The organism is [Mycobacterium] stephanolepidis (assembly GCF_002356335.1).
Lineage (GTDB): Bacteria > Actinomycetota > Actinomycetes > Mycobacteriales > Mycobacteriaceae > Mycobacterium > Mycobacterium stephanolepidis.
In genome coordinates this window covers 1307947-1365617 of the sequence record NZ_AP018165.1, presented here as the reverse complement: position 1 = coordinate 1365617, position 57671 = coordinate 1307947, and the positions used below count along the sequence as shown (strand labels likewise).

The 57671-nt window shown below is 63.6% G+C and carries 46 protein-coding genes and 3 pseudogenes (2 of these 49 only partly in view); 28 read left to right on the top strand and 21 right to left on the bottom strand.

The window, feature by feature from the left end; genetic code table 11:
- On the bottom strand, positions 1-1348 hold the 5' portion of the coding sequence (locus tag MSTE_RS06860; RefSeq protein ID WP_096499983.1) for an AAA family ATPase. The gene continues 1277 nt to the left of window position 1, outside the view; 1348 of the gene's 2625 nt are visible here — the first part of the coding sequence; its start codon is at positions 1346-1348; its stop codon lies beyond the left edge, outside the window.
- A complete protein-coding gene (locus tag MSTE_RS06855; protein WP_096499981.1) occupies positions 1345-2529 on the bottom strand; it encodes a metallophosphoesterase family protein in 1185 nt (394 codons plus the stop codon). The genes MSTE_RS06860 and MSTE_RS06855 overlap by 4 nt, the downstream gene beginning before the upstream one ends.
- A 131-nt stretch (positions 2530-2660) precedes the next feature.
- Between MSTE_RS06855 and MSTE_RS06850 the strand changes: the two genes are divergently transcribed.
- The gene (locus MSTE_RS06850; RefSeq protein WP_096499979.1) at positions 2661-3173 is read left to right on the top strand and encodes a SixA phosphatase family protein; all 513 of its coding nucleotides are present in this window, start codon (positions 2661-2663) and stop codon (positions 3171-3173) included.
- Between the two features lie 10 nt (positions 3174-3183).
- Here the strand turns inward: MSTE_RS06850 and MSTE_RS06845 are convergent, their stop codons facing one another.
- Genes MSTE_RS06845 through MSTE_RS06835 form a run of 3 tightly spaced genes read right to left on the bottom strand, consistent with a single transcriptional unit; the run spans position 3184 to position 4819 of the window.
- Positions 3184-3702, bottom strand: a complete 519-nt coding sequence (locus MSTE_RS06845; protein WP_096505552.1) for a DUF3558 family protein — start codon at positions 3700-3702, stop codon at positions 3184-3186.
- 32 nt (positions 3703-3734) lie between these two features.
- Positions 3735-4292, bottom strand: a complete 558-nt coding sequence (locus tag MSTE_RS06840; protein ID WP_096499977.1) for a DUF3558 domain-containing protein — start codon at positions 4290-4292, stop codon at positions 3735-3737.
- The gene (locus tag MSTE_RS06835) at positions 4289-4819 is read right to left on the bottom strand and encodes a DUF3558 domain-containing protein (protein ID WP_231897075.1); all 531 of its coding nucleotides are present in this window, start codon (positions 4817-4819) and stop codon (positions 4289-4291) included. Before MSTE_RS06835 ends, MSTE_RS06840 begins: the two co-directional genes overlap by 4 nt.
- Positions 4820-4972: 153 nt before the next feature.
- Here MSTE_RS06835 and MSTE_RS06830 point away from each other — a divergent pair, with 153 nt between their 5' ends.
- Positions 4973-6697: an ABC transporter ATP-binding protein gene (locus MSTE_RS06830; RefSeq protein ID WP_193442080.1), complete on the top strand. Its 1725-nt coding sequence runs from the start codon at positions 4973-4975 to the stop codon at positions 6695-6697.
- Positions 6694-8589, top strand: a complete 1896-nt coding sequence (locus MSTE_RS06825; RefSeq protein ID WP_096499971.1) for an ABC transporter ATP-binding protein — start codon at positions 6694-6696, stop codon at positions 8587-8589. The genes MSTE_RS06830 and MSTE_RS06825 overlap by 4 nt, the downstream gene beginning before the upstream one ends.
- On the opposite strand, the gene MSTE_RS06820 is transcribed toward MSTE_RS06825, so the two are convergent.
- Entirely contained in the window at positions 8586-9110 is a 525-nt protein-coding gene (locus MSTE_RS06820; protein WP_078359069.1) for a hypothetical protein, read from the bottom strand. The two genes, MSTE_RS06825 and MSTE_RS06820, sit on opposite strands and share 4 nt — an antisense overlap.
- Positions 9111-9184: 74 nt before the next feature.
- Positions 9185-9391, bottom strand: a complete 207-nt coding sequence (locus MSTE_RS06815; protein WP_078359071.1) for a hypothetical protein — start codon at positions 9389-9391, stop codon at positions 9185-9187.
- A 198-nt stretch (positions 9392-9589) separates the two neighbouring features.
- Here MSTE_RS06815 and MSTE_RS06810 point away from each other — a divergent pair, with 198 nt between their 5' ends.
- A complete protein-coding gene (locus tag MSTE_RS06810; protein WP_096499969.1) occupies positions 9590-11011 on the top strand; it encodes a recombinase family protein in 1422 nt (473 codons plus the stop codon).
- 131 nt (positions 11012-11142) lie between these two features.
- Here MSTE_RS06810 and MSTE_RS06805 read toward each other — a convergent pair whose 3' ends face one another.
- The 5 genes from MSTE_RS06805 to MSTE_RS06780 all read right to left on the bottom strand — a co-directional run bounded on the left by MSTE_RS06805 (position 11143) and on the right by MSTE_RS06780 (position 16808).
- A complete protein-coding gene (locus MSTE_RS06805; RefSeq protein WP_167455678.1) occupies positions 11143-11454 on the bottom strand; it encodes a DUF3349 domain-containing protein in 312 nt (103 codons plus the stop codon).
- Positions 11455-11629: 175 nt separating this feature from the next.
- Entirely contained in the window at positions 11630-11797 is a 168-nt protein-coding gene (locus tag MSTE_RS06800; protein WP_231897017.1) for a hypothetical protein, read from the bottom strand.
- A 1587-nt stretch (positions 11798-13384) separates the two neighbouring features.
- Positions 13385-14995 (bottom strand): replication initiator, encoded by a 1611-nt coding sequence (locus MSTE_RS06790; protein ID WP_096499966.1) that lies wholly within the window; start codon positions 14993-14995, stop codon positions 13385-13387.
- Positions 14992-16419 (bottom strand): FtsK/SpoIIIE domain-containing protein, encoded by a 1428-nt coding sequence (locus MSTE_RS06785; protein ID WP_096499964.1) that lies wholly within the window; start codon positions 16417-16419, stop codon positions 14992-14994. Before MSTE_RS06785 ends, MSTE_RS06790 begins: the two co-directional genes overlap by 4 nt.
- Positions 16420-16475: 56 nt before the next feature.
- Positions 16476-16808 (bottom strand): SCO3933 family regulatory protein, encoded by a 333-nt coding sequence (locus MSTE_RS06780; RefSeq protein WP_096499962.1) that lies wholly within the window; start codon positions 16806-16808, stop codon positions 16476-16478.
- Positions 16809-16911: 103 nt separating this feature from the next.
- Here MSTE_RS06780 and MSTE_RS06775 point away from each other — a divergent pair, with 103 nt between their 5' ends.
- The 7 genes and pseudogenes from MSTE_RS06775 to MSTE_RS06755 all read left to right on the top strand — a co-directional run bounded on the left by MSTE_RS06775 (position 16912) and on the right by MSTE_RS06755 (position 22979).
- Entirely contained in the window at positions 16912-18168 is a 1257-nt protein-coding gene (locus MSTE_RS06775) for a hypothetical protein (protein ID WP_231897016.1), read from the top strand.
- Complete coding sequence (locus MSTE_RS06770) at positions 18168-18887, top strand: creatininase family protein (protein WP_096499960.1); 720 nt, start codon at positions 18168-18170, stop codon at positions 18885-18887. Before MSTE_RS06775 ends, MSTE_RS06770 begins: the two co-directional genes overlap by 1 nt.
- A 522-nt stretch (positions 18888-19409) precedes the next feature.
- Positions 19410-19691 (top strand): IS110 family transposase, encoded by a 282-nt coding sequence (locus MSTE_RS25720; protein ID WP_331712881.1) that lies wholly within the window; start codon positions 19410-19412, stop codon positions 19689-19691.
- Positions 19669-20481, top strand: a complete 813-nt coding sequence (locus tag MSTE_RS06765) for a transposase (RefSeq protein ID WP_231897014.1) — start codon at positions 19669-19671, stop codon at positions 20479-20481. Before MSTE_RS25720 ends, MSTE_RS06765 begins: the two co-directional genes overlap by 23 nt.
- 14 nt (positions 20482-20495) lie before the next feature.
- A pseudogene (locus MSTE_RS25935) lies at positions 20496-20699 on the top strand (transposase); the annotation flags it as partial.
- A 244-nt stretch (positions 20700-20943) separates the two neighbouring features.
- On the top strand, positions 20944-22308 hold the full coding sequence (locus MSTE_RS06760; protein WP_157997649.1) for an amidase family protein: 1365 nt from the start codon (positions 20944-20946) through the stop codon (positions 22306-22308).
- Between the two features lie 224 nt (positions 22309-22532).
- A complete protein-coding gene (locus tag MSTE_RS06755; RefSeq protein WP_157997648.1) occupies positions 22533-22979 on the top strand; it encodes a carboxymuconolactone decarboxylase family protein in 447 nt (148 codons plus the stop codon).
- Positions 22980-23694: 715 nt separating this feature from the next.
- Here MSTE_RS06755 and MSTE_RS06750 read toward each other — a convergent pair.
- Positions 23695-24862: pseudogene (locus MSTE_RS06750) on the bottom strand (HNH endonuclease signature motif containing protein); the annotation flags it as partial.
- A 93-nt stretch (positions 24863-24955) separates the two neighbouring features.
- On the opposite strand from MSTE_RS06750, the gene MSTE_RS06745 reads away from it, so the two are divergent.
- Genes MSTE_RS06745 through MSTE_RS06720 form a run of 6 tightly spaced genes read left to right on the top strand, consistent with a single transcriptional unit; the run spans position 24956 to position 30849 of the window.
- Positions 24956-25375: an HIT family protein gene (locus tag MSTE_RS06745; protein WP_096505546.1), complete on the top strand. Its 420-nt coding sequence runs from the start codon at positions 24956-24958 to the stop codon at positions 25373-25375.
- 51 nt (positions 25376-25426) lie between these two features.
- A complete protein-coding gene (locus MSTE_RS06740; RefSeq protein WP_096499954.1) occupies positions 25427-26698 on the top strand; it encodes an MFS transporter in 1272 nt (423 codons plus the stop codon).
- Between the two features lie 10 nt (positions 26699-26708).
- The gene (locus tag MSTE_RS06735; protein ID WP_096499952.1) at positions 26709-27542 is read left to right on the top strand and encodes a mycofactocin-coupled SDR family oxidoreductase; all 834 of its coding nucleotides are present in this window, start codon (positions 26709-26711) and stop codon (positions 27540-27542) included.
- The gene (locus MSTE_RS06730) at positions 27539-28906 is read left to right on the top strand and encodes an FAD-binding oxidoreductase (RefSeq protein ID WP_096499950.1); all 1368 of its coding nucleotides are present in this window, start codon (positions 27539-27541) and stop codon (positions 28904-28906) included. The genes MSTE_RS06735 and MSTE_RS06730 overlap by 4 nt, the downstream gene beginning before the upstream one ends.
- 50 nt (positions 28907-28956) lie before the next feature.
- Positions 28957-30198, top strand: a complete 1242-nt coding sequence (locus MSTE_RS06725) for a cytochrome P450 (protein ID WP_096499948.1) — start codon at positions 28957-28959, stop codon at positions 30196-30198.
- 39 nt (positions 30199-30237) lie between these two features.
- On the top strand, positions 30238-30849 hold the full coding sequence (locus MSTE_RS06720) for a TetR/AcrR family transcriptional regulator (RefSeq protein ID WP_096499946.1): 612 nt from the start codon (positions 30238-30240) through the stop codon (positions 30847-30849).
- On the opposite strand, the gene MSTE_RS06715 is transcribed toward MSTE_RS06720, so the two are convergent.
- Positions 30752-31948, bottom strand: a complete 1197-nt coding sequence (locus MSTE_RS06715) for an acyltransferase family protein (protein WP_096499944.1) — start codon at positions 31946-31948, stop codon at positions 30752-30754. The genes MSTE_RS06720 and MSTE_RS06715 overlap by 98 nt on opposite strands.
- A complete protein-coding gene (locus MSTE_RS06710) occupies positions 31945-33741 on the bottom strand; it encodes a DEAD/DEAH box helicase (RefSeq protein ID WP_096499942.1) in 1797 nt (598 codons plus the stop codon). Before MSTE_RS06710 ends, MSTE_RS06715 begins: the two co-directional genes overlap by 4 nt.
- 90 nt (positions 33742-33831) lie before the next feature.
- Here MSTE_RS06710 and MSTE_RS06705 point away from each other — a divergent pair, with 90 nt between their 5' ends.
- From MSTE_RS06705 to MSTE_RS06690, 4 genes are read left to right on the top strand one after another with little or no spacing between them, the layout of a single operon-like run.
- Positions 33832-34404 carry an LppP/LprE family lipoprotein gene (locus MSTE_RS06705; RefSeq protein ID WP_096499940.1) on the top strand — a complete coding sequence of 191 codons (573 nt, stop codon included), beginning with the start codon at positions 33832-33834 and terminating at the stop codon, positions 34402-34404.
- A 36-nt stretch (positions 34405-34440) separates the two neighbouring features.
- Complete coding sequence (locus MSTE_RS06700) at positions 34441-37866, top strand: TM0106 family RecB-like putative nuclease (protein WP_096499938.1); 3426 nt, start codon at positions 34441-34443, stop codon at positions 37864-37866.
- Positions 37867-37886: 20 nt separating this feature from the next.
- Positions 37887-39215: an FAD-binding oxidoreductase gene (locus MSTE_RS06695; protein ID WP_096499936.1), complete on the top strand. Its 1329-nt coding sequence runs from the start codon at positions 37887-37889 to the stop codon at positions 39213-39215.
- Positions 39212-39565, top strand: a complete 354-nt coding sequence (locus MSTE_RS06690) for a nuclear transport factor 2 family protein (RefSeq protein WP_096499934.1) — start codon at positions 39212-39214, stop codon at positions 39563-39565. Before MSTE_RS06695 ends, MSTE_RS06690 begins: the two co-directional genes overlap by 4 nt.
- Here MSTE_RS06690 and MSTE_RS06685 read toward each other — a convergent pair.
- Both MSTE_RS06685 and MSTE_RS06680 read right to left on the bottom strand, forming a co-directional pair.
- Positions 39515-41017 (bottom strand): DHA2 family efflux MFS transporter permease subunit, encoded by a 1503-nt coding sequence (locus MSTE_RS06685; protein WP_193442057.1) that lies wholly within the window; start codon positions 41015-41017, stop codon positions 39515-39517. The two genes, MSTE_RS06690 and MSTE_RS06685, sit on opposite strands and share 51 nt — an antisense overlap.
- Complete coding sequence (locus MSTE_RS06680) at positions 41004-42275, bottom strand: Bcr/CflA family efflux MFS transporter (protein ID WP_096499930.1); 1272 nt, start codon at positions 42273-42275, stop codon at positions 41004-41006. Before MSTE_RS06680 ends, MSTE_RS06685 begins: the two co-directional genes overlap by 14 nt.
- A gap of 443 nt (positions 42276-42718) precedes the next feature.
- Between MSTE_RS06680 and MSTE_RS06675 the strand changes: the two genes are divergently transcribed.
- The 4 genes and pseudogenes from MSTE_RS06675 (at position 42719) to MSTE_RS06660 (ending at position 50427) form a co-directional block, all read left to right on the top strand.
- Positions 42719-43474: a hypothetical protein gene (locus MSTE_RS06675; RefSeq protein WP_096505544.1), complete on the top strand. Its 756-nt coding sequence runs from the start codon at positions 42719-42721 to the stop codon at positions 43472-43474.
- A 175-nt stretch (positions 43475-43649) separates the two neighbouring features.
- Positions 43650-47369 carry a multifunctional oxoglutarate decarboxylase/oxoglutarate dehydrogenase thiamine pyrophosphate-binding subunit/dihydrolipoyllysine-residue succinyltransferase subunit gene (locus tag MSTE_RS06670; RefSeq protein WP_096499928.1) on the top strand — a complete coding sequence of 1240 codons (3720 nt, stop codon included), beginning with the start codon at positions 43650-43652 and terminating at the stop codon, positions 47367-47369.
- A 93-nt stretch (positions 47370-47462) separates the two neighbouring features.
- Positions 47463-48779 (top strand): annotated as a pseudogene (locus tag MSTE_RS06665) (lipase family protein).
- Between the two features lie 331 nt (positions 48780-49110).
- The gene (locus MSTE_RS06660) at positions 49111-50427 is read left to right on the top strand and encodes a lipase family protein (RefSeq protein ID WP_096499926.1); all 1317 of its coding nucleotides are present in this window, start codon (positions 49111-49113) and stop codon (positions 50425-50427) included.
- Here the strand turns inward: MSTE_RS06660 and MSTE_RS06655 are convergent.
- Positions 50407-51591 (bottom strand): PucR family transcriptional regulator, encoded by a 1185-nt coding sequence (locus MSTE_RS06655; protein WP_096499924.1) that lies wholly within the window; start codon positions 51589-51591, stop codon positions 50407-50409. The genes MSTE_RS06660 and MSTE_RS06655 overlap by 21 nt on opposite strands.
- A gap of 243 nt (positions 51592-51834) precedes the next feature.
- On the opposite strand from MSTE_RS06655, the gene MSTE_RS06650 reads away from it, so the two are divergent.
- From MSTE_RS06650 to MSTE_RS06640, 3 genes are all read left to right on the top strand, one after another.
- Entirely contained in the window at positions 51835-52476 is a 642-nt protein-coding gene (locus tag MSTE_RS06650; RefSeq protein ID WP_096499922.1) for a class I SAM-dependent methyltransferase, read from the top strand.
- Between the two features lie 95 nt (positions 52477-52571).
- Complete coding sequence (locus MSTE_RS06645; RefSeq protein ID WP_096499920.1) at positions 52572-53402, top strand: SDR family NAD(P)-dependent oxidoreductase; 831 nt, start codon at positions 52572-52574, stop codon at positions 53400-53402.
- A 45-nt stretch (positions 53403-53447) separates the two neighbouring features.
- Positions 53448-54281 (top strand): SDR family NAD(P)-dependent oxidoreductase, encoded by an 834-nt coding sequence (locus MSTE_RS06640; RefSeq protein WP_096499918.1) that lies wholly within the window; start codon positions 53448-53450, stop codon positions 54279-54281.
- Positions 54282-54308: 27 nt separating this feature from the next.
- Here the strand turns inward: MSTE_RS06640 and MSTE_RS06635 are convergent, their stop codons facing one another.
- The 3 genes from MSTE_RS06635 to MSTE_RS06625 form a co-directional block, all read right to left on the bottom strand.
- Entirely contained in the window at positions 54309-55583 is a 1275-nt protein-coding gene (locus MSTE_RS06635; protein WP_096499916.1) for a serine hydrolase domain-containing protein, read from the bottom strand.
- Positions 55584-55688: 105 nt separating this feature from the next.
- Positions 55689-56960 carry a serine hydrolase domain-containing protein gene (locus MSTE_RS06630; RefSeq protein WP_096499914.1) on the bottom strand — a complete coding sequence of 424 codons (1272 nt, stop codon included), beginning with the start codon at positions 56958-56960 and terminating at the stop codon, positions 55689-55691.
- A gap of 87 nt (positions 56961-57047) precedes the next feature.
- Positions 57048-57671: the 3' portion of a glycine betaine ABC transporter substrate-binding protein gene (locus MSTE_RS06625; protein WP_096499912.1), read on the bottom strand. 237 nt of this gene lie beyond the right edge of the window; only the last 624 of its 861 coding nucleotides appear in the window; its start codon lies beyond the right edge, outside the window; it ends in the stop codon at positions 57048-57050.

The window sequence follows — 57671 nt, the reverse complement described above, 5'->3', positions numbered from 1 at the left end:
TATCTGTGGCCGCACTCGCCCACTGCTCCCCGGCCGTAACCCGCAGCTGGCGGCCATCGACGGTGATGTCGACATCGGCGAGCGCACGAACCTCCACCTGCGCCGAGGCAGTGTCCAGAGCCACCTCCGCCATGCCCACGGTCTGTGCGGCAGCCTCGATCGCACCGAGAGTCTGTGCGGTGATGGCCAGTGCCGAAAGTTCCGCGCCGGCCGTCGTCAACTGCCGGGTCGTGAGATCGATACGCGACACCCGGGCCGCCAGTCCATCCACCTCATCCCGGGCCAGTGCGCGGTCCAAAGTATCGCGCGCCGACTGCAATTGAGCACGGGTAGCCTCGACCGCCTGGGCCATCCGGGCTGCGGCGGCCTCGGCTGCCTCGGCCACCTGTTGTGCCGCAGCGTGCGCCTCCTTCGCGGCCGACACCTGCTCGGCGAGCCCATCGATCCCGGCACGGCGCGCCTGAATGTCGGCGACAAGTTGGGCCCGCTCGTCGCGTTTGGTCTGTGCCGCCACCGCCGCCGCCTGCGCCGCCTCCGCGACTACGGCTGCGTTATCGCGTTGTTGCATCAGGGTTGAAACGGCCTGCGAGGCCTGCTCCAACGGAGTCAGCCGGCGAGTCACCTCGGCACGGTCGGCGATGATGGAGGCCAGCTCACGGGTCAGCTCGTCGTGCTCACGAACCTGTTGCTCGACCTCGGCCACGGCCGCGTTGGCGACAGCAAGCGCATCCTCGGCCGCGGTCAGCCGGACGCCGGCCTTGGCCCATTCACCGGTGGGACGCCCCGTCGCGGTGAAGTACAGCGCGTACTCGGCGTCGATCCGCTCCACCAGATCGGGCTCGCTACCCGACAGCGCAACCGATTGTCCGGCAGCAAGATCCAGTGCACGGGTCAGCGCATCGCTCGATGACAGGTCGAGCACACCCGCACCCGCCGACTGCAGAACCCGCTGCGCCTTCCACAAGTTCATGTCGATGGACTGATCCAGCATGTCCAGCACCCGCTGATGCGCCTCGTCGCCGGAGAGCTGTTCGCGTCGCGGCTCGATGACCGTCAAATGCGTCTCGGCGCGCTTGTGAAAACGCTTCCGATACACGAATCGATACGGGCCACAACTGATCTCGGCCTCAATCTCGGAGCCTACGTCGGCGAATGTGGGCTTGACCTGCTTGACGTCCTTCTTGGTGGAGCGATCCTTGGATTCGATCAGCAGGTCCAGCGCCTCGATCATGGACGTCTTGCCGATCTCGTTCGCTCCGCTGACCACCACAACACCGCGATCGGGAAAAGTGATGTCGCGATGAGCGATTCCGCGATAGTTCGTGACCGAGAGGCGGTGCAGCTTCACGCCGCCGACCCTCGTGCCACCGCGACGCCCTTGGCCGATCCGCCTCGCCCGGCACTGGACGTGAGGCGCAGTAACAGCGACAGCGCGCCCTGGGCGTCCGCCGACGATGTCCCGCCCGCGGCCGCCATCTCCTTCAGCTCGGCGATCGCGGACTCAGCGAAACCACCGACACCGAGATCACTGAACTCTCCGTCGGCAGGCACCACCGCAATATCGGTGTGCCGCTCCCACGCCCGCACACTGGCGAAAAGCCGCGTGTACTTGTCCAGGCACTCTTCCAGCATGGCGTTATCGGTCACACTGAGCGTGCCGGTGAGTGCCAGACGCACCACCGTGCGCTCCTTGTCGGGCAACAGTTCGAGATTGAGTCCGAGATCGGCGATATCGCGCGCGTTGTCCACCGACCGCCGCAACGTCACGAACCGCCATCTGCCCACGTGATGGGCATCGACCTGCACCGCACCCGATTCGTCCAGGTCGACCACGAGAGCATGTCCCGGATCGGATTCGACATCGTCGTAGTTGGTGACCTCGGGCGCCCCCGAGTACCAGACCCGCCCGGTGGAACCCACCTGGGTCCGGGAGTGCTTGTCCCCCAACGCCACGTAATGAACCGCGCCACGGGCAATGGCGTCCTCGACGGCCTTCAGCGCGATGAGCGCCGGCTTCGTCGGGTCGGGATCCAGCACGTCCACACCGCCGTGGGCCACAACGATGCGGCGGGTGCCGTCAACGGGCAGAGCCTCGAGCTGTTCGGCCACCAGATCATGTGTGGGCGCCTTCGAACGCCACGGCACCGCAACCAGCTCGACATCGGCGGCCACCCGATGCACGCCCGCGGTATCGAGGACGTGGACGTTCGCGGGCTTCTCGGCCAAGAACAGCTCACTGGTGTACACCGAGGCGGCATCCAGGGGATCGTGGTTGCCGGGAAGCAGGTAGATGTCCACCCCGACGCCACGCATCACCTCCAGCGCCTGACTGATGACGCGTGGGGCCAGCTGGTTGGACTCGAAGACATCTCCGCACACCACCATGAAGTCGCAACCCTGAGCCACAGCAACCTCGCCAAGGGAGGCGATGGCCTCTCTACGCGCGGCCGAGTACTGGGGCTGAGCTTCACCGGCAAGGAAATGCCGGGTCATGCCGAGCTGCCAGTCAGCGGTGTGCAGGAACTTCACACGGGAAGTCTATGGCCGTCCACCGACAACCTCCGGGTGCCGCGCCTGATCCCCGAGGCCCGGGTTAGTGACTTATCCACAGGTCGGGCATTTGCCCGTCGTTGGTCACCTGCCCCGGCTACCGTACGACCATGTCGGATGACGCCAAGCGCACCCTGATCTTGATGCGGCATGCGAAGTCGGCGTACCCGCCCGGCGTTGACGACCACCAGCGCCCGCTGAATCTACGTGGCACGCGACAGGCCACCCAGGCCGGAACGTGGCTGCAAGACAACTTCAATCGGATCGACGCGGTGCTGTGTTCGACCGCCACCCGGACCCGCGCGACGCTGACTCAAACCGGCGTACACAGCCAGCTCGTCAGATTCAGCGACAAGCTCTATGACTCGACGGTGGGAATCACCCTCGGCGAGATCAACGCGGTACCGGATTCCGCGAGCACGGTGCTCGTCGTCGGGCATGAACCCACCACATCGCAGCTGGCACTCATGCTCGCCGACACCGGGACCAGCAATGCTGAGGCCGCGAACCGGATCTCCACCAAGTTTCCGACATCCGCGATCGCGGTGCTCACCACTCGGTCGCCATGGTCACGGCTCGAATTAGGCGGCGGATCGCTCACCAAGTTCCACGTGCCGCGCTAGTCGGTGGGCCTCAGACCTTCTCAGCCACCTGCGTGGACAGCTTCATCGCGCAGTGACATGCATCCGAGGACGTGCCGTGACCCGCGCCGAGCAGGGTGACCGCCAATTCGAAGAACTGATCATCTCCGTACTCCAGCGCGGTGACGCACATCCCGTACGTCGAGCTGATGAAACCGCTCTTGCCTCCCGCGGAGAAGTCCCTGACCTCGTCACGCGTCCGCTCCTCCCCCTCACGCTCGCGGCCGATCGGGCTGCCGCGGTACCACGAGAGGGTGACGTTCGGGAGCGCGCTCCATGAGCCGTTCGGAGACCAGGTGCATCCGGCGGGGGTCTTTGCAATCAGCTTGAGGTCAGCCCGGCGTACGACGGCCACGACATCGGGTGTGGTGAGGCTGCCGCACTCGGAGTAGCCCGGGCCCACCCGGACGTCATGCGAGGTAGCCACCTCGTGCCCGTTGAGTTCATGGTGGTGGCCGGAACATCCGGAACTCAACAGCATTCCCATGGCCAGCACAGCACACAGCACTATCCCGCCCACACGGGACGAGCGAACACGACCTGTCAGATGTTCACTGACAGCGTCATCTCCATCAATTTGATTGCCTGAGTGCATGAGTCTCCGCCTTGGCCCTGCGGGTTGACCCACCATCCAACAACACCTGCCGCATCGCTGGCAACTCCGCAGGCGCCCGGCTGGTCCGGCGGCTTCATCACGATCGACGGGATTCCCTGAATCGCCCGTTCTTGGACGTTGTATTTCAGACTGTTCGCTGTGGCCTTTTCGGCTTCGAGGCTGCCCGTCTCGAACCAGAAGCGGGTGATGTCGACGAGGCCACCGCTCTTACTCATCGCCTGCCACCGGCACAATGCGCCCACGAATGTGCTCTGAATGTCCCTCGGATCTGCGTCGACGGCCTTGGCGAGCACGTCCGTGGTGAGGACGTCGCATTCCTTGAGCAGGTTGGGGTATTTCTGCTCGGCAGGCGTGCCGTCACCCAGATCGCCGCGTCCGGGCATGACCGCCTCCCCGTCGACGGTGCCGCCACAGCCTGCGGACGTGAATGCGACGAGCGCGATGCACGCCGCCGCGAACAGGGACTTCGTCTTCCGATGCGTCATTTCTTGGCCGCCTTGATCGACGTCTCGGTCAGCTGCTTGGCCACGTCGCAGGAGTCGGGAGCGCCGGATCCGGGCTCGAAGTTGATAGACCATTCGATGAAGTCGTTTCCGAAGTCCATGCCGATCTCGCACAGTGTGGTCACGGTGCCCGGGTAGCCGTTGGTGGCGATGAAACCCTTGTATCCGGCGATCTCGACGTCCTCGACGCTCGGGCGCGTCCGCTCTTCCGTCGCCCGTTCACGACCGATGGGGCTGCCTCGGTACCAGTTGAAGGAGAAGTGCGGTCCCACGATGCTTCCCCCGCGCAGCCAGACACAACCGACCGAATTCTTGGCGGTGCCCACCAAACCCACGACCTTGGTCAGCTGCATCATCGCCTGATCGCTGACACCGCCGCATTCCGAGAACATCGGGCCTTCGACGCCCTTGGACTTGGTCTGCGCCGGCGCTGTCGCATTCGGCTCATTGCCGTTGGGTTGATCAGACTTATCACCACCCGAACAGCCGGCCACCACAAGTGCCACCATCACCACGGCGACAGCACACTTGCTCCACACGTTGCGCGAATCCAAGCCCAACCTCACATGTGCACTGTAGCGGCACAAACCCGCGCCAACCACTGAGCTGCGGGTTTGTTGCGGGAGTCGTGTGCGACAGTGGTGCCCATGCCTCAGGGACAGTTGCGGGCCCTCCTGCAACGTTATGTCCGTCCCTACCGCCGTCTGGTCGCGGTGGTCGTCGTGCTGCAGGTCATCAGCACCCTGGCCGCGCTATATCTGCCGACAGTCAACGCGGCGATCATCGACGACGGAGTCGCGCAGGGTGATATGGGCATGATCATGCGACTCGGCATGGTGATGCTGGCCGTGACGCTGGTACAGATCGCCTGCTCGATCGGCGCGGTCTACTTCGGTTCCCGCACCGGCATGGGGTTCGGCCGCGACATGCGGTCGGCGCTGTTCCATCACATCACCGGGTTCTCCGCCGAGGAGTCGTCTCGATTCGGCGCGTCGACCTTGTTGACGCGCACCACCAACGACGTCCAACAGCTGCAGGTATTGGTCCAGATCACCTGCACCATGCTGGTGACGGCGCCGATCATGTGCATAGGCGGGATCGCGATGGCGATCCATCAGGATGCGGGGTTGTCCTGGCTGCTCATCGTGAGCATGCCGGCGCTCGGCCTGGTCAATTGGTACATCGTGCGGTCGATGTTGCCGATCTTCCGCCGCATGCAACGGCTCATCGATGGCATCAACCGGGTGATGCGGGAACAGTTGTCCGGCATTCGCGTCATTCGCGCATTCACTCGAGAAACTCTGGAACGCAAGCGGTTTGGCGCGGCTGTGGCGGAGGTGTCCGAGACGGCACTGGCCGCCGGTCGATGGCAGGCCCTGATGCTGCCCACCACCTCATTGGTCATCAATACCTCCAGCGTGGCGCTGATCTGGTTCGGCGGCCTGCGCATCGACCAGGGGCAGATGCAGGTGGGCTCGCTGGTGGCCTTCTTGTCCTACTTCTTACAGATCCTCATGTCGATGATGATGCTCACCATGCTGGCCGTCATGGTGCCGCGCGCCTCGGCGTGTGCCGAACGGATCACCGAGGTGTTCGAGACGGTGGGATCCATTACCGCACCACCCGATCCGGCGCAGGTGGACGCACTGGATCCGACTGTCGAGTTCACCGATGCCGGGTTCCGCTATCCCGGTGCCGAGCGTGCTGTGCTGGAAGGGGTTTCGTTCACGGCACGACCCGGGACGGTCACCGCCGTGGTCGGCTCGACGGGATGCGGTAAGAGCACGCTGCTGTCGTTGATTCCCCGCTTGCACGACGTGACCGCAGGTTCGGTACGTGTGGGCGGTATCGACGTTCGCCGATATGACCCTGAGAACCTTTGGACGGTAATGGGTTTGGTCCCACAGCGGGGGTACTTGTTCTCCGGAACGGTGGAAAGCAACCTGCGCTACGGCAAGTCGGATGCCACCGAGGACGAGATGTGGGAGGCGTTGCGGGTCGCGCAGGCAGCGGACTTTGTCCAGGCGCATGCCGCGGGGCTGCAGATGCCGGTGTCGCAGGGCGGCATCAACTTTTCGGGCGGGCAGCGTCAGCGCATCGCGATCGCGCGGGCGGTGATTCGACGCCCAGGTGTCTACCTGTTCGATGACGCGTTCTCGGCGCTGGATGTGCATACCGATGCGCGGTTACGGGAGGCGCTGCATGCGGTGGCCGCGCAGGCCACGGTGATTGTGGTGGCACAAAGGATCTCAACGGTGGTCGATGCCGACCAGATCGTGGTGCTGGAGGATGGCCGAGTGGCCGCCGTGGGCACCCATGCCGAGCTGGTGGACTGCTGCGGGATGTACCAGGAGATCTGCGATTCGCAGGCGGTGTTGCCGGTATGACTGGAGCCATTGGGTTTAGGGGTGTGCAGCAAGCTCCGACAGAGCGTTCCCGGGACTTCCGTGGCACCGCAGTACGGATGGTCAGGCGTCTTGCTCCGCAACGTCTTCTGACCGCCATGGTGATCACCCTGTCCATGACCGGTATCGCGATCGGGGTGATCGGGCCCCGGATCCTGGGGCACGCCACCGATCTTTTGTTCAACGGGGTCATTGGACGGGAGTTGCCCGCGGGGCTCAGTAAGGAACAGGCCATCGAGGCTGCCCGGGCCCGCGGGGATGGCCAGTTCGCACAGATGCTTTCCGGCATGAACGTCACCCCCGGGGTAGGTGTCGACTTTCATGCGGTGGGCGCGACGTTGGCCGTGGCTTTGGGCCTGTATCTGGTGGCCGGGATGCTGGCATGGGTGCAGGCACGGCTTCTCAACGTCACCGTGCAGCGCACGGTAGTGGCGCTGCGTGCCGACGTGGAAGACAAACTGCATCGGCTTCCCTTGTCGTACTTCGACTCCCGTCAGCGGGGGGAAATCCTCAGCCGCGTGACCAACGATGTCGACAACATCCAGACGTCGCTGCAGATGAGCATCAACCAACTGCTGAGCTCAATGCTGACCCTGGTGGCCGTATTTGCCATGATGCTCAGCATTTCGCCACTGCTGGCAGTGATCACGCTCGCGACGGTGCCTATGTCACTCTGGGTGACGCGCGCGATAGCGCGTCGCTCGCAACGGCTGTTCGTGGCGCAGTGGTCCAACACCGGGAAACTCAATGCGCATATCGAGGAGACCTACAGCGGTTTCACCATCGTCAAGACGTATGGACACCGCGCCGAGGCAGAGACGATCTTCGCCGATCGCAACGCCAAGGTCTACAGCAGCGCCTTTGGTGCACAGTTCTTCTCGGGGTTGGTATCGCCCGCTACGGCATTCATCGGAAATCTGAGCTATGTGGCGGTGGCGGTGGTGGGCGGCATGAAAGTGGCCTCCGGCGACCTGACGCTCGGCGGCATCCAGGCCTTCACGCAGTACGTGCGGCAGTTCAATCAGCCGCTGACACAGGTTGCCGCGATGTATAACACCCTGCAGTCCGGACTCGCCAGCGCCGAAAGGGTTTTCGAACTGCTGGACGAGGCCGAGGAGTCGCCCGACCCGGTGTCTCCGGCGACGGCCCCTGGCGGGTCTCCGGCTGTCGAATTCGAGGACATCAGCTTTGGCTACTCCCCCGATAGCCCGGTTATCGATGGGCTGTCGCTGCGCGTCGAACCCGGACACACGGTGGCGATCGTCGGGCCGACCGGGGCCGGAAAGACCACCCTGGTGAACCTGTTGATGCGCTTCTACGACGTCGACTCCGGCCGGATACTGCTTGACGGCATTGATATCTCCACGATGAGCCGACATGACCTGCGGTCTCGGATGGGGATGGTGCTACAGGACACCTGGCTTTTCGGCGGCACCATCGCGGAAAACATTGCCTATGGCCGACCCGAGGCGTCCGAAGACGAGGTTCGCGAGGCTGCACGTGCGGCATACGTGGATCGCTTTGTGCGCACACTTCCCGACGGCTACGACACCAGGATCGCCGACGACGGTGAGAACATCAGCGCCGGAGAGAAGCAGTTGATCACCATCGCCCGCGCGTTTCTGGCACGCCCGCAGCTGTTGATTCTCGACGAGGCGACGAGCTCGGTGGATACCCGCACTGAACTACGGATCCAACGGGCCATGGCCGAGCTGCGCCGAGACCGCACGAGTTTCATTATCGCCCATAGGCTTTCCACCATTCGCGATGCGGATCGCATTGTCGTGATGGATGGCGGCTGTGTCGTCGAGAGCGGCACCCACGCGGACCTGCTGGCACGCCGCGGCGCCTACTTCGCTATGACGCAGGCCTAGAGCTGCGGACCTTGCGTCCGCAGATCCCGAACCTCCGTCATGGCGCCCCGCAGCTTGTCCAGCCAGTCCTCGGCGTGTTCACCGACCAGCCGCACCGCCCACGCCAGCGCATCGGCGCGAGAGCGGGCGACTCCGGCCTCGACCAGGGTGTCGAGCACCTGGCGCTCGGGCTGTCGCAACCGCGTCATCACCGGAACCGCGATGTGCGTAAACAGAATTCGCTCAGACTCTTCGGCGGTGCCCACATCGACACCCCAGGAGACCTTGCGCCCATACCGGGCCTGCGCCTCGTCGGCGATGCGCATTCGATGAGAGCGCGTTTCTTCGCGGAAGCGAGAGGCCCGGCCTTCGGCGCGCGCCTCGCTCTCTTTGTCACCCTCATCTGCGGGCAATCGACCGATGACGGTGATCTCTTCGCGGTCAACGACAACTTCGGGATCGCCACCGAACCAGCCGTCGGGCAAGCGCCCGGCGAACCAATCCGCGGCGTCAGAGGCGTCGGACTGTTGATCTCGTTTCATGATTACAAAATTACACGCTTACAAACATTGGGGTGTCCGCTTACAGCGAACAGCGTGGAACCTCGGGTGCTACGTCAGCTGCGGCGCATGACGATCGCGGCGCCGCCTGCGAGCACGACGACCACGGCCAGGACCAATGCCCATCCAAGACCGGCGATCCACCACACGGCGCCAAGAGCGGCCAGTACCGGGGCAGCCAAGAACAGCGCCATTCCCGGGTGCTGACGGATCACCGCCAGCGCGGCATTTGCCCGCTGCTTGTCAATTTCCTTACCAGCCATATCACCAGCATGCCAGGTCAGCGGGGTGTGCGCACTGAGTCGACGCCTTGGATCAGGCAGTCCAGTTGAAACTGTGGTGGGGGTATCCATTCGGTGGTGCCGTCGGTGTGTTTTCGGGTGCTCCAGCCGTGTTCGAGGAGGCGGTGGTGTGGTGCGCAGGCGAAGGTGAGGTTGCTTATTTTTCGTTAAACTGACCTTATGGCGAAGAAGGTTTCGGAGGTCCGTTCGGCGGCAGTCTATGCCCGGATTTCTGTTGATGTGGAGGGTAAATCCCTTGGGGTGCAACGGCAGTTGGAGGATTGCCGCAAGCTCGCCGCCGAACGCGGCTGGGCAGTAGGCCACGAATACGTCGATAACGACATCTCAGCGTATTCGGGCAAGCTGCGTGCGGGTTATGAGGCGATGTGCTCGGATCTGGCTGCCGGTGTTCGGGATGCGGTGATCGTCTACAACCTGGACCGGCTGCATCGCCGTCCGGTCGAGTTGGAGGACTTCGTGGCCCTGTGCGAGGCCGCAGGCGTGAACCAGGTCGCCACGGTCACCGCCGACATCGATCTGGGCAACGATGACGGGCTGTTTATGGCCCGTATTTTCGCCGCGTTCGCCGCCAAAGAATCAGGCCGCAAATCCGCGCGCATGAAACGAAAATATGAGCAGAAAGCCGCCCAAGGCTTACCGCACGGCCCCAACCGCCCCTTCGGATACGACGACGACAAAATCACCATCCGTGAGAGTGAAGCAGCGGTGGTGCGGGAGTTGGTGATGCGGGTGATCGCCGGGGAATCGGTGAACTCGCTGACGGTCTGGCTCAACGAGAGCGGCGTTGCTCCGGTGCGGGGTGCGCGGTGGGCCTCCACCGCAGTACGGGGCATTGTGTCGTCGCCACGGATTGCCGGGTTACGCGCCTATAAGGGTGAGGTGGTCGGCCAAGCGGCCTGGGAACCGATCATCGGCGCCGCGCAGCGCGATCAGGTGTTGGCCGCGTTGTCGGTGCGCTCGTGGAACCGTAAACGATCCCCGAGAAAGTACGTGTTGTCGGGGTTGTGCCGGTGTGGGCGCTGCCAAGCCCGCATGTTTTCCGCTGCTCGTCTGGAGGCGGGAGCCCATAAGCGTCGGTATGTGTGTTCATCGAGCCCCGATCATGGCGGGTGCGGGCGTATGACGGTGGTGGCTGAACCGCTGGAGAAGCTGATCGCCGACGCTGTGCTGACCCGCCTTGATTCCAAGGTGCTAGCTGATGCGCTCGCCGGGAAGGTCCGTGCCAATCCGGACACCGCCGCGTTGAGCGTCCAAGTTGAGGCCGCTCAAGCCCGCCTAGATGAGCTCACAGGTCTGTACTCGTCAGGGGCGATCACCGCACGGGAGTGGATCATGGCCCGCGATCCCATCACCGACACCATTACGCGGCTGCGCCGCGAGATCGCAGATGCCGCCGACACCGGTCCGCTGGCCGAACTCGCCGGTAAAGGTTCAGCGCTGCGTGCACAATGGGATGATCTGGGTTTGGACCGCTGCCACGCGATCATCCGCGCCGTCGTAGATCACGTTGTCATCAAACCCGGAAAACTGGGAGCGCGCAGCCTGGACATGGGTCGTATCGACCCGATTTGGCGGATGTAGCGGGTTGTGCCGCGCACAATGTGGCAATTTGGGTTACGTCGCTTGGTGATCCGGTGTGGTCGTGATGGTTCGGTAACCGATTCTGGGTATCTGTTGCAAGGCAGATGGTTTGGTGAGGCTAGCAGGGGCAGTTAGGTTTCGGGAGGGGTGAATTCGTCCGCGATGGACCAGCCGATGGTTGCAAGGTGGGCTCTGACGCGGCCGATATCGTCGGCGTCGGGCAAGTCGTCGGTAATTTTGGTGATCGCTACGCGGATGTCAGTGACATCCACTGACAGGTGCCCGTGTTGGGTGAGTTCGGTTGTGATGGTGATTATTTCGCTGTCTGTTAGCCGCCGTTTCAGCAGGGCCAACAGGGGAATGTAGTCGGTGGCGGGAATTCCGGTGGGATAGCCAGCACGCAGATATCTGACGATGCGAGCCAAAGCTCGTGTCAACGTCATGCCGCACCGCACTTTGAGGTGGTTCATATGGGGAGGGCGGTCAGCGCAGTAGTGTCTGCCTCCGCAAGGAAGTCTGCCGAGGTAGGGAATCTCTCACTGAGCGCCTCGATCAGGTGGTTGAGAGCGGTCAATTCGGCTTGCTTAGCCGCGACGAGCTGTTGTAGCCGTGCGGTATTCAACGCCCACTCTTTCGGCGGCGATCTAACGCGAGCCGGAAGTCGGCCAGCTCACGGCCCACCTCAGCGCGCAACCCTTCTAGCAGTCCCTGGTAGTACTGGGCTTGGCGCAGATCAGCGTTGCGGCCCCGAGAGATCAAGCCAACAACGTTCTCGTGCCCACTCATTCACTGCCAACCGTACATGCGGCGACGACCCGACCCGATTTCCATGCGCGCACACTAGGTGCCCACTGTTACCAGAACCAAGATTGTTTTTCACCGTGATATCACGATCCGTTCACTGCTCGACTTCATTAACGGTGAGGGTTGGTGGTGTGCGCGGTGGGTGGTGTGGCCGATGGTGATTGCGCCGATGACGGCAAGGATTCCGGTACCAGACAATGCGCGGACAGTATTCGAAATGGTGTCGTGCTCCTTGCGGCATTGGCCTGCTAGGTAGTGCGCATTAGTTGTTTGTGCAGTCGAGGTGTCCTGATCCAGGATGTACACCTCGTTGCTGACGGGATGTTGCGGTTACCGCACTGTGTTGTACGGCCGTAGACAGACACCCAGGGCCGATGTCCGGCGAGCACGATCGAGACGATGATTAGTGCCGCGCCGAGCAGCCCGATCAACCAGCGTGCACGCATGCTGACTCTCCGATCAAAAACCCACGTGCGCAGCGTAACCGGATTCATCCGTCAGCCGTTGCGTATTGCGAGGGTGTCTATGTGGCGGCTTTTATGTTGACAAGCTGGGCCACCGCCTGTGCTTTGCAATGTCTAGCGGGGAAACAGTCAATCGTCAACTTGCCCAACGATAATTATCCGAGCTACCCAGCCACCCATAGGATCGAAGGATGAATAAGTCCTTCACTAGGGCGCAACAAAAAATGAACAAATAGCGACAAGTCGATCGAATCGATGCCTACGCAAAGCCATCCAACGCACAGACCACCGACGGGCATAGCCTCGCCCCGTAGCGGTGACCGCGCGTGCTTCACCCACCGCTTCGCGGCCGAAGTTCTGCACGGGTACACCTAACAAGCTGGACACGAAAAACGAGGAATTCTCCGTGATCCTCACTGCGCTCGCTGGCAAAAGACTTCGTACGCATGCTCATGCTCGCAAACATACTGTTCGAAACGCTCCACAAACCCCTCCGATGCGGGACTGGCATCTAGGCCCGCCGCAAGTGGCCCTGCGCCTTCGGCGGTGGTGTTGTGCAGCCCACCGCCCCAAGAGATTCCACGCATAACACACCCTCACAATCACCCGACCAAAATGCGGCACCTCGCCAAATCGGATGCCGCCTTACCGTGCTGGAGCCAGTCGTGCTCAAGCAAGCCAAAAGTTACTGCACTGACCACAAAAGTGCGCGGGGAGATGCTTGCAGTCCTGTCAGAGGTTGTTGACGACGGGTGGTCGCGTCCTCGGTAAGTAAGGAACTCGAACAAACATTGCTCCATCAACGTCGGCATGTGCCGTCCCTGCGCCGAGATTTACACGAAGCGCGCAGCCTCATCGATAGCCTGCGCCGTCGGTTCCTGGCTTCACGTAATGTTCCTTCGCCCGATACAGCCAGCACCGCTACGAAGTGGAATTCGATGCGATGTCACGTCGCGCGAGTCGGTCGCGGCGTTGGAGTGGTTGCGTGCGGGGTCCGAGTAGGGTGGCGACTTGGGTGATGACGGCGGGGTCAGTGACCGTGACCGGGACGCCCTGGCGCTCGCAAGAAGCGTGCAGCCATGCGGTGAATTCGGCGCGGTCGTAGTTAGCCATCACCGGCTCCGGGCGCTTGCTTGTCGCGCAGTGCGCGCGACTCGGCAAGGCCGATGCGGCGGGAATCGATGTGCCGCAACGCGGCCGAGACGACCAGTGTTCGATCGCCGGGGGTGGCGTGTCCGGCGCGATGGAACTGCCACCACACTTCGTCGCCGTCTGCAAGGGCATCGAGTTCTCTGCTGTCTGGATTATCCTGTGAGACTGAGTGTTTCGCTGTCTGTTGACGGGTCCAGGTGGCGCGGATGGCCCGCAGAGCACCCATGGTGGTGGAGTAGCGGTGTGATTTGGTGGTGATGTGGCCTCGATACCCGAGGGTGTGCAACCAGCGCCCGATCCCTGTCAACGCACCCAATCCTTGCCGGGCCACCTCGGCTAGAGCGCTTATGGTAGTCAGGATCGACCGTACATGCTCGGTGACCTCTAGCTCGGCGATGGCCTCGGCAGACAGACGCCGGGCGCTGATACCGAAATCGGCCAATGATTTGGTGACGTACTTGGCCAGATATCCAGCAACCCGACGTGGCGACAACCGGCCCGCCGGTGCCCCGCTATCGGATGAATCAGGTTGTGGGACTCTGGTTTCAGAGACTAGGGGTTGAGTGTCGATTTGAGTACCAAACCGCACCGTCACTGATTCTGACGCGGCGGTGTCTAGGCTCTCGGAGCCCTCACGCTTGTTGGTGCTCGGGTCGAGTACATGGAGCTGCACGGATCGTGCAGCTTGTTGGGTCAGAGTGGCCAATTCGGCGGCGCTGATCGGCGACTGCCATACCGGGTCAGATTCGTGACGGCGCTCCCCACCACCACGGGTGGCGGCGGGGCCGTGATTGGTGCGCTCACTTGAGGCGGTGGTGTTGGGATCGGCGGGGTCCAGGCGGATAAGGGCGTGGATGTGGGGGATGGCACGGGCTTGCATTTCCACAACTTTGACGAAGCTGAAGCGCACTGATTTCGGCTCTATTCCAATGGATTTCAGTTTCATGTCGACGGCGCGTCGCAGTGTGATGGTGAAGCGTCGCCATAGTTCGGGCAGGTGCCAGGTGAACAGCACATGTCCGGTGTAGTCATAGCATTCCCGGCATAGCGGTTGCCCTGCCAACACATCATTGTGCCCGTGGTTTTCGTTGCACCACAGGGGTTGTCGGTGGGCGCAACGCCGGAACTCCCCGATCCGGCGATGATCCCGGCACATAGTGCCGCTGTTGGTGTGTACGGCCCCGAAGCTAGGGGCGGTCAAGGTGGCGAACACTTGCGGGTGGGCGGCGACGCTGGCGGGGATGTGGTGGCGTCCTCCGCTGGTTCCGGCGGCGACGAGTTGCCAGGTGTCGCGGGCGTACAGGTCTGAGCACGACGGGCACACCGAGGCACGCCGGTTGTTGCAGCGCACCCACACCACCGTTTCGCGGCCGAACTCATTGGTGCCGACGAGCTGGATAGGGTGGGCGCAGAATCCGACCGATTGGGCACGCCGCCACCACGCATCAAAACCGATAGAGGATGCACGGCGCACCATCTGTGTGACGACGCGCGAAGGGTCGCAGGTGGCGGGGATGCCCGGCAAGATGATTGCCGGGCTCCCTGCACCATGGGTGGACCTCATTTCTGTTCTCCGGCAGTGTTTTCAGAACCGTTCGGCCCGCCCAGCTTCCTGCGAGGGGTGGGGAAGATCCGCACCAGATAGGAGATGTCGTCGTCGGTGACGTAGAAGGCGCGCACCCGCACGGGGGTGGCGGTGCCGTCGATCATCACGTACCCCACACCCGGTGTGGCATCGGCGACGAGGTCGCAGTGCGCCCCTCGGTCGCGGGCGCCTTGTCCGAGGACCATAGCGGTTTGTGATGCTTCGGTCATGCGCAAACCGATACGCACACCGAACAACTGACGTAGCGGCAAGGCGTCTTTGGATGGGTCCTGAATCGCACCCACCACCGAGATACCGACCGCACGGCCCTGGGACAGCAGCAGCCCCAGGAGTTGTTCGATTTCGGCTTTGATTTTGCGGTCCGTCACATAAGAGGTCAAGGCCGCGATCTCATCGATGATGATCACAAACAGCGGATCAGCGGTGGTGGGGATGTGCAGGCGGGTGTGCCCGCGCAGCCGGTTGGCTCGCTCGTTCATCACCTTGACCAAAGCCCGCAGCAGCTCCAGCGTGCGGTCGGTCGCATCGTGGGAGAAGAACGAGAACATGGGTTCTCCGGCCCCGAGCTCCATGCCCCCCTTGGGGTCGATCACGCACAACCGCACTCGCCCGGTTTTGATGTCCGGGGCCAAACCAGCGGTCAGTGACCACAACACCGAGCCTTTACCGGCCCCCGGGGCTCCGGCGACCAAAAGGTTGTGGCCCAACACCGGCACCCGCCACAGGCCGCCGTTCTCGGTGACGCCGACCGCAATCGCCGACAGGTTCACGGCCGCCCCGACCACGGGCCTAGGCAACGCCACCGGCTCTCCAAGTGCATCGCCACGGATGACGGCGATGCGGATCTGGCCGGGCTCGGTGGCGGCGATGGTGATGCGGACGGCCTCAAGGGCCGCTGCCAACGCCTCGGATTGATTGCGCCAGTTGATGATCGACTGACCAGTCACAACACTGACGTCCAGGATGTCGGAGTGTTCGCCGATCCGGATGCCGTGCAGCACCGGAACCAGCTGGCGCTCACCAACTGTGGCGCTCAGCCCGCACGCGGTGCACACGTTGTCCCACCGCGACAGATACCGCGACCAACGCTGCCAATGCCGGTACGGCGGACCAATCACCCACCGCTCAAAGGAATCCTCATCCAGAACCATCCACAGCGTGTACAGGCCCACAAACCCCAACGCTGTCAGGAACCCGGCATTGATGCCATATGCGCCACCGACCACAAGTGAGATCGCCACGGGTGCGCCCAAAGATGGGAACCGCAACCCCCACCACAGCAGCTTGGCGACCCCAGCCATGAACGCGATGACGATCTCCCCGATCCAATCATCACCAGATTCAGTGTTCTTGTCGTTCTTATTTTTTGAGCTCTTTGACATGATCTAACGCCTTTCGGAAGTCTTGCGCGAGTTGCAGTGGGGTGCCTCCCTATTGGTTACTGACGCGGCTGAGCGCCAGCCGTCTTGCCGTCAGCCGACGTAATGGCGTCGGCGCGGAACGCCACCCCCGAGCGCCCGTCCTGCGACCATGGGGTGGCCACCAGGTTGGTGACGGAGACTTGCTGGCCGACAGTGACTTTGGGTTGACCGGCCACAGTCACCGCCAGCACGTCTCCGCCATCGGCGTCCAGGGCCATTAACTGCACCTGATGCAGCACCGTCCCTGTTGCCTTGTCGATCTTGGGCTGGCCGGTGCCGAAATCGGTGCGCGGCTCCGGATTCTTGGTGCACATGAACTGCACCGCTGCGGTGTCAACTTTTAGCTTCATTTGTTTGTGTCCCTTCAACTGTTTGGCGCGCCCGTTGCGGGTCGCCTCTTCAGGACAGCGGTGATGGGGTGGGTGCCAAAAGTGATCGCCAGTGATGCCGGTGATGTCCCAACACGCGCACGATCGCCTGACCTGGGGTGATGTATCGGGCATGATCGTGAGTGTGGCTGCCGACCCGATCCGTGAGCGCAACGCGGCACGGTTGCGCCGTGCGCGCGAGGAGCAGGGGTTGAGCTTGCGCGAGGTGGCCATAGAGATCCACAACGTGCGCAGCATGCGCGGGGATGACGATCTGGCGACCCCCGAGTCGCTGCGACGCCGGTATGCCCAAATCGAAAAGAGCGGCGCGGTAGGCCAGCAGTGGAGCGAGGACATCGCCGCGATCTACGGCATGGAGCCCGGCGAGTTGTTCGATATTCCGACAGACACCCGGCTTCCTCACCCGCTGCTGCTGCAACTACCCGTCGACGGAGATGTGCTGGCGGTGATCGCCGCCCAGCAGCAAGCCCATATCCAGGCAGAACACACCTTCGGCCCCCAGCACGCCCGCCCGCTGGTCGAACGCGATCTAGAAACCGTGGAAGCCCTGATCAAGTCCGCACCGGCCAAGCTGCGCGCCCAGGTGCGCCAGGCAGCCGGAACCATTGCCGAAGTCGGCGGATGGATCGCCCAGGACCTCGGCGATTACAGCGCCGCCGAGGCATTGACCAACAAGGCAGCCGCGCACCTCCGGTCCGCAGAACCGGATCTGACGGCTATGATCTGGATGCGCCAATCCAACATCTACATCCGCCACAGCCCTGAGCTGGCCGCCGAGCTGGCAGAAGATGCCGCCGACCTCATCGACGGACACGACGCCGGGCGCTTGAGGGCCAGCATCGCCCGCCAACGAGCCCTTGCCGCACTTGCCAACGGCGATCAGCGTGGTTTCCACCGGCACGCCGCCCACGCCCTCGAACTTGGTGACATCGAACCCGTGGACGGTGACCGCGCCGTGTATGCGCATGCCGCCTATGTCGCCAGTGACATCGCGGCAGGCTACTTACGCCTTGACGAGCCCGCCAAGGCTGCCGAACTGCTTGCCGCTCACCACGGCCAGTGGACCTCCGAGCAGCACCGAGACCGCGCGGTCGCCGATATGCGGCTGCTGCACGCCTACATCGCCGTGCGGGAATACCCGATGGCACTCACCCTCGCGGACGCCGCGATACCCGGCTACCTTTCCGCGCCGTCCCAGCGCGCACGCCGGCATCTGGCCCAGGCGGGCAAGCTGGTACGGGACCGGCGCCGACGCGACCGGAATCCGCTGCTGCAACAACTTGCCGGTCGGATCAAGAACGCCACCCAAGGAGTCATCTGATGAACGCGCCGCTCATCCCCGCCACCACGACCACCGACCCCGCCGCCCAGGCCCCCGTCGCGGTGCTGCCGGTGGGTTCTTTCGAGCAGCACGGACCCTTTCTGCCGCTGGGCACTGACACCCTCATCGCCACCGCTGTCGCCACCGCGATCAGCAAGCATCACAACGTGTTTCAGCTCCCGCCCATCACGTTCGGCTGCTCACACGAGCATGCCGCGTTCCCCGGCACCCTCAGCATCAGCGCCGCGACCTTGAGCTACATCATCGAAGACATCGCCGAATCCGCGGCAGCGCAAGGAGCCCACGGCCTGCTGGTAGTCAACGCCCACGGCGGCAACGCCGTACTGACCAACGTCGTCCAACAAGCCAACCACCACGACACCAGCATTCGGCTCGGCCTGTACCCAAGCCGCGAAGACTGGACCGAAGCCCGCACCGCCGCCGCAATCACCAGCAGCAACCACGACGACATGCACGCCGGAGAGTTAGAGACCTCGATCCTGCTGGCCGCACACCCCGAATACCTACGCGAGGGTTGGGCGACCGCCGACCACACCGCCGATGACCGCCGCTACCTCACCACTCTTGGCATCGACGCCTACACCCGCAGCGGCGTCATCGGCTACCCCTCTCAAGCCAGCGACACCAAAGGCCGCCAAGCCCTAGACCACCTCGGACGACGCGCCGCCACCATCCTCGAACACCTCGCCGGACCGTAACCCGACAGGTCACAGCATCGCCAACCCACTTTTGACCCCACCAACGAAACCAGCATCACCACCAGCTCGACGGCGCTCAGCCGGTCATCCTCACAGTGTCAACACGGCCATCAATATGACGGGGGCGGCTACCGTCCGCTGGCGCTCCCGTCCGCCGCCCCCGAACAGACACCCGCGTCCACGTTTGTCAGATCACCGGAGAAACACCTGTGACCTGCTGTGTGAGAACTTTCTTTAATGGTGTTAAAAGACTGCCGGTGCTTCCGAGGCATCCGACCTCGGGGTTTCGGGTTCGCTGGTAGGGTCCGCGTTCGGACCAGCATGGCCTGACACATTTCTTTACCGGCCACCTGCGGGTGTGCCTTTCATCAGCAGATTCGTCGGCCGTGTCTGGTTCGGCGGAACCGCCAAGCGGAGTGACCTGGTAGGAGCCCGATCAGAGATCCCGTAGCAGTATCGTCCCCGCCTGGCGGCTCTGCCCTTTCATCCCGCACCGAATTCTCGTTTCGAGGAAGGGCCGCAATGGAATCCACCACCACACCACCCACCCAACCACAGGTCATCGTGGGTGTCGACACCCACAAACAGTTCCACGTCGCACACGCCGCCGACCAGCTCGGTCGCCCACTCGGAAGTCACCGCCGGCCCGCCACGCCCAGCGGGTATCGCAGCCTGCTCACCTGGGCACGCCGCCTCGGGCAGATCAATCAGGTCGGGATTGAGGGACCAGGCCATTACGGGGGCCGGACTGGCCCGGTACCTGCGAGCCGAAGGTATCCCGGTGACCGAGGTCGGCCGCCCTAAACGACAGCGCCGTGCCCGCTACGGCAAATCTGATGACGCCGATGCTGCCGGGGCCGTCGCCATCGTGCTCGCGGGGGAAGACCTTGGCGACCCCAAAACCGCGGACGGCCCCGCTGAAATGGTGCGGGTGCTGCGGGTAGCCCGCGGCAACGCGGTGCGGGCACGCACCAAAGCGTTCGTGGCGCTCAAAAGCCTCATCATCACCGCGCCCGACGAAGGACGACAAGAACTCACAGGCGTCTACCGCAAGAGCCTCATCTACGCCTGCCGAACACTGATCGTGCCCGAAACACCCTGCACCCTAACCAATGCAGTCAGAATATCGTTGAAATCCCTGGCCACCCGCTGCCGCGACCTCGACGACGAAGCTCAGCGCCTGGAACGCCACATCGATGCGATCACCGCTGTGGCCGTACCGCAGCTGCGGGCTGTTTACGGGGTCGGCCCTGATAATGCTGCGACTCTGCTGGCTGCGATCGGCGATAACCCACTGCGCATCCGCAGCGATGCCGCGTTCGCCAAACTCTGCGGCGTCTCTCCTCTGGAAGCCTCCAGCGGCAAAGTTGTTCGGCACCGACTCAACCGAGGCGGGAACCGCGACGCTAACCGCGCCCTGCACACCATTCTGGTCGTCCGGATGCGCCGCCACCAGCCCACCCGTGACTACCTCGCCCGCCGCCTGGCCGACGGGAAAACCAAAAAGGAAGCCATGTGCTGCCTCAAGCGCTACATCGCCCGCGAAATCTTCCACGCCCTACAAGCAAACCCCGAAACCGACCCGCGAACATAGGAGCATCTGCTATCGAGGTGCGGCCGGAGCCGATCGTGCAGGCATACGTGATTCACCTGGCTGCGCAACGGCTTCCGCTGCCTGCCTCGGCAGCACTGGGACGCTCTGAAACGCGATCTGCGGCCCATCTACACCGCCCCCACAGCATCCAGCGGCAGAGTCGATTGGAGGCGTTGAACCAGACATGGGGCAGCCGATATCCAGCGATGATCCGGATGCGGCAAGGTGTGTGAAGCCAATCACACCAAAATCTGCAATCTTCCTTACTCCGAAAGACTGGATATGTCGGTGCGAGTGCGTCACGCTTACCAGTGTCGTTATGTTCCCTCCGCGCCTGCGAGTCAGGCCGCGAGTGTCGCTCACTCAATTTTAGGTGCAGACGCTCTTGGTTATGGCGCTCTATTTTTAGGAGATGTTTTGAGTCAAAGTGGGTCTCCCCTGACTTTTGTGGGACTTAGTGAAATGCGTGGTGCACTCGAAAGTGGCGAAGTTACAGCTGTTGGATTGTGCGAGGCCGTTCTCGAGCGGGTGTCCTGCCTAGAGCCTCGTTTGAACGCAGTTGCAGATGTTCTTGAGGACGCGATCACGGCAGCTGAGCGTGCCGATCAACGTCGCCTCGATGGCGAGCAAGGGTGGTTACTTGGTGTTCCATTGGGGCTGAAAGATGACCTTGATGTGGCGGGCTATCGAACCGGGTACGGCACTTCCGCCCGGAATGTGGTTGCTGACACCAGCACCGAAATCGTGGCTCGCGCCGTCCAAAAAGGAGCAGTTCCAGTGATCAAGACTCGGGTCCCTGAGTTTGATCAGTGGCCCTTTACCGAGTCCAGCGTAGGCGGTGTAACCACAAACCCGTGGGATTTTAACCGTACCCCTGGTGGCTCCAGCGGCGGTTCGGCTGCCGCTGTTGCCGCAGGTATGGTTCCAGCCGCTATTGGTAGCGATGGGGGCGGTTCTGTGCGTATCCCAGCAGCTTGCTGTGGGATAGTTGGGTACAAGCCATCTCGAGGATTTTTTCCGACCGCGCCTGCGCGTGACATCTGGCAAGGCCTTGGCACTTACGGCACTCTTACTCGCTCGGTTCTGGATGCGGCAATACTCGCTGATGCGTTAGGCGGACCGGGCGTCGATGATCACTTCCGGCTTGAGTCAGTGCCTGCGGGATTCGAGGCTGCAACCCGCGAGGCGCATCTGTTGTCTGGGCTGTGTATAGCGGTTAGCGTACGACCTTCCGTCCGTGTGGCTAAGGTGGACACCGTTATATCTGGTTTCGTCGCCATGGCCGCTTCACTGCTCGAAAAGGCGGGGCATCATGTCTATGACGATTTACGATCCTGGCCGGATCCGATGGCGGTCCTTACGTTGCGATCGCAGGTTGGTCTGCTCAGCGCTTCGCGGTATGCGTCGAGCAGTGAAGTGGACCGGGCTACAAGGACTGCCCGGCGAATCGCCAAAATGCATGCAGGGATAAGTCCTTCTGTTGCGGCATGGCACGCGAAACGCGTGGCAACCCATGCTAACGAGATATTTGAACATGCGGACTTTGTGCTCACCCCCACCATTGGAACGCTGCCGCCGCTGGCTGGCACCGTGTACAAAGCTAGCCTTGCTGCCGCTGCCTGGCATTCACGTTGGGCGTTGCCTTATACCCCGCTTTGGAACGTCGCAGGCAACCCGGCGGTGTCACTGCCAATAGGTCTGTCGGAAGAAGGGCTCCCTGTCTCGGTCCAGCTAATCGGGGCTGTGGGCGATGACGCCCGGCTTCTGGCTCTAGCTTCGCAGCTAGAGAAGGCAACAGGCTGGTCCCACCGGCCATCTGCAGCGTAGGGGGATTCGATATGCAAGTTGGCAGGCCTAAGAGATCGTCTGCATCAAACATCAGCGGGAGCGGTGAATCCCAGATCGCCCGGTGCACAGAGCTGCCTTCAAAGCCGATTGCACGTGTACGTACCTATGCATCTGCAATCACACTGCTATCGGATGCAATCCGGTTGATCTGCATCATATTCAACCCCACGAGATTCCTAATGCGAAAACAGGTTGGGGGACAGATGCAAGAACGGATCATGCTCGCCGTCACATCGGTCAACAAGTGCCGGTTCTGTACGTGGCGGCATACCGAACTTGCCGGAGCTGAGGGAATCCCACAGGAGGCGATCGCCGACTTGCTGCGGGTTGGGGCAGACTCGGCATATGTTTCGGAAAATGAGTACCCTTCCCTTGCCTACGCCGTGCACTGGGCAGAAACCGGAGGCCATCCCCGTGTAGACCTTCGAGAAGAACTCTATTCTTTCTATGGTAAGGAAGTCGCCATAGAAATCGAAGTTATTATCCGTCGCATCATGTTCGGCAACCTAACCGGAAATACCTTCGACGCTTTAAACTCCCGTCTTCACGGTCAGCCAGTTCAAGGTTCGAGCTTGATCAGCGAACTTATCGTCGGCTCCGCAACACCGCTATTCTTACTTGCTAACCGCCGCGCTAACAAACACGGATAGGCTTATCGGTAGCTCCAATCGCTCCGGGAAAAGTTCTTCTTCGAACCTTGCATGCGACTTCGATCTTCAAGAACTGGGTGTAAATTCCAGTTAGACCAGTTTGCCGTACCTGAATTGGTATCGGCTCACTCATCTGCTCATGCCCGGAACCAGCTGCTTTGTACAACACCAGATACTTAGACACCAAGATGTCTTGTCGATTGCTCACGTGATATCCGATCCGAGTCGCACCGGACAGTTGGCAGTCTCACACAGTAGTTCCGATCATGTTCGTCGTCTGTATAAGGCGAGTCACGTCAGCCCAAGCCCGCCTTACCTAATCTTGAGCTGCATCGGAAGTTCAAGAAATTTCGAAAAAGGTGGAACCGGATCGGGGCTGGCGTCGTCCTGCTTGATCAGAGCCGGGTTCGTCCAATGAAACGCGATTGGGGCACGCTCTACGTACGGGGAACCTTGATCAAGCGCTACGGGCCGCTCAAGAGCAAGGCTCGTCGCTTCCTGTCGGCAAGGTACACCCCATGAAGAACCGCCCCGACTCGGAAGCGCGCAGTCAGCCACACCGGCCCGCTGAGATTGATGAGGACGAGTTCTACGACCAGTTCAGGAACGATCCTCTAGGTCGGCGGTAGGTCAGGAATCGTTAGGCAAACCACACGACGCCTAGTCAGTCAGTCGGTCTTTTTGGACTTCGCATAAAGAGGTCAGGTTAATGACTTGTTGGGTTGTCGATGTCGGTGGGGCCGCCTTGGGCCCATGCGTTGATGTGGTGGACCTCGCACAGGTATCCGGGGACGTGGCAGCCGGGGTGGGTGCAGCCGCGGTCTTTGGCGTGCAGCACGATGCGCTGATCGGCGGTGGCGATGCGTTTCGAACGTCCGAGATACAGCGGTCGGCCGTCGTCGTCGAAGATCGTCAGATAGTGGTGGGCGTGGGCGGCCAGGCGGATCAGATCACGTATCGGCAGCCGGGTGCCGGCGCCGGTGATCGCTACGCCGGCGGCGCCTTCGAGCTCTTTGAGGGTGGTGCTGACCACGACGGTCACGGGTAGTCCGTGGTGCGAGCCGAGCTGCCCCGAGGCGAGCGCCATGCGCGATATCGCCTTGAGGGCGTCGTGGTTGCGTTGGGCTGATGTGCGTTGATCGCGTTCGGCGGCCTCGGGGGCCGGTTTCCCCGTCCACGAGAGGTGTTTGATCGTTCGGGTTGCACATGCCGGGTGCGGCCAGTTTGGCGAATACCGCATCCAGATACGCACGCGTCTCCGGATCCAACAATCCCGAGATCGCCGACATGCCGTCAAAACCCTGCTGCCCGATGCTGATCCCACGTCGTCGTGCCCGATCCGCATCCGAGAACTCCCCGTCCGGATTCAACAAGGCCATCATCCGATCGGCACCGATCCGCAGCGCCTCGGGCCCAAACCGGGCCGCCATGGCGGCCAACTGCCTCTCGGCGGCCTCGCGGGTCGGCGCATCCACCACGGTGGGTAGTCGATCAAAGAAGCCCCGAATGATTCGTACGTGCTCGCCCCCGACCTCGCCGCGCCGCAAAGCCTCGGCCACATTCGGCAACACCGGCGCCAACACCTCACCGGTCAACGCACGCCGCGACGCCAACTGTTCGGCATCAGCGATCCGGCGCCGAGCCGCACTCTTGCTGATATGCAACCGCCGCGACAACACGTCCGCATGCGAGGTGCCGCCCAACTCGATAGGAGAGGCCTGGGCCGTCACCTTCGACACCAGCCCCAGTGCGCTGGCAGACAATCGGCGCTGCACCACTTCCAACCGGGCCAGCACCGTCAGAGCATTGGCGGCAGTCAGCCCATCGAGCGATTCAGCGCAGAAGGCATCAATGGCCGCCTCCAACACTTCAATCGAACTCATGTTCGAATAGTAGCGGCGCCCACCGACAAGTAACCGCATCCTGAAACATCTGTGACAGAAGTGAATTCACTGCGGACCCGCTACGGTGTGCTCATGTCGTGTGTCTTCTGCGCCATTGTCGCCGGTGAGTCGCCATCCTTCCGCGTATACGAGGACGAGACGACCCTCGCCTTCCTCGATATCCGACCCATCACCCGCGGTCACACGCTGGTGATCCCGAAGGCCCACGCACAGGACCTCACAGATCTGAAGCCCGATGACGCCGCCGCCATCATGACGGTGGGTCAGCGGATCGCCAACGCCATGCGCGATTCGGAGCTGCAAAGCGACGGCACCAACCTGGCCCTCAACGACGGCCGCGTCGCGTTCCAGACGGTCATGCACGCGCACCTGCATGTAGTGCCACGACGTGGAGGCGACAAACTTGCCTTCGCAAGGGGATTCATGATTCGTCGAGATCCCGACCTGGCATCCACTGCCCGCATCGTTCGCGAGGCAGTGGAAGCCAACTAGCAAAAATTCGCTCGACTACCCGCACTGCCCGCTGCTACGTTTTTCCGCGACATGTCCACTCCGACGGCAGATTCGCCGACAATCGATCAGGTGAATCGCAGGCCGGTACTCCTGCTGCTCTTCGCATCCGTTGTAGCCGCCATCGGCAACGGTGTCTCGATCGTCGCTATCCCCTGGCTGGTGCTGCAGCGCACCGGCTCTGCCGCGGATGCCGCGATCGTCGCCGCGGCCGGCACCCTGCCGCTGGTCTTCTCCACCCTGATCTCGGGGACCGCGGTCGACTTCTTCGGGCGACGCAAGATGTCGATCATCTCCGACGTCCTTTCGCTGTTATCCGTCTCTGCCATACCTATTCTGGCGATGACGACCGGGCTGAGCGTGCCACTGCTCGCGGGCCTCGCCGCGCTCGGCGCCATCTTCGACCCCGCCGGGATCACCGCACGCGAATCGATGCTGCCGGCCGCAGCGAAGGCTGCCGGCTGGTCGCTCGATCGGATGAACAGCATGTACGAAGCGGTGTTCAACGTCGCCTACATCGTGGGACCAGGTCTGGGCGGCCTGCTGATCGCCTCCATCGGCGGTGTCAACACCATGTGGGCCACCGCTGCGACCTTCGTCGTGTCGGTGGTGGCCATCGCCTTTCTCAGGGTCGAAGGCAGCGGGAAACCGGCCGCCGAAACCAAGCCCACCGGCGTGGTCAGCGGTGTCGTCGAGGGATTGAAGTTCGTCTGGAACGTCAAGATCCTCCGCACCCTGGCACTCATCGACATGGCCATCACGGCGCTGTACCTGCCGATCGAAAGTGTGTTGCTGCCCAAGCACTTCAGCGATGCCGGAACACCTCAGCAGCTCGGCTGGATACTTATGGCCATCTCGGTCGGCGGCCTGCTCGGCGCCCTCGGGTACGCCACCATGGTGCGCCACGTCCAACGCCGCACCATCATGCTGTGTGCCACCTTCACCGCCGGCATCACCACGCTGGGCATGTCGCTTCTGCCACCCATCGCGGTGCTGCTGGTACTCGGCGCGTGCCTGGGCTTCATCTACGGACCAGTGGCGCCGATCGCCAACTACGTGATGCAGACCCGCTCCCCCGAGCACTTGCGCGGGCGGGTGGTAGGGGTCATGACGTCCACCGCATACTGCGCCGGGCCGCTTGGATTCATGCTCGCCGGCCCGATCGCCGACAAGTTCGGCGTCGCCTCGACCTTGACGATCATCGGTATACCCATGATCCTCATCGCCGTCGCCAGCACGCAGATGCCCGTCTTGCGAGAGTTGGACCGGGACGAACAGCGGCCCCAAAAGGATCCCACTCGGTAGGGTCGGCTCCGTGGCTGATTTCGAGGGAAGAACCGCACTGATCACCGGCGGCGCGCGCGGCATGGGGCGTTCGCACGCACTGGCGCTGGCTGAGGCGGGCGCTGATATCGCGATCTGTGACCGCTGCGAGAACAGCGAGGTCGTGGGATATCCGCTGGCAACCGAGGACGACCTCGCCGAGACGGTCGCCATGGTCGAAAAGACCGGGCGCCAGTGCATCTCAGCCAAGCTCGACGTGAAAGACCGAGCAGCGCTGGACGCGTTCGTCGCCGAGGCCGAGGAATCACTCGGTGGAATCGATATCGCGATCACCAACGCCGGTATCAGCACCATCGCGCTGCTGCCCGACGTCGAATCCGCGCAATGGGACGAGGTCATCGGCACCAATCTCACCGGAACCTTCAACACTATCGCGGCCGTGGCGCCCGGCATGATCAAGCGGAACTACGGCCGGATCATCACGGTCTCCTCGATGCTCGGACACAGCGCGACGTGGGCGCAGGCCTCGTACGTGTCGTCGAAGTGGGGCGTCATCGGACTGACCAAGGTCGCCGCGCATGATCTCGTCGGCTACGGCATCACCGTCAACGCCGTCGCACCGGGCAACATCGAAACCCCCATGACACAAAACGATTTCGTCTTCGGCATGATGCGCCCCGATCTTGAGAAACCGACACTCAAGGACGTCGAGTCCGTCTTCGCATCGCTGCACCTGCAGTACGCACCCTTCCTCAAAGCCGAGGAAGTCACCCGCGCTGTGTTGTTCCTGGCGCACGAAGCCAGCTCACACATCACCGGGACGGTGCTGCCGATCGACGCCGGCGCGACGGCACGAATGATATGAGCCAGACCGCCCTCGACGAGCTCGCAACCACCCTCGGCGAGGGTGCGGTCATCACCGATCCCGATATCACCGCCTCCTATCGACAGGACCGCGCCTTCGATCCGGACGCCGGAACACCCCTGGCGGTGGTGCGTCCCAGTAGCACGGAGCAGGTCTCCGCGACACTGAAATGGGCCAGCACCCACCACATCCCCGTCGTGCCCCGCGGTGCGGGCACTGGACTATCCGGTGGGTCGACCGCCCAGGACGGCGCCATCGTGCTGTCGACCGAACGGATGCGCGCCATCACGATCGACACCACCACGCGCGTCGCGATCGCCCAGCCCGGTGCCCTCAACGCGGAAGTAAAGGCCAGCGCCGCCGAACACGGCCTCTGGTACCCGCCGGACCCATCGTCCTTCGAGATCTGCAGCATCGGCGGCAACATCGCGACCAACGCCGGCGGTCTGTGCTGCGTCAAGTATGGCGTCACCACCGACTATGTGCTGGGGATGCACGTCGTCCTGGCCGACGGCACGATCCTGCGACTCGGCGGACCGCGACTGAAAGATGTTGCTGGATTGAGTCTTACAAAACTCTTCGTCGGCAGTGAGGGATCCCTCGGGGTGATCACCGAGGTCACGCTGCGGCTACTGCCCCCACAACCACCGCCGTGCACCGTGGTGGCGACGTTCAATTCGGTGTCCGAGGCGGCGGATGCGGTGCTGGCCATCACCGCACAGATCCGGCCTTCGATGCTAGAGTTCATGGACTCGGTGGCGATCAACGCGGTCGAGGACAAACTGAAGATGGGGCTGGACCGAGACGCCGCCGCCATGCTCGTCGCCCGCTCGGATGAACGCGGTCGAACCTCGGCAGAGGACGCCGACCTCATCGCACAGATCTTTACCGATCATCATGCGGCCGAAGTCTTTTCCACCGACGATCAGAACGAGGGCGAGGCCTTCGTCGCGGCACGGAGATTCGCGATCCCGGCGGTGGAAGCAAAGGGGCCGCTGCTACTGGAAGACGTGGGAGTCCCACTCCCCCGACTCGCCGAGCTGGTGAAAGGAGTGGAAGCCATCGCCACACAACACCGGCTGCTCATCTCGGTGATCGCACACGCCGGTGACGGCAACACCCATCCACTGATCGTGCACAACCCCAACGACCCCGACGAGTCGCAGCGCGCCCATGCCGCGTTCGGCGAGATCATGAATCTGGCGATCTCCCTGGGAGGCACTATCACCGGCGAACACGGAGTGGGGCGTCTCAAGAAGCCATGGTTGGGCGGCCAGGTGGGCCCGGAGGTGCTGGAGGTCAACCGCCGGATCAAGCAGGCACTCGACCCCGCGGGCATCCTCAATCCCGGGACGCTCGTCTAGTTTCGCCACAGAGTGTTGACACTTTGGGTGACATGCCTTACACATAAGACATGTCAGTCGATGTGTCTCACACAGTTGTGCCGCGCTACATCCCCGGAGCATCCGACAACTGGACCAATCCATGGCCGATGTACACGGCGCTTCGCGATCACGACCCGGTGCACCACGTGGTACCCGAGCACGCCCCGGCCGACGACTACTACGTGCTCACCCGGCACGCCGATATCTACGAGGCCGCGCGCGACTGGGAAACGTTCTCCTCGGCGCGGGGTCTGACCATCATGTACGGCGACCTTGAGAAGACCGGCATGGGCGACAACCCGCCCATGGTCATGCAGGACCCGCCCACACACACCGACTTCCGCAAGCTCGTCTCCCGTGGATTCACACCGCGTCAAGTGACGGCCGTAGAACCCAAGGTGCGCGAGTTCGTGGTGGAACGCCTCGAGAGCCTCAGGGAACGCGGCGAGGGCGATATCGTCGTCGAGCTGTTCAAACCACTGCCCTCCATGGTCGTCGCGCACTATCTCGGCGTGCCGGAGGAGGATCGTGCGCAGTTCGACGCCTGGACCGACGGCATCGTCGCGGCGGCATCCGGCGGCGCGATCGACATCGAGTCCATGCAGGGCGAGGTCGCTCAGACGATCGGTGAATTGATGATGTATTTCACCGGGCTCATCGAGCGGCGTCGCGCCGAACCCGAGGACGACACCGTGTCCCACCTCGTCGCCGCCGGAGTCGGCGCCGACGGAGACATCAGCGGGACGCTCCAGATCCTCGGATTCGCGTTCACCATGGTGACGGGAGGTAACGACACCACCACCGGAATGCTCGGCGGTGCAATACAACTCTTGCACCAGTACCCCGACCAACGCCGGAAGCTCATCGAAGACCCGTCGCTCATCCCGGGCGCCGTGGAGGAATTCCTACGCCTGACCTCTCCGGTACAAGGTCTGGCACGCACCGCGACCCGCGACGTCACCTTCGGGGACACCACGATTCCCGCGGGACGGCGCGCACTGCTGCTCTACGGCAGTGCCAACCGGGACGAGCGCGAATACGGCGATGATGCAGGCGAATTGGACATCCTGCGCAAGCCACGCAACATCCTCACCTTCAGCCACGGAAACCACCACTGTCTGGGAGCCGCCGCGGCACGCATGCAGTCACGGGTAGCGCTCGAGGAACTACTCACCCGCATACCGGATTTCGAGGTCGACCTCGACGGTGTCACCTGGGCGGACGGCTCGTATGTGCGAAGGCCCCTGACGGTTCCCATCCGCGTGCGATGATCTTGCGATGACCCGCCAGCGCGAAGAGCGTGAACCAGCATGAGTTGGTTGGGCGATACTCGGACGTCGGTCGCCGCGGAGAAGATCCTCGATGCGGCCGCCGAGCTGTTCGTGCGCGACGGCGTCGCTGCCGTTGGCATGAATGAAATCGCCAAAGCGGCCGGCTGTTCCCGGGCAACGCTGTACCGGTATTTCGAGAATCGAGAGGCGCTGCATATCGCCTACGTGCACCGAGAGGCACGAACCATCACCGCGCAGGTCACCACAGCGGTGGCCGGAATCGACGATCCGACGGAGCGGCTGGTGAGCGCCGTACTCACCAGCCTGCGGATGGTGCGTGAAAATCCGGCACTGTCGGCATGGTTCCGGCCCGGCGAGTATGTCGGCGGCTCACTCGCCTTGCATTCGGAAGTTCTGAACGCCATGGTGTCGGCGTTCGTCAACGGCACTGTCGCGGACCCCGAATCCCACCTGCGAGCAAAATGGTATGTCCGGGTGATCATCTCGCTGCTGTCCTATCCCGAGGACAACCCCGAGGACGAGCGCACTCTGATCACGCAGTTCGTTGCGCCAATGATTTCCGCAGACGTGAACCCCACACCAGCAGCATCTGCGCAGCCCGGTGAATCAACCACGACGCAGGCACGCTGACCACCATCGTCACCAGGAAAACGATCACCACCGACCCGGTGTAGACGTGGTAGTGCAGTAGGTCCACCATCACGATCTCCATCAGGATCATGTGGATGAGGAACAGCTCGTAAGAGATCTCGCCTAGCCACACCATGGGCCTCGACGAGAGAAACCTGACATACCAACCGTTGTCACCCAGCCCGGCGGGCGCGACCAGCAACGTCGCAATCACCACGTAGAAGATCGATTTGGTCAGTGCTTGCGGCAGCGCCCACGGCGAGGTGGTCGGGTCGCCGGCTATCCGCGTGGACACGATGAGGTAGCAGATGATCGCGAGCGGCACGGTCACCAACGCGTAGCACCGCACACCCATCACGGCGAGAACAGACAGAATCATGCCGCCCACGAACCACGAAAGGTAGGCCGGAAGCCACAGTTTCGCACCGTCGGGAAGGGCACTGACGGTGTACACCAGCGTCATCCATGCCGGTGTGACCAGAACCAAACCGCCCAGACCGACCAGCAGGCGCACCGGATGCCACTGGCCCCCACAGAGTTTCTTGATCAGCAGCCACGCCAAGAAGGGCAATGCGACGTAGAACGCCGCCTCGACGGCAAGGCTCCAGATCTGTGTCATGCCTTGGTGGATATAGCGATACCCGTAATTGGAGGTGTAGATCTGGGTGAGCGTGAGGTTTCGAAGCAAGCCCAGCCGGGTGTGTCCGGGGTTCGGATACTGGTCCCGGATGTGATACCACATGTACGCGATCGCCACCAGAATCCAGTACGCCGGCATGATGCGCCGAAACCTGTGCCAGGCATAGCGTTTCACCGACGGTGAGGCGGTTCCGTCAGCGGCCGCGCGCACCCACGGCAGGAACAGCAAAAAACCGGACAGAACGAAGAAGATCGGGACACCGATCTCCAAACGGGCCTGCATCAGGTGCAGATAGGCACGCCATGGGGAAACACCGTCGACGACATAGTTCCCGGTGCTGTAGGCCGCATGGGTAGCTACCACGAGGGTCGCGGCCACCGCCCGGATACCCGTGAGCGCAGCGACGCGTCCGGGACCGTGGACGACGGGGGCACTGTCAGTCGCGGGGACCGCCGTCATGGTTTCTTGGGGGACCGCTTGGGACGCTTCGCCTCCGACCGTTTGTGGTCCGTGTGCTTGTGATCTGGGCGCTTGCGATCCGAGAACTTGCGGGCCGGGCGCGCACCATCGGCCCCGCCTGCGGGGCGCAGTTCGATGAGCACACCCGAGATCCGGGTGCTCTCCAGTGCCTTCAGCGTCTTGGGCGACAACTTGGCGGGCAGCTCGACAAGCGAGTGATCGGGACGGATCGTGATGTGCCCGAAGTCGCTGCGATGCAAACCGCCTTCGTTCGCGATCGCGCCCACGATGGCGCCGGGCATCACCTTGTGCCGCTTGCCGACAGCAATGCGGTACGTCGCCAAGCCGGGGGTCTGCGTGCGCGGCTCGCGGGGCCCGCGCTCGGGGCGTTCCCCACGCTCATGGCGAGGATCGCGAGGCGGATCGGGCTTGAGCAGGAACTGCTCGCCATCGCGCGACAGTACCGCCAGCGCCGCCGCGATATCGGCCACCGGCACATTGTTGTCGCGCTCGTAGTCCTCGACGAGCCGGCGGAACAGTTCGATCTCCGGTGCCGCGAGCGCAGCGGTGATGGCATCACGGAACTTCGTCACTCGCTGGGCGTTGACATCGTCGACCGACGGCAACGGCTCCTCGGCAAGCCTGGCACCGGTGGCCTTCTCGATGGCCTTGAGTAGATGCCGCTCACGCGGGGAGACGAACAACACCGCGGTACCCGAGCGTCCCGCCCGACCGGTACGGCCGATGCGGTGCACATACGACTCGGTGTCGTGCGGGATGTCGTAGTTGAGTACGTGGGAGATGCGCTCGACGTCGAGACCGCGGGCGGCGACGTCGGTGGCCACGAGAATGTCGATGGCCCCGCTCTTGAGCGCGTTGATGGTCCGCTCGCGTTGCGACTGGTTGATATCGCCGTTGATCGCCGCCGCGGCGAACCCGCGCGCCTTGAGCTTTTCGGCCACCTCCTCGGTGGCCTGCTTGGTCCTGACGAACACGATCATCGCCTCGAACGTCTCGACCTCGAGGATCCGGGTGAGCGCGTCCATCTTGCGGGGCCCGGCCACCTGGATGAAGCGCTGAGTGATGTTCTCGGCAGTGGACGTCTTTGCCTCGACCTTGATCTCCACCGGGTCGTGCAGGTACTTCTTGGTCAGTCGGCGGATGGTGGTGGGCATGGTGGCAGAGAACAGCGCCACCTGCTTGTACTCGGGGGTGTCGGCCAGGATGCGTTCCACATCCTCGGCGAAGCCCATGGTGAGCATCTCGTCGGCCTCGTCCAGCACCAGATAGTCCAGGTGCGACAGATCCAACGTGCCGCGCTCCAGGTGATCGATGACACGCCCCGGTGTGCCGACCACAACCTGAGCCCCTCGCTTCAGGCCCGACAGCTGCACCACATATGACTGGCCGCCATAGATCGGCAGCACATTCAACTTGGGCATATGGGCGCCGTACCGGCCGAACGCCTCAGCGACCTGCAGTGCCAGCTCACGTGTGGGCGCAAGCACCAAGGCCTGGGTGTTCTTCGAGGTCAAGTCGATTTTCGAGAGGATGGGGATGGCGAACGCCGCCGTCTTCCCGGTACCGGTCTGCGCCAGGCCCACCACATCTGAACCTGCCAGCAGCGGCGGGATGGTGGCGGCCTGAATCGCCGACGGTGTTTCGTACCCCACGTCGGACACCGCACGCAGCACCTCGGGGGCAATCTGTAGGTCCGCGAAGGTGACGGCGTCATCCGCGCGTGGTGCACTCGATTCGCCGGTGTCGGGCGTGGGGATATCTGTAGAGGTCATGGCGTCAAGAAGTCTAGGCGCTATAGCGCTCAACTCCCGCCTCCGTGGCATCTTCGGTAAATGTCGGTAGTGTGCGGGGCCGTGCGAAGGATGGATGTGGTGGCCGCGCTGACCGTACTGCCGGCTGCGCTCGTCCTTGCCAGCGCATGCACCGGCGGCGACAGCACGGTATCCAAGACGCCAACCAACACCATCGCCTCGCCGTCGCCATCACCGTCATCTCCCGGGACCTCGGGCCCCACATCCAAGCCCAAACCCCCACCGTCGACCAACGATGACTGCACGGTGAACCTGAAGGACCCGGCCATCCCGGCGGCCATCGCGCTCTTACCGCCGGGACCCAACAGCGCCGCCACGTGGAATCCGGTGCCGGTCGCGGGCAACTACAACAAGTGCGCTCCCCTGTCGGCGATCATCATCACCAGCGACAGCGGAGCCACACACGCGGCCGATTCCGCCACCCGTGCAGTGTTCTTCCATCTGGGAGGCGTGATCTCCCACGGTGTCCCCGACACCTACGGTTACAACGCCATCGACCTGTCCGCGAGCACCCTGGACACGGTGGTGCTCAATTTCTCCAACGGCATTCCCGGTCTCGAAAGTGTGGTGTCGTTCCGCTGGAATGGATCTGGCGTGGAAAAGGTGCAACAGGCCGGACGGTAGCCCCGATCCGTCGGTGCCAGCACCTACAGTGATCGGGTGTTCGTCCTCGACGGCCGGGTCGTCTACAGCGCTTCGGATCTTGCCTCCGCCGCCCGCTGTGAATACGCCCTGCTGCGGGTGTTCGATGCAAAGCTCGGATGGGGACCTAAGCCCCCACGCGACGATGAACTTCTGGCGCGCACCGCGACTTTGGGTGATGCTCACGAGGCCCACCACCTTGCCCAATTGCAGAAGCGCTTCGGCTCAGGGGTGGCCAGCATCCCCTTTCCCCCCACATTCACACTCGACGGACTGAATGCCGCGGCCGCTGCGACCAAGCAGGCCTTCGACGACGGGCATCCGGTGGTGTACCAGGCCGCGATGTTCGACGGCCGGTTCGTCGGCTTCGCCGACTTCGTGGTTCGGGAGAGTCAGACATACCGCGTCTGCGACACCAAACTGGCCCGCAGCGCCAAAGTGACGGCATTGCTGCAGTTGGCGGCCTACGCCGACAGTCTGATGGCGACGGATGTGCCGGTGTCGCCGGAGGTGCGATTGATTCTGGGTGACCGTTCGACCGTCGACTATCCGGTCGCCGATCTGGTTGGCGTGTATCGCCAGCGGCGAATCCAGTTGCAGGACTTGCTTGATCGCCATTTAGCGGGAGCCACTGCGGTGCAGTGGTCAGATGCGCACGTTCGCGCCTGCTTCCGTTGTCCCGCGTGCGAGCCGGAGGTCGATCGCACTGACGACTTGTTACTTGTCGCGGGCATGCGGATCAGTCAGCGTGCGGCACTGTTGGAGGCCGGAGTCGGCACCGTCGCGGAGCTGGCCGCACGTATGGAACCGGTCCCCGATCTGTCGGCGCGCAGTCTGCAACAGCTGGTGGCGCAGTCTCAGTTACAGGTGCGCCAACAAGACAGCGGTACACCACAATTCGAGATAGCCGACCCGATTCCACTGGGCACGATGCCAGCACCCAACCCCGGAGACATCTTTTTCGACTTCGAGGGCGATCCGCTCTGGACGGAAGACGGCGTGCAATGGGGGCTGGAATACCTCTTTGGCGTGCTTGAGTACGACCGGTCCGGAAATGAGAAGTTCCGGCCGATTTGGGCTCACGATCGCCGCAGCGAACGCAAAGCCCTGACCACCTTCCTGGACCTGGTGGCCAAACGTCGCCGCCGATATCCGGGGATGCACGTCTACCACTACGCGGCGTATGAGAAGACCGCGCTGCTGCGCCTCGCCGGGAGGTATGGCGTCGGCGAGGAGCAGATCGACGAACTCCTGCGCGACAATGTGTTGGTCGACCTCTATCCCGTGGTGCGCAAAAGCATTCGCTCCGGATCCAGCGGTTATGGGCTCAAGGCGTTGGAGCCGCTGTTCATCGAATCCGGAAAACGCTCCGGTGATGTCACCACCGCAGTGGACTCGATCAACGAATACGCACGCTACTGCTCGCTGCGCGATAGCGACGACCCCGCGGCGCAGGAGGTGCTGGACTCCATCGCCGAGTACAACCGGTACGACTGCGCCTCCACGCGCAAGCTCCGAGACTGGCTGCTGGTCCGCGCATTCGAGCACGGCATTACCCACTTGTCCGCTTCTGCCGCTGTCGGCGAAAAGGAGGAGCCGGAGCCCGATGAGGTCGGCGCGGCGTTGGCGGCGTTCGTCGGCGATGCCGGTCCCACCGACCGGCGCGCCGATCAAACCGCGGCAGCCATGGTTTCGGCGGCACGCGGATATCACACCCGAGAACGAAAACCATTCTGGTGGAGCCACTTCGATAGGTTGAACAACCCCGTCGACGAATGGGCCGACACTGCGGGAGTGTTCATCGTCGAGGGCGCCGAGCTGATCGAGAGCTGGCATAAATCGGGTAATCAGCGCAAGCTCCGGCGACACGTGAAACTGACGGGCGACCTCGCCGGCGGCGTCCTCGACGACAGCGTCTACGCGCTGTACGAGCCGCCCGCTCCCGCCGGGCTCGGCGACGGGGACCCCGACCGCCGGGCATCTGGTTCGGCCACCGTAGTAGAGATCACCGAATCCGGCGGCGTACCCGTTGATGTGACGATCCAGGAGCTCACACCGAAGAACGGCGAGGTGTTCGCGGAGATGCCGATGGCCCTGGCGCCCGGCGCACCGGTGATGACCAAGGCGCTGGAGGCCGCCATCGAGCAGGTCGCCGCGGGTGTTGCCCATGGCCTTCCCGATATGCCCAGCACCGCATCCATCGATATCCTGTTGCGCCGCAAGCCCCGTGGCGTACCGCTGCCACCTGTTGGCAGCGGCGGATACGCCGGAGCCATCGCTTCCGCGTTACGGAATCTGGACTCGTCCTACCTTGCCGTGCACGGCCCACCGGGAACCGGCAAGACCTTCACGGCGGCGCGCGTCATCGCCGAACTGGTGACACGGGAAGCGTGGCTTGTCGGTGTGGTGGCCCAGTCCCACGCCGTCGTAGAACACCTCCTCGATCAGATAGTCGCGGCAGGTGTGCCCCCCGAACGGGTGGCCAAGAAAGCCTCGCCCTACAGCGGCGATGCCGCATGGACCCAGATTCGGGACAGCGACTATGCGGGGTTCATCGCATCCCATACCGGTGAGGGTGCCGTCATCGGCGGCACCGCATGGGATTTCGCGAATACCACCCGCGTGGGCGATGGCGTGCTGCGGCTGCTGGTCATTGACGAGGCGGGCCAGTTCAGTTTGGCGAACACGCTGGCAGTGGCACGGGGAGCGCAGAACCTGCTGCTACTCGGTGATCCGCAGCAGCTGCCGCAGGTGTCGCAGGGCGTGCACCCCGAGCCGGTGGACTGCTCTGCGCTGGGCTGGCTGGTCGAGGGCCATGGCGCGCTGCCCGCCGAGCGGGGGTACTTTTTGGAGCGCTCGTACCGGATGCATCCCGCACTATGCCAACAGGTTTCACAGCTTTCTTACGATGGCGAGCTCGAGTCCGCGGCCCCGACACGCAGCTTGGCCGGGCAGCTGCCCGGAGTGCGGACCCGACTGGTGGATCATCACGGAAACGCGACCAGCAGCCCGCAGGAAGCCGCGGCGATCGCCTCGGAGATCACGGGGCTCATCGGTTCGGAGTGGACCGATGAATCCGGGACCCGGCCATTGGAGCAGTCCGATGTGCTGGTGGTGGCTCCGTACAACGCGCAGGTGTTGACGGTGCGAGCCGCACTGGCCGCTGCCGGATTGGGCGAGGTGTTGGTGGGGACCGTGGACAAGTTCCAGGGCCGACAAGCGCCGGTGGTGTTCGTATCTATGACAGCCTCGGCCGTCGATGACGTACCGCGCGGGATGTCGTTCTTGCTGAACAGAAACCGCCTGAACGTGGCGATCAGCCGCGCGAAGTTCCAGGCGGTGATCGTCCGATCGCCGGCATTGACCGAGTATCTGCCGGCCACACCCGACGGACTGGTGGAGCTGGGGGCGTTCTTGGCGCTAAGTCCCGACCTGGCGCAGTAGCCCATGCCAGACTGAGGTCTATGTCCGCGCTCGTCGATGCACTTGTCCAGATTGTTGGCGATCGGTATGTCAGCACCGACGCTGACGTGCTGGCGGGACGAACAATCGATCACACCGGCCGCTATCGCGGTAGCGCGAGCCTACTGATCCGCCCCGGTTCTGCCACCCAAACCGGCGCAATCTTGAAGGCCTGCAAGGAGCACGGGAACCCCGTCACCACCCAAGGCGGCCGCACGTCCATGGTCGCCGGGACCGTTCCCGAGCATGACGACGTACTGCTGTCCACCGAGCGGCTCACCGAGATCGGCCCCATCGACACGATCGATCGACGCGTACGCGTGGGTTCCGGCGTCGCCCTGGCCGCACTGCAACAAGCCGCCGCCAAGGAGAATCTGCAGTTCGGCGTCGACATCGGCTCGCGCGATTCGGCCACCTTGGGCGGCATGGCATCCACCAACGCGGGCGGCCTGCGCACGGTGCGGTACGGCAACATGCGCGAGCAAGTCATCGGCCTACAGGTAGTTCTACCCGACGGATCAATCATGGAGCGCCACAGCGATGTTCGCGCCGACAACACCGGCTACGACCTCACCAGCCTGTTCGTCGGCGCGGAGGGCACCCTCGGCGTCATCACCGCACTCGAACTGCGCCTGCACCCGGTACCGAAACACAGCGTTGCCGCGATCACCGGGTTCGACGATCTGGATCAGCTGGTCGAGGCGAGCCGGATCTTCCGTGATCTCAGCGGAATCGCTGCCCTGGAACTCATGGACGCCAGGTTGGGCATACCGAGCCCCGTCACCAATCCATGGCTGCTGCTCATCGAACTCGCCCGCGATAGCGATCCCACCGAAGATCTGGCCGAGGCACTCGATGCCGCCGGTGTGGCGGATCAGGCCGCCGTCGGATTGGATGCCACCTCCCGCGAACGCCTTTGGCAGGTACGCGAATCCATCGCCGAGGAGCTTGGCGCGTACGGCCCACCCCTGAAATTCGATGTCGCGCTTCCCCTGACACATATCGGTGAGTTCGAGCAACGCGCCACCGCACTGATCGCCGCGACCGTACCCGATGCGATACCCGTGCTGTTCGGCCATGTCGGCGAGGGCAACCTGCACTTAAATGTGTTGCGCTGCCCCGACTCCACCGCGTTGTATCAGCCCATGATGACGCTCATCGCCGACCTTGGCGGCAATGTCAGCTCCGAGCACGGGGTCGGGACGATCAAACGTGACTATCTCGGCATGGCGCGCACACCGGGCGACATAGCCGCGATGCGCGCCGTCAAAGCGGCCTTCGATCCCACCGGATACCTGAACCCCGCGGTGCTGTTCGCCGCGCCGGCATGACGCTCACCATCGATCCCCACGGGTTCAGTCGGGACTGGTTCGCGGCGTGGAACGCCCACGACATCGACGCCGTGCTCGCGCATTTCCACGACAACGCCGTCTTTACCTCTGCCTACGGTGCCCAGATCGCCCCAGAGACGGGGGGCGGCTTTCGGGGTAAGGACGCCATTCGCGCCTATTGGGCCGATGCTCTCACCCGCAACCCCGACCTACATTTCGAACCGATCGGCACATATGTGGGCGCGAAGGCCCTCGTCATCAACTACCGAAACCACCGGGGCGACCTCGTCAACGAGGTCCTAATCTTCGACGGGGACAACGTGGTCGAGGGGCACGGCACCTACCTGTGAGGCGGCCGGTCGCATGAACAACGCCGCCAACAAGCCGATGACCAACGCGGCGATACCCAACAGCATGGATTGCGCCATCGCCGCCGAGAACGGTGCGCGCAACCCGGGCGGTAGCACACCACCGGAAGCAGAATCGGCTGGCATTGAAGGGATTTCGGCAGCCAACCGCGCCGTCATCAACGCGCCCATCGCCGAACTGCCCACCACGCCTCCGACCTGACGCAGTGTGTTGTAGACACCGGACCCGGCCCCGGCCACCTCAGAGGGCAAGTTCCGCGTCGCGGTCGTAGCCAATGGCCCCCAGATGCATGCCATGGCAGCACCGATACCCGCCGCAGGAAGCATCAACTGCCACATCTGCGTCTCGGGCCGCATCAACACCGTCCACCACAACGTCGACGCGATCATCAGCGTGACGCCGCCGCCGATCAGTACCGAAGGACGCACCCGGTCGACAAGCCAACCGGTCACCGGCGCCAATATCCCGCTCACGATCGCGGTCGGAGCCTGCGTCAACGCCGCCTTGGTCGGCGAAAAACCCAGCGCCAACTGCGTGTAGAACATCATGGGCAAACCGGTGGAGATCACGCAAAAGCCCATCGACGCGATGCCGACACCGGCAAGCGAGAAGTTGCGATCCGTGAACAGCCGCAACGGAATCAGGGGCTCACCCCTATTCGCCGACTGCCACCACACGAACACGCCCAGGGCCCCCAGACCGGCGGCCATCATCCCCCACACCCCGGGCGCCCAGTGAAAGCTCTCCCCCTCCTGCAGCGCGAACACGAACGCGAACATGCCCACAGCCGAAAGCGCCATACCGAGTAGATCCAGCCGATGTGGATGCGTCGGCATGCGCGGAATGTAGATGGCACCCAGGATCATTCCCAGCACCCCCACCGGAACGTTCACATAGAAGATCCACTGCCAACCCCACCCGTCGACCAATAGGCCACCGGCAACCGGGCCCACCAGAGTGGCGATCCCGGCGACCGCACCCCACACCCCCATGGCGGTCCCACGCCGCTGTGGCGGGAACACTCGTTGCACCACCGTCAGTGTCTGCGGGGTCAACATCGCCGCGCCGATCCCCTGCACCACCCGAGCCGCGATGAGCCAGCCGATCGATCCGGCGAGCCCGCACCACAACGAGGCGGCGGTGAAGACCGCCAATCCCGCCAAGTACATGGACTTCGGGCCGAATTGATCCCCGAGCCGCCCGGTGATCAGCAGCGGCACCGCGTAACCCAGCAGATATGCGCTGGTGACCCACACCGTTGCCGAGTAGTCGGCACTGAAAGCGGTCTTGATGGCGGGATTGGCGACCGACACGATCGTCGAGTCGAGCAGGATCATGAACAGTCCGAAGAGCACCACCCACAACGTCGTCCACGGTCGCGGATATTCGAGGTGTACAGCTCCGGAATCTGGTCGCCGCTCAGGTGGTGGCACGGCTTCTCACGGCGGCCAATCCCGCCAGAGCCAGCACAACGCCGACCATCATGACAACGGCTACGGCAAGTGCGTTGTTGCCCAGCGCGCCAACCAACGGCGCGATCACGGCTCCGACACCGAACTGCGCGGCACCCAGCACCGCCGCCGAGGTACCGGCCGCCTCACCGTGACGAGACAAAGCCAGGGCAGGCGCGTTGGGAATCACAAATCCCATGAACGCCATCAGTGTCCACACCGGAGCCACAAAGCCGACGAGCCCACCAATCCCGAACCCGGCCAGCACCAGCAGGACCGCCGCCGGAATCAGAGCCAGCGCCAGGCACCACTGCACGATCTGCTGCGGTTCGAATCGTTTGAGCAACACCACGTTCAGCTGGGAAGCCGCCACAAACGCAATGGCGCCGGCGCCGAACGCGATCGCGAACATCTGCTGATTCATGCCGTACTGGCCCTGCAGCACAAACGATGCACCCGAGATGTAAGCGAACAGGCCTGACAGCGAGAGCCCGGCGACGAGCGCCAGGACCACGAACACTTTGTCGCGCAGGAGATCGCGATAGGTCAGCAAGATGGCCCTCACCTGCAATGGCCGCCGGGCCGCCGGCGGCAGCGTCTCCGGCAGCGCCAGGACGGCCAGGATGAGCAGCAGCACTCCCAGAAATGACAGGGCCGCGAACACGTGCTGCCATGACCCGTGCACCAGCACGGCCGCACCCAGCGATGGCGCGAGGATGGGCGCGATGCCGATCACCAGCGTGAGTCGGGAGATCACGGTGGCTGCCGCCTTATCGGTGTAAAGGTCGCGCACCACGGCCATCGCCACGACCATTGCCGCCGCCGCACCCACGCCCTCGATCGCCCGCAACACACCCAGCACCACGATGTTCGGAGCCACAGTGATGGCCAACGACGCCACGATATGCAGGCTCGCTCCGGCGATCAGCGGCAGACGCCGACCCAGCGAATCCGATAACGGACCGACGAGGAGCTGTCCCAGCCCCAAGCCCAGCAGCGTCCCGGTCAGTGTCAGCTGAGTCAGCGTCGAGTTGACGTGCAGATCTGTCCCGATATCGGGCAGCGCCGGGAGGTACATGTCGATGGTGAGCGGCCCCAGGGCAACCATCGCACCCAACGCGGTGATGAGCCACGCCCTGCCCAACCGAGTGGTGGGGGGCGAGACCGAATCGACCGGTGTCGGAGCGTCCGTGGTCGTCTCACTCCGGGCAGCTGTCATCTCAGTGGTCAGCGTTCGCACGCCGTAAAACCTTCCGTTTTCTCAACAAATGTGAGTTGCATCTCACCGATTCCATGCCCAGGGACGATGTGATGAGACGCCCCCGGTACCAGTCCTGCACCATATCCCCATTGACGTCGCCGAACCCCTGGCGCGACCCGAATCAGTCAATCAATGCCGCCGATGCGGCCAGCAGTGCCTCCACCGCGTTTCCGCGAGGATTCCAGCCGCTACGACTTTGCTCGCCGCTGTCCGAATCCGTCTCACGCCCTGCCGGCCCGACCCGACACCTTCGGTGAGCAAAAGCGCTGGATGAGGTCGAACAGTCATCTGAAACACACCCGGCGGAGCCCGGGCGCAGGAACGAAAAGCGCTCGTCATTCGTCTTCATTACTGTGAAGACAAAATCTTCGCTCACAACCAGTGGACCCATCCAGCCCACCGCACTGAAGGAACACACGCCGATGAGCACTCGCTTCACCGAACCGCAGCGGCAGCTCGCCCTGGGAGGCAAGGGCAAAGAACCCAAAGTCGGAGCCTCCGGCAAGCTGCTCTCGCTGATCCTGGACCAGAGCACCAAAGTTCAGGAGCCAGCGGTCCGCGCGTATGTCCAGAAGCTACGAGCCGCCCACCCCGGCGCAGCACCCGGCGACGTCATCACCATGTTGGAGAAGCGTTATCTGGCGACGGTGATGGGCAGCGGCGCAGCAGTCGGCGCCGCCGCCGCCTTCCCCGGGGTAGGCACTCTGGCGGCGTTGTCGGCCACAGCCGGGGAGGCCGTGTTGTTCCTGGAGGCGACGTCCCTGTTCACCCTCGCGCTGGCGGCGGTCCACGACATCGAGGTCGCCAAGATCGAACATCGGCACACGCTGGTGCTCGCTGTCCTGCTCGGCGAGGACGGCGAGACGACCGTCTCGGATGTGCTGGGCAAGGAACGCGCCGTCGGCGGCGGCTGGCTGGCCGAGGCAACCTCGACGCTGCCGGTGCCCGCGCTCAGCCACCTCAACGCCACCCTGCTCAAGCGGTTCACCAAGAAGTTCGCGGTGAAACGCGGCGCGATGGCGTTCGGCAAGCTGTTGCCGGCCGGGATCGGCGCCGTCATCGGCGCTGGTGGCAACCGGTTCATCGGCAAACGGATAATTACCAACGCACGTAATGCCTTTGGCCCGCCACCGACCGTGTGGCCGGTGCAACTGCGCTTGGTCGCGCCCAAGAGCTAACGACCGGAAGGGTTGGCTGTTCACGGTCCAGCCACCCTTCGGCCATCAGCGGCGCCGATGATGTCGCCTCTGTCATATCACCGTGACACCTCACCCCTTTTGGCGACGCGTTAGCCTGGTACCGGTCGCTGAACGGACTGAATACCGAACGAGACGGAGCGAGGCGAAGACTGCCGTGAACGGTTCAAATCCCCAATTCGGGCAGAACGAATGGCTGGTCGAAGAGATGTACCAGCGATTCAAGGAAGACCCGTCCTCGGTGGACTCCAGCTGGCACGAATTTCTTGCCGACTATGTGGCCGAGCCCGCCACCGATGTCACCAACGGCCAGTCCGCCGCGCCCGCGCCCGCCCCTGCGCCACCAGTGACCCCCGCGCCCGCGGCACCGGCTGCCCCCGCACCGAAACCGGCCGCCGCCCCAGCCCCCGCACCGAAACCGGCCGCCGCTGCCGCCCCGGCACCGAAGCCGGCCGCCGCTCCTATCCCGTCCGCCGAAGGTGACGAGACCCAGGTGCTGCGCGGCGCCGCCGCGGCCGTCGTGAAAAACATGTCGGCGTCCCTGGAAATCCCGACCGCCACGAGTGTCCGGGCCGTCCCGGCCAAGCTGATGATCGACAACCGCATCGTCATCAACAATCACCTCAAGCGCACCCGCGGCGGCAAGATCTCCTTCACGCATCTGCTGGGCTACGCCATCGTCCAGGCCGTCAAGAGCTTCCCGAACATGAACCGGCATTTCGCCGAAGTGGACAGCAAGCCGGTCGCCATCACCCCCGCACACGTGAACCTGGGTCTGGCCATCGACCTACCCGGCAAGGACGGCAACCGCACCCTGGTGGTGGCAGCCATCAAGGGATGCGAGGAAATGGCTTTCGGCCAGTTCATCAACGCCTACGAGGACATCGTGCGCCGGGCCAGGGACGGCAAGCTCACCGCCGAGGACTTCTCCGGGGTCACCATCTCACTGACCAACCCGGGCACCATCGGCACCGTGCACTCCGTGCCGCGTCTCATGCGCGGGCAAGGCGCCATCATCGGCGCCGGTGCGCTCGAATACCCCGCGGAGTTCCAGGGCACCAGCGAGGAGCGCATCTCCGATCTGGGCATCGGCAAGCACATGACGCTGACGTCCACCTACGATCACCGCATCATCCAGGGCGCCGAGTCCGGCGACTTCCTGCGCACGGTGCACCAGCTGCTGCTCTCCGACGACTTCTTCGATGACATCTTCCGCGAGTTGGGCATTCCGTACGAGCCGGTGCGCTGGCGCATCGACAACCCCGACTCCGTCGTCGACAAGAACGCCCGAGTGCTGGAACTGATTGCGGCATACCGCAACCGGGGCCATCTGATGGCCGACACCGATCCACTGCGTCTGGACAAGACCCGCTTCCGCAGCCACCCCGATCTGGATGTGCTCAGCCACGGGCTGACCCTGTGGGACCTGGACCGCGAGTTCAAGGTCTCGGGATTCAAGGGCCAGGAGTACATGAAGCTGCGCGACGTGCTCTCGGTGCTGCGCGACGCGTACTGCCGGCACGCCGCGGTGGAGTACACGCACATCTTGGAGCCCGAGCAGCAGAAGTGGCTGCAGGAGCGCATCGAGGTCAAACACGACAAGCCGACCGTGGCCGAGCAGAAGTACATCCTCTCCAAGCTCAACGCGGCCGAGGCATTCGAAACCTTCCTGGCCACCAAATATGTTGGGCAGAAGCGCTTCTCACTGGAAGGCGCCGAGGGCGTCATCCCCATGATGGATGCGGTCATCGATCAGAGCGCCGAGCACAGCCTCGACGAAGTGGTCATCGGCATGCCGCACCGCGGCCGGCTGAACGTGCTGGCCAACATCGTCGGCAAGCCGTACTCGCAGATCTTCACCGAGTTCGAGGGCAACCTGAACCCGGCGCTGGCCCACGGCTCCGGTGACGTCAAGTACCACCTGGGAGCCTCCGGCACCTACATCCAGATGTTCGGCGACAACGACATCGAGGTGTCGCTGACGGCCAACCCCTCGCACCTTGAGGCTGTCGACCCGGTACTGGAGGGCCTGGTTCGCGCCAAGCAGGATCTCCTCGACGTCGGCACCGATGGTGGCCGCTTCACCGTGGTGCCGTTGATGCTGCACGGTGACGCCGCATTCGCCGGGCAGGGCGTGGTCGCTGAAACCCTGAACCTGGCCAACCTGCCCGGCTACCGCACCGGCGGCACCATTCACATCGTGGTGAACAACCAGATCGGTTTCACCACCGCGCCGGAGCATTCCCGCTCCACCGAGTACTGCACCGATGTCGCGAAGATGATCGGCGCCCCGATCTTCCACGTGAACGGCGACGACCCCGAGGCCTGCGTCTGGGTGTCACGCCTGGCCGTCGACTTCCGGCAGAAGTTCAACAAGGACGTCGTCATCGACCTCGTCTGCTACCGCCGTCGCGGTCACAACGAGGGCGACGATCCGTCGATGACCAACCCGCAGATGTACGAGGTCATCGACACCAAGCGCGGTGTACGTAAGACCTACACCGAATCCCTCATCGGCCGCGGCGACATCTCGATGAAGGAAGCCGAGGACGCCCTCCGCGATTACCAAGGCCAGCTCGAGCGGGTGTTCAACGAGGTCCGTGACCTGGAGAAGTACCAGCAGCGGCCCAGCGAGTCGGTGGAAGAAGACCAGCAGCTCCCGCAGAAGCTGGTCACCGCCGTCGACAAGACACTGCTGCAACGCATCGGTGACGCCTTCCTGGCGGTACCCGAGGACTTCAGCGTGCATCCGCGCGTCAAGCCCGTGCTGGAAAAGCGTCGCGAAATGGCCTACGAGGGCAAGGTCGACTGGGCCTTCGGCGAGCTGCTGGCATTCGGCACCCTGGTCGCCGAGGGCAAGGTAGTGCGGTTGTCCGGCCAGGACTCCAAACGCGGCACCTTCACCCAGCGCCATGCGGTGATCATCGACCGGCACAACGGCGATGAGTTCAGTCCCTTGCAGCTGGTCAGTGTCGACGCCGAAGGCAACCCCACCGGCGGACACCTCGTGGTGCATGACTCATCGCTGTCCGAATACGCGGCCGTCGGCTTCGAATACGGCTACTCGGTGGGCAACCCCGATGCAATGGTGTTGTGGGAGGCTCAGTTCGGCGACTTCGTCAATGGCGCGCAATCGATCATCGACGAGTTCATCTCCTCCGGCGAGGCCAAGTGGGGACAGCTCTCCGAAGTGGTGCTGCTACTCCCCCACGGCCACGAGGGACAGGGCCCCGACCACACCTCGGGCCGTATCGAACGGTTCCTGCAGCTGTGCGCCGAAGGTTCGATGACGGTCGCGATGCCCTCGACACCCGCGAACTACTTCCACCTGTTGCGCCGGCACGCGTTGGACGGCATCACCCGGCCGATGGTGGTTTTCACACCGAAGTCCATGCTGCGCAACAAGGCTGCGGTCAGCGATATCAAGGACTTCACCGACCGCAAGTTCCGCTCTGTCCTCGAAGAAGCCAACTACGAGGACGGGGTCGGCGATCGCAGCAAGGTTCGCAGGATTCTGCTGACCAGCGGCAAGCTGTACTACGACCTGCTGGCACGTAAGACTGCCGACAAGCGTGACGACGTTGCGATCGTGCGCATCGAGCAGCTGTACCCCATCCCGCGTTATCGCCTGGAGGAGACCCTCAGCCGTTATCCGGATGGCGCACAGTACATCTGGGTACAGGAAGAGCCTGCCAACCAGGGCGCCTGGCCGACCTTCGGTCTGAACCTGCCCGAGGTGGTGCCGCGCCTCGCCGGTCTGACCAAGATCTCCCGACGTGCCATGTCGGCGCCGTCGTCCGGTTCCTCGAAGGTGCACGCCGTCGAGCAGCAGGAGATCATCGACGAGGCCTTCGCCCCCACATCTGCACAGGAGTGATTGAACCCAAGGTCAGGCCCGCCCCTTAGGGGGCGGGCCTGATTCATTCTTGGACCTCTGTCCCGTTGCGCGCGTGTTCAATACGCTGCGCCAATGACGGCCAAGACCGCACCCGCAATCGAACCCATAACACTGCCGGTGGAGGAATGGCCACCGCTCAGCGGTAAGCCCAGGCCCTCACCCGAGGACCCGTTCTATTGCCCTCCGTCCGGCTGGGAAAACACACTGCCCGGAAGTCTGTTGCGGCGCAGGAAAGCTCGGATTGCACTGTTCGGGGTCATCCCCCTGCGCCTGCAGGCCTGGCACCTGCTCTACCGCACGACAGATCTCCACGGCGCGCCTGAGACCACCGTCACGACGGTATTGGTTCCCCGCGATGCACATGAGACGTCGCCGATTCTGGCCTACCAATGCGCCATCGACGCGGTATCCCCGCGTGCGTTCCCCTCCTATGGCCTGCTTCCGCATACGTTCGGGCTCAACCAGACCCAGAACGAACTACTGTTGATGGTGGCAGCACTCGCCCGCGGTTGGATCGTTTCGGTGAGTGATCACGAAGGGCCACAAGGACTATGGATGGTGGCCCGGCAGCCGGGGTATCACGTGCTGGACGGTGTGCGAGCTACCTTGAACGCCAGTGGCACGCACGGCATACCCCAGCTCCCCGTCGATGTCCCCGTCGGATTCTGGGGATATTCCGGAGGCGGGACGGCGAGCACCTGGGCGGCCGAAATGGCGCCTGTCTACGCACCAGAACTCAATGTCGTCGGAGCTCTACTCGGCGCTCCCGCAGCCCAGCCGGGCGCGCTGGTGCAAAAACACAGCGGCAGATTCGCCTCGGGACTCATCCCACCGGTGCTGGCCGCGATGATGCGAGCGCACCCGAGTGCACGCGAATTCCTCGGCGGGCACCTGAACCGGCGTGGCCGTCAGATCATCACCAAAGCGGCGGAGGTGGGCCTGGTCGAATCGGCCATACGGTGACCCTTCAAGAACTTCGACATGCTCGTCGATCGGCCCGTCGAGGAATTGATGAATGCTCCCGAACTCAGCTCCATCACCGAGGAAATGCGTCTGGGGCAACGCACACCCGGCGCACCGGTCTACCTGTACCACGCCGTCCATGACCAGCTGCTACCGATCACGGCCTCCGACAGGCTGGCACGGGACTACATCGAGGGCGGCACGCATGTCACCTACCGGCGCGACCGGACCACCGAGCACATCCTGCTCGCCCTGCTCGGCGGCAGTGACGCCCTCGGGTGGTTGGCTGCGCGGTTAGCGGGCAGACCCTTGCCGCCCGAACCGGACGTCCGCACCGTGATATCGACGTCATTGAACTTCCGCGCCGTGCGGAGCCAGCTGCGCTGGCAATGGGGAATCCTGAAGCTGTTCGTCGGGCGCCTGTAGGTACCGCATCAGTGGCCCGTCCTTTGCGTCGAGAAATTAACCAGTGTGTTCATTTTGGGTTGCAGCATTCCTCGCCAGCAACCCTCTGGACAGCAATGATGTCGGCCCGTGTATCCTGAGAATGGTCTCGAGGTTGACTTCGGCCGTTTGCCTAATCGGTGATGAACCACAAGGTCGAACTAGCGCCTTGGTGGGTAACCCCGATTCAACGTCGATTCGTTGCCACGAATCATTCTTGTTGAATACGCTGCGCGAATCCCCTGATTCTTCTTCGGGCATCAGCACAGCCCATCGATTCACCCGGGATGACAAGAGCGAGGACAGGAGCCAGATGACAGCCGGCACTGCGCCCACGTCGGCCCCGGCGACCCAGCCAGTCGAGGCCTGGCCGATGCAACTTGGCAAGCCACTACCGTCGCCACAGGACCCGTTCTTCCGTCCCGCCGACGGCTGGGAGAAGGCCGCACCCGGAACACCCCTGCGCCGCCGGCGAGTTCAGATCGGCTTCTTCGGGCTCTTCCCGCTGAAGCTGCATGCCTGGCAGGTGCTCTATCGCAGCACCGACCTGCACGGGGCGCCGGAGACCACGGTGACCACGGTGCTCGTCCCCAAGAACGCGACATCGGAATCTCCGCTGCTGGCCTTCCAGAGCGCGATCGACGCCGTCACCCCCAAGAGGTTCCCCTCCTATTACCTGCAGCACCGCACCTTCGGTATCAACCAGTCGCAGAACGAGTTTCTGCTGGCGGTTGCCGCGCTCCAACGAGGGTGGATCGTCACCATCAGCGATCATGAGGGCCCGAAGGGCCTCTGGATGGCGCCCAAACAACCCGGCTACCACGTGCTGGACGCGCTGCGCGCCACCATTGCCGCTTCGGGCGAGGACGGCATCCCGCGCCTGACCAACCACACACCAACCGCGGTGTGGGGCTACTCAGCCGGCGGTAACGCCACCGCGTGGGCCGCCGAACTCGCCGGTGAGTACGCGCCCGAACTCAACCTGGTCGGGGCGTTGATCGGTGCGCCCGCACCCCAACCCGGACCCCTCATGCACCAGCTCAGTGGCCAGTACTCGTCGGGCCTCATCATCATCGTGCTGGCGGCAATGATGCGGGTGAGCCCATCCATCCAGGATTTTCTGCAGAAGCACCTCACCAAAAGAGGCCGCCGGATGGTCGAGAAGGCCGAGCGTCTTACCGTCATCCAGGCGCTGCTGTACTGGCCATTTCTCAACTTCAACAGGATCTTCGATCGCCCGCTCGAAGAGGTGATGGACACCCCGGAAATAGCCGCCCTCACCGACGCGATGACGCTGGGGCTGCGCACCCCGACCGCACCGATCTATCTCTACCACTCGATCCACGATGTCTTGTTGCCGGTTTCCAGCACGGACCAGCTCGCCGAGGACTACATCGCCGGTGGCGCACAGGTCACCTACCGGCGCGACCGTGCCAGCGACCGCGTCTTCTTGTTACTGTCCGGCGGCCATGACGCGCTCGGCTGGCTTGATGAACGCATGCGCGGCAAGACATTACCCACGCGACCCGATGTCCGGACCGTGTTATCCACGGTCCTCTCGACACGCGCCCTGATCATGTACCTCCGACAGATCGTGGCAGTGGTGAAGCTACTTGCCGGACGACTGTGACGGCATACCTCCGGAGGTTCTGACCGCCAGTAGGGCCGCCGCCAATGTCCGTGCGGCAGAAGGCTGCGCGGGATCCAGGCCGGTGAGTTCGGCGACGCGGCGCAACCGATAGTCGAGGGTATTCGGATGCACATGCAGCGATTTGGCCGCGAGCTGCCGCCCGTGCTCGTGTTGCAGATACGCACTGAGTGCCTGCTGCAAGTGCGGGTGGGCCGCGAGTGGCTGGATGGTGGCGGCAAGTAACTCTCGGGCTCTCCCCGGGCGAGTGATCTGGTACTCCAACAGCAGATCGGAGAGCCGGTACGCACCCGGCGCTCGACCGAGCCGTAATGCGAGTAAAGCCAATTCGCGTGCTTCATCCGCTGCGGCGGCGATCTCATCGGGGTCGGTCGCATCGGCGACTCCGAGCGTGACCGGTCCCCCGGCCACCTCGGAGAACAAGGGCAGCAGCGACTCCACCGCACCCACCGCAGGCAGCAAGATGGTGCCGCCACGGCCGTCCAGGGAGGTGAGCACGGGTTCGCGTGCACGCTCGTCGACGATGTCCTGCACCAGGTGCGCACGTCTGCGCGCCACCACGGTGTTGGCCGCGGGTTCGGGCATGTACAGGAACAGCACGTTGTACGACAGTGCGAGCGTGACACTGGCGCGTTCAGCGGCGTCGGTCCACGGCTCCCCCTTGACCAAAGCATCGAAGAGATCGCGCCGGGCCTCGGTTGTCGCACTGTAAAGACCTTGGCGCTCTTCGAGATACGCGGCGGTTACGGCAGGAAGCATCAGTTGCAGATATCGCTGCACCTGCATGCTGATGGTCAATACCTGATCGAACTCGTCGGGGGTGGCCAGCTCCCGGAGTGTCTCTATGCCGACCCGTGCGGCGACGTTGTAGACGGCCAGGATCGCCGGAAGCGGGATGTCCTCCTGCGCGCGCCGGGACGCAGCCAGGATCGACACCGCGAATTCGTCTTCGGTGGGCGCCCGCGATTCCAGCATCACCCGAGAGAAGATTCGGAAGTGCTGCTTGGTGAACTCGGTGATCTCGCCGTCGAGAACCTCGCGCGGCAGCATTCCGTAGTACGGCACCTCGGAAGCGAAGCAGTCCACCGCGCGGCGCGCCGTCTCCGGCAGCCGACGCATGAACCGATCACTGAGTGACGCCGTCATCAGCGGACTCCAACCTTCTCCCACTGCATCGTGGAATACCCGTATCCCTCACCGATCACATCCGTGAGACCCTTGCGCACCCTACCGTCCTGTACCCGAGTTGGGAGGTTTGCTCGAAGGTTCACCGCACCGGTTCGCCGGTTATTGGGGCCGGTCATAGCTTTCGGGCGTGGGCCTCGTATCTTTCACAAAGATCAGGACGAGTCACCGACCTTCCGCGGGCGCCGATCCTAGGTTTCAACGATGACTGCCATCGCCCCACGGCGTTCACTCAATAATCTGGTCACGCGGTATTGGACCGTGATGTCGAAGGTGTACAACTTCCCGCTCGTGCAACGCCACATCTACAGCCCCGCGCAAAACGACACCATTAGGCAACTACGCGCACACGGCGCTCGACGGATTGCCGATATTGCCTGTGGTACAGGAATACTGGCGTCACGAATTCAATCCGAGCTTCACCAACCATCCGTCTTCGGGATCGACATGTCCGATGGCATGCTCGCCAAGGCACGCGCACGGACCACCGACGTCCAGTGGAGGAAGGCACCCGCGGAGCAGCTTCCATTCGAGGACGGTGCTCTCGACGCGGTCGTCACAACGTCGGCATTCCATTTCTTCGATCAGCCCGCCGCTCTGGCAGAGTTCTATCGAGTGCTCGCCCCCGGCGGCATGGTGTCGGTCGCCACGATCTGCCCGAGGGAGCGCCGCTGGATGCGACGCGGAACCGGGGAACGCGGACCGGCGCACTTTCCCACAGCCCGCGAAATGGAGCGGCTGTTCTCGCGTGCCGGGTTCGACGTCGTCGTGCATCGCCCGGTGGAACGCCCGTTCACGCCACCCCTGGTGTCGGTCGACTGGATATGCGTTGGCCTCAAGGCCTGACCCTCACCTGCCCGGCACCCGACCACGCCGCGCCACCATCCATTACCCTCACTGATTGACGTCAGCGTCGCAACGTAAATCTGTCAGGAGTAGTCATGGATGGCTTCAGCGGCAAGGTGGCCGTGGTCACCGGTGCGGGTTCGGGAATCGGACGAGCACTGGCGGTGGAACTCGCGCGCTCGGGCGCCAAGGTTGCCATCAGCGATATCGACAACGAGGGCCTCGCCGAGACCGAACGTCAGATCAAGGCCCTGGGCGCGGAGGTTCGCTCCGATCGGCTGAACGTCGCCGAACGCGAAGCCTTCCTGCTCTACGCCGACGTCGTCAAAGAGCACTTCGGCAAGATCAACCAGATCTACAACAACGCCGGCATCGACTTCCACGGCGACCTGGAAGTCAGCGAATTCAAGGACATCGAGCGGATCATCGATGTCGACTACTGGGGCGTGGTCAACGGCACGAAGGCCTTCCTGCCACATCTGATCGCCTCCGGCGACGGTCACGTCGTCAACGTCTCCAGCATCTTCGGCATCATGGGGGCTCCCGGCCAAAGTGCTTACAACGCAGCAAAATTCGCGGTACGAGGCTTCACCGAATCACTGCGCCAGGAAATGATCATCGGCAAGAAGCCGGTCGCGGTCACCTGCGTGCACCCCGGCGGCGTCAAAACCAACGTGGCCCGCAACGCCACCATGGCCGAGGGCTATGACCACGCACAGTTCGCGAAGTTGTTCGATCGGGTCGCACGCACCAGTCCGCAGGCGGCGGCCCGGATCATCCTCACCGCCGTTCGCAAGAAGAAGCCGCGCGTACTCGTCGGGCCCGATGCCAAGGTGATCGACTTCCTGGTTCGGCTGACCGGCGCGCGCTACCAGGATCTGTTCGTTCTCGTCGAGCGATTCTTGATGCCCAAACGCTCCCACTGACCCACTACTCTGACTATTTGACAGTCGTCTAACAAGGAGACATCTATGGAAGGCTTCAGCGGCAAGGTGGCCGTGGTGACCGGTGCGGGTTCGGGAATCGGACGTGCCCTGGCGGTGGAACTCGCACGCTCTGGCGCCAAGGTGGCCATCAGCGATGTCGATGCCGAAGGCCTGGCAGAGACCGAACGCCAGGTCAAGGCCCTGGGCGCGGATGTTCGCGCCGATCGCCTCAATGTCGTTGAGCGCGAAGCCTTCCTGCTCTACGCCGATGCCATCAAGGAGCACTTCGGCAAGGTCAACCAGATCTACAACAACGCCGGCATCGCCTATCAGGGCGAGGTAGAGGAAAGCCAGTTCAAGGACATCGAGCGGATCATCGACGTCGACTTCTGGGGCGTGGTCAACGGCACCAAGGCCTTCCTGCCGCACCTGATCGCCTCCGGCGACGGTCACGTCGTCAACGTTTCCAGCCTGTTCGGCGTGCTGTCCATGCCGGGCCAAAGTGCTTACAACTCGGCCAAGTTCGCGGTACGCGGCTTCACCGAGTCGCTGCGCCAGGAAATGATCATCGGCAAGAAGCCGGTCGCGGTCACCTGCGTGCACCCCGGCGGCATCAAGACCGCCATCGCACGCAACTCCACCGCCGCAGAGGGCTACGACGTCAAGGCCGGGGCCGCATTGTTCGACAAGTACCTCGCGAACACCAGCCCCGAGGCCGCGGCACGCATCATCCTGACCGCCGTACGCAAGAAGAAGCCACGCGTACTCGTCGGGCCCGATGCCAAGATCCTCGATGTGGTCGTTCGGATCACCGGGGCGCGCTACCAGGACATCTTCTCGCTGGTGACGCGTTTCGTCATGCCCAAGCCCACCAAGTAACGACCCGGGTCGATCATCCGTGTGGCGCTAGCGCGCCGCGCGGATGATCGACGGCAAGAAGGTGCCGATGATCGTCTGGTCAAAGACCATCGTGGTCGGCAGCCGGTTGTGCACGATGGCAACGGAGATCCTGCGCTTCTGATCGGCCCAGCCGAAGGAGCCACCCGCGCCGATATGCCCGAAGCCGCCACCGATCACCGGCGCCACCAGGGAGTGATATCCGCGGTGCCAGCCCATCGGTATCCCGAGCGTGTGGTCTATCTGGTAGCTGTTCTTGCGTCCGAGGCCCTGGGTGACTTCGGGCGAGAGCAATCGTGTTCCGTCAACGCTCCCGTCGCCCGCCAGGGCCGCGTAAAGCTTGGCCAGCGCGGGTGCGGTACAGCAGGCGCTGCCGGCTCCGCACCGCAGATCCATCACCGGAGCACTCGCATGCCCGTCGTCGGCCAGCAGCATCTCGGCACCCGGCTGGTACAGCGTGGAAGCCGCACCCTTGGCCCCGGGCATCCTGTCGAGCATCCCCATGACCGGCGGAGCCGTCCGACGGATAAAGCCGGACCGTGCGACCCTGTCCAAATGCGGTGTGAGCGCCGCTGATTCAGAGGGCGCACCCTTGGGCGGCCTACCCATGTGGAGACCGTCGACGCCCAGTGGCTCGGCCAGTTCGGTGCGGTACAGCTCTTCGAGGTCCTTACCGGTGACAGCCTTGGCGAGCCGTCCCATGAGCCAGCCGATGGACAACGCGTGATAGGCGGGCTTGCCGAAATATCTGTCGACGGGCGCTGCGGCCAACCGGTCGGCCATCAGATCCGGGTCGAACATCTCCTCGTAGTTATGCGCGATACCCGTCAGTCGCGACAGCCCCGCCGTATGCGACAGAATCTCGTCGACCGTGATCGCGCCCTTGCCATGAGCGGCAAACTCGGGCCAGTACCGGCTGACCGGGGCGTTGTACTCAAGCAGTCCGCGGTCCACCAGTTTGTGGATGATGGTGGCGGTGACTCCCTTGGACGCCGAGAAGATCACCGGCGCCGTATCCCGCGTCCAGGCCTGCCCCTTCTGCGCCTGACCGGCCCACAGATCCAATACGGGTTCGCCGTCCACGTACACACAGATTGCGCCACCGCCCACGCGGTACCGGGTAAAGGCAAGCGCGAAGACGCGCACCACCCCGCGGAACTCCGGGCGCGCCCAGCCATTCACCCCCGGCAGCAGCTCCACACCGCGTTCCAGCGGCGGATAGGCGAAGGGGGTGGGTAGCGGTGATTCCGGGACCGCGTCATCGAGGCCGTGAGGTTGTGCCATAAGTAACAGTGAGTACCAGGTACTTGGCGTCAAGACAAGGGTGATGAGTCAGATGTCGGGACAGATACCCAATCGACGCTCGACGATTGGGGGCACTTCACGACGTCAGCCGACGGCCTTGACGATCTGCGGCCACAAGAACGCAAACGAGATCTGGTCGAGAGCCATGGTAAGCGGCAGCCGGTTATGTGCGAGGCCGACAGCGATCTTGCGCTTGGGGTCGGCCCATCCCATCGAGCCGCCGAGCCCGATGTGGCCGAATCCGCCGCGGAATCCATTCATAGGCAGCGACATGTATCCCAGGTGCATGCCCATGGGGAACACGATGGTGCGGTCGATGCTCAGGTTGATCCTACGAGCAAGCCCGGCAACGGTTTCCGGCGAAAGGAACTCACGGCCCTCGACAGTGCCACCGCCTGCCAGGGCGGCGTACATCTTGGCGAGAGCCGGTGCCGTCGCGACCGCGTTGGCCGCGGGTGCCTGCATGTCGTACAGCGCTGAACTCAGGGTGCCGTCGTCGGCGAGAATCCGCTCCATTCCGGGCTCGTACATCGTGCCGATCGCGCCCTCGAAACCGGGAAGACGATCGATGGCACGGATGACTGTCGGCAGCACCCGGCCCACCACAGGCCGGGTCGCCACCGGATCCAGGAATGGGTACATCGAAGCGGCCTTGGTCGACGAGGTCCGCGGCGGACGTCCGAGATGTATCCCCTCGACCCCGAGCGGCTCGGCGATCTCGGTGCGAAACAGCTCACGCATGTCCTTGCCGGTGACCGACCGGGCCAGGCCCGCAAGCAGCCACCCGAAGGTAAGCGCGTGATACGCGCGTTTGCCGTAGAACTTGTCGACCGGCGCCGCGGCCAGACGCTGTTCCATCAGCTCGTGGTCGGTGACTTCCTCCGCATGGCGCGCGATCCCGTCCAACCGGGAAAGTCCGGCGCGATGATCGAGAACCTGGCGCACGGTGATCGAGGACTTACCGTTGGCGCCGAACTCCGGCCAGTAACGCGCAACCGGGGCGTCATAGACGAGTAGGCCACGATCGACCAGACGGTGAATCACGGTGGCCGCGATGCCCTTCGACGCCGAGAAGACAAGCGCTCCGGTGTCGCGTGTCCAGCCCTGCCCCGCGGCAGCCGCTCCGGCCCAGATATCCAATGCCGGTTCACCGTCGACGTAGACACAGAGACCACCGCCGCCGAGGCGGTACTTGGTGAACATCCACTCGAAGGTTCGGACGACGGAGGCCAGCTCGGGCCGCGCCCAGCCCTCCACGCCGTTCGGTAGCCGCAATCCGGGCAGGTCACCCGGGTACAGCTCAGTGCCACGTACAGGTGCTGTGGCCGCAACATTGGGGCCCAGTGGGATCGCCATAGTGACACTTGGGTACCACGTGTCAAATATTCGGGTCAAGTCACAATCTGATTGCCTGCGGCGTTATCGCAGGTCACAGCACTGCGATCATCCACGCAGCAAAATTTGGTGATCGTTGAGCCAGGTGTCCACCACGCCCTGAGGGTCTGCGCCGCCCGACACCTCCCGGGTCATCGCCGCCAAGTCTCCGGTGGTCAACTCACCGGCAACCTTGTTGAGCGACAACACTTGTGGCTCGGTCAACTCGTTTCGACGGTACAACGGCACCACACTGTTGGCGGGAAGCCACTCGGACTCGTCGTCGAGCAGGGTGACCCCGTCGACAGGCAGGCTCGGACTGGCAGTGCTGGTCCAGGCCACCGCGATCTCACTGTGCTTCAGTGCCGCGAAAAGTTCAGCGGCGCTGACGAACTGGCGGGGCGCACCGGTCTCACACGGACCGACGCGCGGCACCGGCACCGGGCCCTGCCCCACCTGTCCGCTATGCGCCAGTTGATCGCAATGCCGCACCAGGGTCTTCAGTGTCGGTTTGGACGAGGCGCTCGGGGACGCCGCCACCGCCAGCGCCGGACGATCTTCGGCAGTCCCATAATCGGCGGCTGCCACACCGGCGGGCAGGGCGGCGATCATGGACTTATAGGTGACCTCTTCGTCACCGCTGGCCCGCTGCTGTGGCGCGAACTGCCGTAGCAGCCTCCCGGTGAATCCGGG

What these genes read in the sequence shown, in the direction of transcription:
- MSTE_RS06645 (WP_096499920.1), top strand. Translation starts at nt 52,572, where the DNA reads ATGGATGGCTTCAGCGGCAAGGTGGCCGTGGTCACCGGTGCGGGTTCG.
- MSTE_RS06770 (WP_096499960.1), top strand. Translation starts at nt 18,168, where the DNA reads ATGAACGCGCCGCTCATCCCCGCCACCACGACCACCGACCCCGCCGCC.
- MSTE_RS06690 (WP_096499934.1), top strand. Translation starts at nt 39,212, where the DNA reads ATGACGCTCACCATCGATCCCCACGGGTTCAGTCGGGACTGGTTCGCG.
- MSTE_RS06785 (WP_096499964.1), bottom strand. Translation starts at nt 16,419, where the DNA reads ATGTCAAAGAGCTCAAAAAATAAGAACGACAAGAACACTGAATCTGGT.
- MSTE_RS06715 (WP_096499944.1), bottom strand. Translation starts at nt 31,948, where the DNA reads ATGACGGCGGTCCCCGCGACTGACAGTGCCCCCGTCGTCCACGGTCCC.
- MSTE_RS06775 (WP_231897016.1), top strand. Translation starts at nt 16,912, where the DNA reads ATGTCCCAACACGCGCACGATCGCCTGACCTGGGGTGATGTATCGGGC.
- MSTE_RS06740 (WP_096499954.1), top strand. Translation starts at nt 25,427, where the DNA reads ATGTCCACTCCGACGGCAGATTCGCCGACAATCGATCAGGTGAATCGC.
- MSTE_RS06730 (WP_096499950.1), top strand. Translation starts at nt 27,539, where the DNA reads ATGAGCCAGACCGCCCTCGACGAGCTCGCAACCACCCTCGGCGAGGGT.
- MSTE_RS06640 (WP_096499918.1), top strand. Translation starts at nt 53,448, where the DNA reads ATGGAAGGCTTCAGCGGCAAGGTGGCCGTGGTGACCGGTGCGGGTTCG.
- MSTE_RS06780 (WP_096499962.1), bottom strand. Translation starts at nt 16,808, where the DNA reads ATGAAGCTAAAAGTTGACACCGCAGCGGTGCAGTTCATGTGCACCAAG.
- MSTE_RS06720 (WP_096499946.1), top strand. Translation starts at nt 30,238, where the DNA reads ATGAGTTGGTTGGGCGATACTCGGACGTCGGTCGCCGCGGAGAAGATC.
- MSTE_RS06820 (WP_078359069.1), bottom strand. Translation starts at nt 9,110, where the DNA reads ATGAAACGAGATCAACAGTCCGACGCCTCTGACGCCGCGGATTGGTTC.
- MSTE_RS06695 (WP_096499936.1), top strand. Translation starts at nt 37,887, where the DNA reads ATGTCCGCGCTCGTCGATGCACTTGTCCAGATTGTTGGCGATCGGTAT.
- MSTE_RS06755 (WP_157997648.1), top strand. Translation starts at nt 22,533, where the DNA reads ATGCAAGAACGGATCATGCTCGCCGTCACATCGGTCAACAAGTGCCGG.
- MSTE_RS06840 (WP_096499977.1), bottom strand. Translation starts at nt 4,292, where the DNA reads ATGACGCATCGGAAGACGAAGTCCCTGTTCGCGGCGGCGTGCATCGCG.
- MSTE_RS06825 (WP_096499971.1), top strand. Translation starts at nt 6,694, where the DNA reads ATGACTGGAGCCATTGGGTTTAGGGGTGTGCAGCAAGCTCCGACAGAG.
- MSTE_RS06675 (WP_096505544.1), top strand. Translation starts at nt 42,719, where the DNA reads ATGAGCACTCGCTTCACCGAACCGCAGCGGCAGCTCGCCCTGGGAGGC.
- MSTE_RS06635 (WP_096499916.1), bottom strand. Translation starts at nt 55,583, where the DNA reads ATGGCACAACCTCACGGCCTCGATGACGCGGTCCCGGAATCACCGCTA.
- MSTE_RS06810 (WP_096499969.1), top strand. Translation starts at nt 9,590, where the DNA reads ATGGCGAAGAAGGTTTCGGAGGTCCGTTCGGCGGCAGTCTATGCCCGG.
- MSTE_RS06790 (WP_096499966.1), bottom strand. Translation starts at nt 14,995, where the DNA reads ATGAGGTCCACCCATGGTGCAGGGAGCCCGGCAATCATCTTGCCGGGC.
- MSTE_RS06805 (WP_167455678.1), bottom strand. Translation starts at nt 11,454, where the DNA reads ATGACGTTGACACGAGCTTTGGCTCGCATCGTCAGATATCTGCGTGCT.
- MSTE_RS06660 (WP_096499926.1), top strand. Translation starts at nt 49,111, where the DNA reads ATGACAGCCGGCACTGCGCCCACGTCGGCCCCGGCGACCCAGCCAGTC.
- MSTE_RS06710 (WP_096499942.1), bottom strand. Translation starts at nt 33,741, where the DNA reads ATGACCTCTACAGATATCCCCACGCCCGACACCGGCGAATCGAGTGCA.
- MSTE_RS06745 (WP_096505546.1), top strand. Translation starts at nt 24,956, where the DNA reads ATGTCGTGTGTCTTCTGCGCCATTGTCGCCGGTGAGTCGCCATCCTTC.
- MSTE_RS06850 (WP_096499979.1), top strand. Translation starts at nt 2,661, where the DNA reads ATGTCGGATGACGCCAAGCGCACCCTGATCTTGATGCGGCATGCGAAG.
- MSTE_RS06800 (WP_231897017.1), bottom strand. Translation starts at nt 11,797, where the DNA reads ATGAGTGGGCACGAGAACGTTGTTGGCTTGATCTCTCGGGGCCGCAAC.
- MSTE_RS06630 (WP_096499914.1), bottom strand. Translation starts at nt 56,960, where the DNA reads ATGGCGATCCCACTGGGCCCCAATGTTGCGGCCACAGCACCTGTACGT.
- MSTE_RS06835 (WP_231897075.1), bottom strand. Translation starts at nt 4,819, where the DNA reads ATGGTGGCACTTGTGGTGGCCGGCTGTTCGGGTGGTGATAAGTCTGAT.
- MSTE_RS25720 (WP_331712881.1), top strand. Translation starts at nt 19,410, where the DNA reads ATGGAATCCACCACCACACCACCCACCCAACCACAGGTCATCGTGGGT.
- MSTE_RS06725 (WP_096499948.1), top strand. Translation starts at nt 28,957, where the DNA reads ATGTCAGTCGATGTGTCTCACACAGTTGTGCCGCGCTACATCCCCGGA.
- MSTE_RS06760 (WP_157997649.1), top strand. Translation starts at nt 20,944, where the DNA reads ATGCGTGGTGCACTCGAAAGTGGCGAAGTTACAGCTGTTGGATTGTGC.
- MSTE_RS06705 (WP_096499940.1), top strand. Translation starts at nt 33,832, where the DNA reads ATGGATGTGGTGGCCGCGCTGACCGTACTGCCGGCTGCGCTCGTCCTT.
- MSTE_RS06815 (WP_078359071.1), bottom strand. Translation starts at nt 9,391, where the DNA reads ATGGCTGGTAAGGAAATTGACAAGCAGCGGGCAAATGCCGCGCTGGCG.
- MSTE_RS06655 (WP_096499924.1), bottom strand. Translation starts at nt 51,591, where the DNA reads ATGACGGCGTCACTCAGTGATCGGTTCATGCGTCGGCTGCCGGAGACG.
- MSTE_RS06650 (WP_096499922.1), top strand. Translation starts at nt 51,835, where the DNA reads ATGACTGCCATCGCCCCACGGCGTTCACTCAATAATCTGGTCACGCGG.